Here is a 57,671-nt window from a genome sequence, read left to right on the forward strand (position 1 = left end):
CATTCCCCAGAAATAACCGGAGACCCAGGCAAGCTGAGTGGGAGAAAAATCAGAGGTGGCAGCCTGAAGGCGCGCCAGTTGCTCCGGGTTCAGGGGAAGCAAATTTGAAGGTGGGGCCTGTGTTGTCATGCGTCGTTATGTTCCAGTAGCCAAGCGGACTTTAAGCGAATAAATCCAAACTGAAGATAAGGTTAACGGCGAGGATAATAACAATTAAAGAAGGGATGGAAATAATAAATAACCAAATGGACTAACCTGTTTTAGTTGTCATACTTAGCGATAAAACCGATTAATTAACCCTCTGAAAATTATCGATAAAAACAACAAAAAACGCCTCTTAATGAGACGCCTGGCTTCAGAGCCGTTTTAGTTAATGCTAAAAATTGTGCTTTCCGGTACTATGCGGCGGTTTTTTCCGCATTACTGAGAGCGATCATGTCCACCACACTGTTTAAAGATTTCACCTTCGAAGCCGCCCACCACCTTCCGCATGTCCCAGAAGGACATAAATGTGGCCGTCTGCACGGGCATTCGTTCATGGTGCGTCTTGAGATCACCGGTGAAGTTGATCCGCATACCGGTTGGATCATGGATTTTGCCGAGCTGAAGGCGGCGTTTAAGCCGACCTACGATCGTCTGGATCACTACTACCTGAATGAGATCCCGGGCCTTGAAAACCCGACCAGTGAAGTGCTGGCAAAATGGATTTGGGATCAGATGAAGCCGCTGGTACCGCTGCTGAGCGCGGTGATGATCAAAGAGACCTGCACGGCAGGCTGCGTGTATCGCGGAGAGTGATGCTTGCCGGGTGGCGCTGACGCTTGCCCGGCCTACAAGAGCATCGAACCATAGGCCCGGTAAGCGCTCGCGCCACCGGGCTTTTTTTATGCAATATTCAGATACTTGTGCGTCTGCATCGACAGGCGCCAGTTGCGCGCAATACAGGTTTCAATGCACAGGCGCGTCGCGTCATCTTTCTGGCTGATCGGCTGAAGCGCAATGACGCGCTGCTTTTCATCCGTCAGCGTGGCCAGCAGTTCATCCAGCGCTTCGATATCACGCACGCGCCCTACCGGGTGCTTAATCTCATCCGCGCGTTCCAGCGCCTGAGACAGCACGTCATACCCGCCGCGCATATTCACTTTTGGCGATACCGTCACCCAGGTCGTGTGTGAACAGCGCACTTCATGGGTGCCGCTGGTTTCAATCTGGCAGCTGTAGCCGTTCTTTTCGAGCAGCTCGGTCAGCGGCGTCAGATCGTGGATGCAGGGTTCACCGCCGGTGATCACAACGTGGCGCGCCGTCCAGCCCTGACGACCAATAATGGCCAGCAGATCTTCGGAACTGCCCGCGCCCCACTTATCGCTCTCTTTGGTTTTCGCCAGAATGCTAAACAGCGACACTTCCCGATCTGCGAGCTTATCCCACGTATGTTTGGTATCACACCAGGCACAGCCAACCGGGCATCCCTGTAAACGAATGAAAATAGCGGGAACGCCGGTAAAGTAACCCTCGCCTTGCAGGGTCTGGAACATCTCGTTAATCGGGTACTGCATAGTCATCTCAGTAAAGGGGATAAACGATAAGTATCGCAGATCCCCGCCGGATGGTCATGCTCCATCGGTGCTTTGCGCGCCAATCGCCGCCATAAACCGTTCCGTGATTTGCTGTGGGCGGGTGATCGCACCGCCGACGACGACCGTATGCGCGCCCAGCGCCAGGCATCTGGCCGCGCGTTCAGGCGTATCCACGTTGCCTTCGGCAACCACGGGAACCGTCACGGCCGCCAGCACCGCTTTCAGGAACGTGCAGTCGTTGTCAGGCAATGTATGACCCTCGGTTTCCGCCGTGTAGCCGTAAAGCGTGGTGCCGACGCAGTCAAAGCCCAACGCCTGCGCCGTCACGGCTTCGTCCACGGAGGCGATATCCGCCATCAGCATCACCGCGGGATAGCGTGAGCGGATGCGCGAGACCAGCGTTTCCAGGGATTCTCCGCCGGGACGCTCCCGCGCCGTCGCATCAAGCGCAATGATTTCCGGAGAGACGCTCATGAGCTCATCCACCTCTTTCATCGTGGCGGTGATAAACACCTCGCTTTCCGGGTAATCCCGTTTGATGATGCCGATGACCGGCAAAGAGACCTGCTGCTTAATGGCCTCGATATCTACCACGCTGTTGGCACGAATGGCAGCGGCCCCGCCCTGCGCCGCCGCCAGCGCCATCCGCGACATAATAAACGGGCTATGCAGCGGCTCATTCTCCAGCGCCTGACAGGAGACGATCAGTTTTCCCTTCAGGTTATCCAGTACAGTTTTCATTACGATAAGATCTCTTCCACTTCGTTTTTGATAATCGTGACGTGCGGGCCATAAATGACCTGAACACCGTTACCGCGCACGATAACGCCGCGCGCCCCGGTGGCTTTCAGCGCCGCGTCATTCACTTTGCTGCCATCCTTCACCGTGACGCGAAGACGCGTGGCGCAGCAGTCCACCTCTTCAAGATTGTCTTTTCCGCCTAATCCGGCGATCACCGCAGCAGCGCGTTCGTTTTGCGGCAGACTGACTTCGTCAGCCATCGCCTCCTTTTCCCGACCCGGCGTAGCAAAATCAAAGCGGTTAATCAGGTAGCGGAAGGTGAAGTAGTAAAGGAAGAACCACGGCACGCCGACCAGCGGAACGAACATCCAGTTGGTTTTGGCCTCCCCCTGCAAAATGCCGAACAGCACGAAGTCGATAAAACCGCCGGAGAAGGTTTGCCCGATGGTGATATGCAGCATGTGTGCAAGCATGAACGCCAGCCCGTCAAACAGCGCATGAATGACGTAAAGCACCGGTGCAATAAACAGGAACGAGAATTCGATAGGCTCGGTAATCCCGGTCAGGAACGAGGTTAACGCGGCAGAAAGCAGCAGTCCGGCAACGCGCTTTTTGTTCTCGGGTTTTGCCGTGTGGTACATCGCCAGGCACGCGCCGAGCAGGCCAAACATCATCGTAATAAAGCGCCCGGACATGAAGCGTGACGTGCCTTCGTAAAACTGACGCGTGGTAGGATCGGCCAGTTGGGCGAAGAAGATCCGCTGCGTGCCTTCCACCAGATGACCGTTGACGATTTCACTGCCGCCAAGCGCGGTGGTCCAGAACGGCAGATAGAAGATGTGGTGCAAACCAAACGGGCCCAGCATGCGGAGAATAAAGCCGTACAGCAGGGTGCCCAGATAGCCGGTGGCATCCACCAGCCCGCCCAGACCAAAAATCAGCTTCTGGAAATGCGGCCAGACCACGGTCATGAGCGCACCGACGAGGATCGCCGCCAGGGAGCTGATGATGGGAACAAAGCGCGAGCCACCAAAGAACCCGAGGAACTGCGGAAGCGCTATTTTATTAAACCGATGATGGAGCGTGCAGGTCACCAGACCAATCACCACGCCGCCAAACACGCCGGTTTCCAGCGTCTGAATGCCCAGCGTCATGCCCTGCCCCACGGCGCCCGGGTTGTCGTGCGCCAGTTTGCCAGTGAGGATCAGCAGCGCGTTAATGGTGGCATTCATCACCAGAAACGCGAGTAATGCCGCCAGCCCGGCCGTACCCTTATCGCTTTTTGCCAGCCCTACGGCCACCCCAACGGCAAACAGCACCGAGAGGTTCGCAAACACGATGGATCCTGCGCTGCTCATGATGGTGAAAATGGCCTGAAGCCAGCCCACATCTAAAAACGGATAAGCCGCCAGCGTATTGGGATTCGATAACGCGCCGCCTATCCCCAGCAGCAGACCCGCCGCAGGCAACACGGCAATCGGCAACATAAAGGATTTGCCAAAGCGCTGCGCTTTTTCAAACCATCCCCCTGAAGAAGCCCCACTGAATATTTGCATCATTTTTTCATCCCCCCATTAAACGATGAAAATTTTTACCATACAAACATTCAATAGTGAAAATTACCATCAAAAACCAGGACGACGATCATACTTTTTCAAAATGACTGGCATCTTTCCCCCGCTTTCCGCCACACTAGTCGCAGAGAAACGCATTAAGGATCGAGCATGTCAGACCATGAAAACCTGCTGCTGAAGCTACGCCAGGAGGCTTCCGGGTACAGCCCAACACAACAAAAACTCGGTGAATTTGTCCTCAGCGATCCTGCCCGGGTGCTCTACCTGACGATCACCGAGCTGGCGCGCGAGAGCCACACCAGCGAGGCCAGCGTCACGCGTCTTTGCCGTACGCTGGGCTGCAAAGGCTATAACGAATTTAAAATGGCGCTTGCGCTGGATATTCAGCAGGGCCAGCCCGCGCGTCAGGCGGGAGATGAGATTGATAACGTCGTGGATGAGTCGGTGCAGGCTTTGCAGGATACCGCCAGACTCCTCGACCGCACGCTGCTTGAAAAGGCGGCGCTGGCGCTGCACCAGGCACAATCCGTGCAAATTTATGGCGTCGCGGCCAGCGCGATCCTTGGGGAGTATCTGCACTACAAGCTGTTGCGTCTGGGCAAACCCGCACAGCTGTTTAGCGATATGCACCGCGCGGCCATGAATGCGACAACGCTTTCGAAAGAGACGCTGGTTGTGGCCATCTCCAGTTCGGGTTCAACGCGGGATTTACTCCACGTGGTGAAGCTTGCCCGCAAGCGCGGCGTTAAAGTTCTGGCACTCAGCAATACGCCCCGCAGCCCGCTGGCGTCCCTGAGCGACATGCTGCTGGTGGCTGCCAAACCAGAGGGCCCCCTTAGCGCAGGCGCACTCAATGCTAAGGTTGGGGTGATGCTGCTGGTCGAGCTGCTGACCACGTCCATGATTGCGCTGGATGGTCATTACGGCGACGTTAGCCAACAAACAGCCAGCGCTACGCTTCCTCTGTTACTCTAAAAATCCTTCGCAGGCTAAATAAAATAGCCTGCGATTTATGCCGTCTGATTTTAGTTAAGTGGCGTTTAAATCATTTATTTGATAAATGTTTGGTGTAACAAATTATTATATTTATTACATTTTGAATTAAGTTTACCGTTCGGGAGCACCTCTATAAAAAACATTAAATTCAATAAGTTAAAGTTTAAATTTTAATAGAGTGAATTTTTACCCTTCCGCTAATGTCCAAAATATCCGCCCGATTTCCTTTCCTTAAAATAAGCTTAAGATGCTGTCGGTTTCGGCGATTTATTATTTAAATGCCGTTTACTTTTGCGCGCCTACAATCCGCCTCATCAATCATAATGAGACGGTATTAATGAAGATGTTATTGATTACAGGCGTGACCGGATTTCTGGGCGGTGCAGTTCTTGAAAAAATCCTGACCAACGATCAATCCGTAGAACTCCTTTTGCTCGCGCGTGCCGGCGATCCGCAGAGCGGGCTGGAGCGCGTGCTGGAGAATATGCGCAAGTTCAACGTTCCTGAGGACAAACTGGCCTCCCTGACGGTGGATAATATCCTGATTGGCGACCTCAGCCAGCCTGAAGCCTTCCTGAACGATCCCCGTCTGGATCGGGTCACGCATGTCGTGAACTGTGCAGCCGTCGCCTCATTTGGTAACAACCCGCTGATCTGGAAGGTCAACGTTGAAGGTACGCTCGCGCTGGCGCGCCGTATGGAGCAGGTCACAGGACTGCAGCGTTTCCTCCACGTCGGCACCGCGATGTCATGCACGCCGGAGCAGGATTCCCTGGTCGCCGAAAGCGCCGAATTCAGAGAGAATGCGGAACACCTGGTGGAATACACGTTTTCGAAGTCAACCATCGAACAGCTGATGCGCCAGGAGTGTCCGAACCTGCCGCTGCTCATCGCCCGTCCGTCCATCGTCGTCGGCCATACCCGTCACGGCTGCACACCGTCGAGCAGCATTTTCTGGGTCTTTAGCATGGGCCTGATGCTGCAGAAGTTTATGTGCTCAATGGAAGACCGGATCGACGTTGTTCCGGTGGATTATTGCGCCGACGCGATGTTAATGCTGCTCAACAGCAATGCTCGTCCGGGAGAAGTGGTACACATTTCTGCGGGAGAAGAGAACAGCGTTCGCTTTGCGGATATCGATCAGGCAATGGCGCAGGCGCTGGAGAAAGCCCCCGTCGGTGATAAGTATGCGCAGGTCAGCTACGAAACGCTGGTCAGAATGCGTCGCGAGCTGAAACATATTTTTGGGCCGTGCAACGAACGTCTGATGCTGAAAGCCATGCGGTTATACGGTGCGTTTGCCACGCTTAACGTTCGCTTCAGCAACGATAAGCTGCTGAGCATGGGGATGCCGAAGCCACCCCGGTTTACGGATTATATCGCCCGCTGCGTGCAAACCACTCAGGGGCTGACCATTCCGGAGCAGATGGCGGTTGATTTTAAATAGCCAAAAAAAATGCCAGTCATTCGACTGGCATTTTCGTTTTAAGGCTTAGGCTATTATGCCTGGCCTTTGATCTCTTTACGACCGTTGTATGGTGCTTTTTCGCCCAGCGCTTCTTCGATACGAATCAGCTGGTTGTATTTAGCAACACGGTCAGAACGGCTCATAGAACCAGTTTTGATCTGGCCTGCAGCGGTACCCACAGCCAGGTCGGCAATGGTAGCGTCTTCAGTTTCGCCAGAACGGTGAGAGATAACAGCGGTGTAGCCAGCGTCTTTCGCCATTTTGATCGCAGCCAGAGTTTCGGTCAGGGAACCGATCTGGTTGAATTTGATCAGGATGGAGTTAACGATGCCTTTCTCGATGCCTTCTTTCAGGATCTTGGTGTTGGTTACGAACAGGTCGTCACCAACCAGCTGGATTTTGTCGCCCAGTACTTTAGTCTGGTATGCGAAGCCAGCCCAGTCAGACTCGTCCAGACCGTCTTCGATAGACACGATTGGGTACTGTTTGGTCAGGTCTTCCAGGAAGTGAGTGAACTCTTCGGAGGTGAACGCTTTGTTGCCTTCGCCAGCCAGAACGTATTTACCGTCTTTGTAGAATTCAGATGCTGCACAGTCCATCGCCAGGGTGATGTCTTTGCCCAGCTCGTAGCCTGCAGCTTTTACTGCTTCTGCGATAACAGCCAGTGCTTCTGCGTTAGAACCCAGGTTTGGCGCATAGCCACCTTCGTCACCAACAGCCGTGTTCATACCTTTAGCTTTCAGAACTTTAGCCAGGTTGTGGAACACTTCAGAACCCATACGTACCGCTTCTTTCAGGGATTTCGCGCCAACTGGCTGAATCATGAATTCCTGAATATCAACGTTGTTGTCTGCGTGCTCACCACCGTTGATGATGTTCATCATTGGTACAGGCATGGAGTATTTGCCTGGGGTGCCGTTCAGTTCAGCGATGTGCTCGAACAGTGGCATACCTTTCGCAGCCGCAGCCGCTTTGGCGTTTGCCAGAGAAACAGCCAGGATTGCGTTCGCACCGAAGTTAGATTTGTTTTCAGTACCGTCCAGATCGATCATGATCTTGTCGATGCCAGCCTGGTCTTTGGCGTCTTTGCCAATGATTGCCTGAGCAATAGGACCGTTTACAGCGCCAACCGCTTTCAGTACGCCTTTACCCAGGAAGCGAGATTTGTCGCCATCGCGCAGTTCCAGCGCTTCGCGGGAACCGGTAGAAGCACCTGATGGAGCAGCAGCCATACCAACGAAACCACCTTCCAGGTGAACTTCGGCTTCAACGGTCGGGTTACCACGGGAGTCGATGATTTCACGACCGATGACTTTAACGATTTTGGACATTAGATTTTCCTCAGTACAAGTTAAACTAAAACTCCAGACAAACAACGCGTACCAAAGGTACGCGTTGCCGTTCTAACTTTTTTTACTTCGCCTGACGCTTCTGGTAGTCGCTGGCGGCCTTCACAAAGCCTGCAAACAGCGGATGCCCGTCGCGTGGCGTTGAAGTAAATTCCGGGTGGAACTGGCAGGCGACAAACCACGGATGGTTTGGCACTTCAATGATCTCGACTAACTGATCATCCCCGGAGCGTCCCGCAACACGCAGGCCCGCGGCTTCAATAGGTTTCAACAACATGTTGTTGACTTCATAGCGGTGACGATGGCGCTCGGTGATGACCGGCTCGCCATACAGCTTGCGAACCACGCTATCGTCAGACAGCTGGCAGGCCTGTGCGCCAAGACGCATGGTGCCACCCAGATCGCTCTTCTCGGTACGGACTTCGACGTTACCTTCTTCGTCACGCCATTCAGTGATAAGCGCCACCACAGGGTACTTACAGTCTGGCACAAATTCCGTAGAGTTCGCGTTTTCCATTCCCGCTACGTTGCGCGCAAATTCGATCAGCGCAACCTGCATACCCAGGCAGATGCCGAGGTATGGAATATTGTTTTCACGCGCATAGCGCGCGGTGGCGATCTTGCCTTCTACACCACGGTAGCCGAAGCCGCCAGGGATAAGGATAGCATCCAGATCTTTCAGGATTTCAACGCCACGCGTTTCAACATCCTGAGAATCAATCAGCTTGATGTTCACGGAGACACGGTTCTTCAGACCACCGTGTTTCAGCGCTTCGATCACTGACTTATAGGCATCCGGCAGCTCGATGTACTTGCCGACCATACCGATAGTCACTTCGCCTGCCGGATTGGCTTCTTCATAAATAACCTGTTCCCATTCAGACAGGTTAGCTTCCGGACAGTTCAAGCTGAATCGTTTACAAATATAATCGTCCAGGCCCTGCGATTTCAACAGGCCCGGGATTTTATAAATGGAATCGACATCTTTCATTGAAATAACGGCTTTTTCAGGCACGTTACAGAACAATGCAATTTTCGCACGTTCGTTCGCCGGAACCGCGCGATCGGAGCGGCAAACCAGGATGTCTGGCTGAATACCAATGGAGAGCAGTTCTTTAACAGAGTGCTGAGTCGGTTTGGTTTTCACTTCACCTGCAGCGGCCATGTACGGCACCAGCGTCAGGTGCATGAACAGCGCGTGTTCACGGCCAATGTCTACCGCCAGCTGACGAATCGCTTCCAGGAATGGCAGAGATTCGATATCACCCACGGTACCGCCGATTTCAACCAGCACCACGTCGTGGCCTTCGCCACCCGCAACAATGCGTTCTTTGATGGCGTTAGTGATGTGCGGGATAACCTGAACGGTGGCACCCAGATAATCACCACGACGCTCTTTACGCAGAACGTCGGAGTAGATACGGCCAGTCGTGAAGTTGTTACGACGGGTCATTTTGGTGCGGATGAAACGCTCGTAGTGGCCAAGATCCAGATCGGTTTCAGCGCCGTCTTCAGTAACGAACACTTCCCCGTGTTGGATTGGGCTCATGGTGCCCGGATCGACGTTGATGTACGGATCCAGTTTCATCATGGTCACATTGAGGCCACGGGCTTCAAGAATGGCTGCGAGGGAGGCTGCGGCAATGCCTTTACCCAGAGAGGATACGACCCCGCCGGTCACAAAAATATAGTTCGTTGTCATGCTGAACCTGAGAAGTTAGGGTGAAACGATGGAATAACCAGGACGGGAAAGTAGTATACCCGAACACGGCGAGCGCCACAAACTTTCATTCTCCGTCTCCATTCCAGGCCATGACAAACATAAGGAGTGAGAAAATAGCCCCTTTTGGGTAAATGTTTTTGACGCAAATCAAGCGCTTGTCATTTAAAAAATCACACAAATTGCGCTTGATCGCAAAATTTCGTTAGAGATCAGATTCCTGGCGCTTTACTTCCTGCCAGACTTCTTCCATCGCTTCGAGGTCAATACCGCTCATTTCCAGGCCTCGCGAGGCGACAATCCGCTCAACTTCGCGAAAGCGGCGTTCGAATTTCAGGTTGGCTTTTTGCAGGGCGGTTTCCGCTTTTACACCCAGGTGGCGAGAAAGGTTGACGGTCGCAAACAGCAGGTCGCCCATCTCTTCCTCAAGCTTTGCTTCATCCACCACCACCTGCTGCGCTTCGTGCATGACTTCGTCAATCTCTTCGTGCACTTTATCCAGCACCGGGCCGAGGGAGGTCCAGTCAAAACCGACGGCGGAGCAACGTTTCTGGATTTTGTGCGCGCGCATCAGCGCGGGCAGGCTCAGCGGGATATCATCCAGCGCGGAGTGCAGGGATTTTTCTGCCCGCTCGGCACTTTTGATCTGCTCCCAGCGGGCCAGCACTTCGGTGCTGTTTCCTGCGGTGGCGTCACCAAAAATATGGGGATGACGGCGCTCAAGCTTGTCGCTGATGGCAGCGCAAATATCGTCAAAGTTAAAGCGCCCTTCTTCCTGCGCCATCTGCGCGTAGAACACCACCTGGAACAGCAGATCGCCCAGCTCGCCGCGCAGGTCGTCAAAATCTTCACGGGAAATGGCGTCCAGCACCTCGTAGGTCTCTTCAAGGGTGTACGGGGCTATGGTGGCGAAAGTCTGCTCTTTGTCCCACGGGCAGCCGTTTTCCGGGTCGCGCAGGCGTTTCATGATGCCGAGCAGGCGGTCGATTTGAGTCATAGTACTGTCCTGATGAAAAAATGCCGGGTGGCGGCGTTGCCTTACCCGGCCTACGTAAGAGGATGTTTAGCCGCCGTGCAGACGACGCGCGTCAATCACATCCGGCACCTGGTTCAGCTTGCCGAGCACGCGGCCCAGCACCTGCAGGTTGTAGATTTCGATGGTCATATCGATGGTGGCAAGCTGCTCGCGGGTATCGCTGCGGCTGGCGACGCCCAGCACGTTGACCTTTTCGTTGGCGAGAATGGTCGTGATGTCGCGCAGCAGGCCGCTGCGGTCGTTGGCGGTAACGCGCACCACCAGCGAATAGCCGGCGGAATAGCTCTCACCCCAGACCGCTTCCACGATGCGCTCCGGCGCATGCGACTGAAGCTCGGCAAGCTGGTCGCAGTCGGAACGGTGAATCGAAATCCCGCGCCCCTGGGTGATAAAGCCGACGATATCGTCGCCCGGAATAGGCTGGCAGCAGCGGGCAATGTGGTGCATCAGATTGCCCACGCCCTCGACCACCACGCGGCCATTGTCTTTGCTGCGCTGCTGAGGCGCGTAGGTTTTCTGCTGCAGCTGCTTCAGCGCCGCCGCGTCCTGCTCTGCCGCGCTTGGCTTATTGAACTGCGCCTGCAGGAAGTTCACCATCTGATTCAAACGGATATCACCGCCGCCGATCGCCGCTAACAGCTCGTCAAGCTCGTTGAAGTTGTAGCGCGGCAGCAGGAATTTCTCCGCCTCTTTCAGGCTTATCCCGATATGCTCCAGCTCGTCGTCGAGGATCTGGCGACCGGCAAGGATGTTCTTGTCACGATCCTGTTTACGGAACCAGGCGTGAATTTTCGAGCGTCCGCGGCTGGTGGTGACATATCCCAGGTTCGGGTTAAGCCAGTCCCGGCTCGGGTTGGGCTGCTTCTGGGTAATGATTTCAATCTGGTCACCCATCTGCAATTGATAGGTGAACGGTACGATTCGTCCGCCGATTTTCGCCCCGATGCAGCGGTGCCCCACATCGCTGTGGATGTGGTAGGCAAAATCGAGCGGCGTAGAGCCCGCAGGCAGGTCGACAACGTCCCCTTTCGGGGTAAAGACATAGACCCGGTCATCAAAGACCTGGCTGCGCACTTCGTCGAGCATCTCGCCAGAGTCGGCCATCTCTTCCTGCCACGCAATCAGCTTGCGCAGCCAGGCAATACGGTCTTCATGTCCTGAACGCGCCCCGCCGGACGTACCTTCTTTGTATTTCCAGTGCGCGGCGACGCCCAGCTCGGCGTCCTCGTGCATCTGTTTGGTGCGGATCTGAATCTCGACCGTTTTGCCGTCAGGGCCAAGCACCACGGTATGGATAGACTGATAGCCGTTCGGTTTAGGGTTGGCGACATAGTCATCGAACTCATCGGGCAGATGACGAAAGTGAGTGTGCACTATCCCCAGTGCGGCGTAGCAGTCCTGCAGACGCTCCGCCACGATACGCACGGCGCGCACGTCAAACAGCTCGTCAAAGGCGAGGTGTTTCTTCTGCATTTTGCGCCAGATGCTGTAGATATGCTTAGGCCGACCGTAGACTTCGGCGCGCACGTTCTCTTCTTTCATCGACTGGCGCAAGCCACCTACAAATTCCTCGATATAGTGCTCGCGGTCGATGCGGCGCTCGTGCAGGAGTTTGGCAATACGTTTATATTCCGCCGGGTGCAGATAGCGGAAGCAGTAATCTTCCAGCTCCCATTTCAGCTGACCAATCCCTAAGCGGTTCGCCAGCGGCGCATAGATGTTTGTACACTCTTTGGCGGCGAGCACGCGCTCGTCTTCCGGCGCATCCTTCACCTCACGCAGGTGGGCAATACGCTCGGCCAGCTTGATGACCACGCAGCGGAAATCATCCACCATGGCCAGCAGCATCCGGCGAACGTTATCAACCTGTTCTGAGGAGACGGAATCGGTGTGCGCGGCTTTGAGCTGGCGGATAGCCGCCATATCGCGCACGCCGTGGATCAGCGCGACGACGGATTTCCCGACGCTGTCGCGCAGTACGTCTTCGCTGACCACGTCCGCATCCGCGAGAGGGAACAGCAGCGCGGCCTGCAGCGTTTCGATGTCCATGTTCAGCATGGACAGGATTTCAACCATCTCCACGCCGCGCCACAGGAGAAGATCGGCGTCGGGATGCCCCTGCGTGGTGCGCAGACAATAGGCCCAGGTTTCGGTTAAGCGTTCACACGACTGCTGGCTGGAAATTCCCAGACTTGCGATCCATTTTTGTGGGTCAAACTCCCCAGCTTTATTGAGATGTGCACTTCTTACCGCAACCATTGTCCTCTCCTTTAGGGACCAGGGCCTGTCGAAGTCGACAAGCCAAACAAATTAGATGTGCTCGAACAACACCATCGATTCCAGATGACCAGTGTGCGGGAACATGTCCAGCATTGCCAGACGCTGAATCTGGTAACCCGCGCTAATTAATGCCTCACTGTCCCGGGCAAGCGTTGCCGGGTTACAGGAAACATAGACCACACGCTTTGGCGCGAGTTTAATAATATGCGCCATCACACCTGGGGCACCGGCACGCGCCGGGTCAAGCAGGATTTTATCAAAGCCCTGTTTTGCCCACGGCTGTTGGGTGACATCTTCCTCAAGATTTTGATGAAAGAATGTCACATTTTGCAAGCCGTTCTGCTGTGCGTTCTCCTGCCCTTTCGCCACCAGCGCCTCAACGCCTTCCACGCCGACGACGCTGGCCGCTTTTCGCGCCAGCGGCAGCGTGAAGTTGCCCATTCCGCAGAACAGATCGAGCACCCGATCGCTTTTCTGAACATCCAGCCACGCCAGCGCTTTCTCAACCATCTGCTGGTTAACGCCATCATTGACCTGAATGAAATCCCGCGGGCTGAACGTTAAGCGTAGCCCGTTTGACGCATACCAGGGCGCCTCACCGGTAACCTGTTCAAGTATCTCGCTTTGTGGTGCAAGGAAAAGCGCCAGGTCGTGGGAATGCGAAAAGCGTTCCAGTTTTTCGCGATCTTTTTTCGACAACGGCGCGGTATGGCGCAGCACCATCAGCGGGCCATTGTTTGCCATGACCAGTTCGATATGCCCAAGATGGCGAACGCCGTCCAGCCCGGAGAGGCAGATGCGCACTTCCGGAAGCAATGCCTCAAGATGGGGCACCAAAATGGGGCACTGCTTCACGTCAACGATGTCGCTGGAGCCGGCCTTGCGAAACCCCATCTCCAGCCGCTCCGTTTTTGGCTGATAGCTGAGGCTCAGGCGTGCGCGACGACGATAGCCCCAGGGCGCATCGGCAAGAATTTCGTTAACGTCATGTTTAAGCAGACGCGCCAGCGCGCGGCTTTTGCTTTTTTGCTGTAATTCTGTGCTTGCGTGCTGTTGCTGGCAGCCGCCGCACACGCCAAAATGAGGACAGCGGGGCGCCACTCGCTCCGGGCTGTCGTTGAGTCGACGCTTAACCTGCCCGCGCGCAAACTGGCGTTTATCTTCCGTCAGCGTAATTTCTGCTCGTTCTGCTGGCAGTAAACCTGTTATAAACAGAGCCTTACCATTGTGGCGTGCCACTCCCTGACCAAACGGATCGAGGTCCGTGGCCTCAACAGTGATGATTTGACGCGTCGTCACGCGTCGCTTTGCAGAGTAGAATTGCGCCATCGCCGAGATTTTTCTCACATAAACATAATTATCTTAATTGTCCCATAACGGAACGCCATGACCAACTACAGCCTGCGCGCGCGCATGATGATTTTGATCCTCGCCCCCACCGTTCTCATCGGTTTGCTGCTGAGTATCTTCTTTGTGGTGCACCGCTATAACGATTTGCAGCGACAGCTGGAGGATGCAGGCGCCAGCATTATCGAACCGCTTGCCGTCTCCAGCGAGTACGGCATGAACCTGCAAAACCGCGAATCCATTGGGCAGTTAATCAGCGTACTCCACCGCCGCCACTCGGACATCGTACGCGCCATTTCCGTTTACGACGAACATAACCGCCTGTTTGTCACCTCGAACTTTCATCTCGATCCGGCAGCCCTGAAGATCCCGGACGGTACGCCGTTCCCGCGTCACCTCACCGTACTGCGGCGCGGCGATATCATGATCCTGCGCACGCCGATCGTGTCGGAGAGCTATTCCCCCGATGAGTCTGCGCAGTCCGACGCCAAATCCAGCAATAATATGCTGGGATATGTGGCGCTGGAGCTGGATCTCAAGTCGGTCCGGCTACAGCAGTACAAAGAGATTTTCATCTCCGGCGTGATGATGCTGTTCTGCATCGGCATTGCGCTGATCTTCGGCTGGCGCCTGATGCGCGACGTGACGGGTCCCATCCGCAACATGGTTAACACGGTTGACCGCATTCGCCGGGGACAGCTCGACAGCCGTGTGGAAGGGTTTATGCTGGGTGAGCTGGATATGCTGAAAAACGGCATCAACTCGATGGCGATGTCGCTGGCGGCCTATCACGAAGAGATGCAGCACAACGTTGACCAGGCGACGTCCGACCTGCGCGAAACGCTGGAGCAGATGGAGATCCAGAACGTTGAGCTGGATCTAGCGAAAAAGCGCGCTCAGGAAGCGGCGCGTATTAAATCGGAATTCCTTGCCAATATGTCTCACGAGCTGCGCACGCCGCTCAATGGCGTGATCGGCTTTACCCGTCTGACCCTGAAAAGCGAGCTCAACCCGACTCAGCGCGATCACCTGCACACCATTGAACGCTCGGCCAACAACCTGCTGGCGATCATCAACGACGTGCTGGACTTCTCCAAGCTGGAGGCGGGCAAGCTGATCCTCGAGAGTATTCCCTTCCCGCTGCGCAGCACGCTCGATGAAGTGGTGACGCTGCTCGCACACTCGTCGCACGACAAAGGCCTTGAGCTGACGCTCAACATTAAAAACGACGTGCCGGATAACGTTATTGGCGATCCGCTGCGTCTGCAGCAGGTCATTACCAACCTTGTCGGGAATGCCATTAAATTCACCGAAAGCGGTAACATCGACATTCTGGTAGAAAAACGCTCGATCAGCAGCAATAAGGTGCAGATTGAAGTCCAGATCCGCGATACCGGCATCGGGATTCCGGAGCGCGACCAGTCGCGTCTGTTCCAGGCGTTCCGTCAGGCGGATGCCAGTATCTCCCGCCGTCATGGCGGCACCGGTCTGGGGCTGGTGATCACGCAACGCCTGGTGAACGAGATGGGCGGCGATATCTCTTTCCACAGCCAGCCGAACCGCGGTTCAACCTTCTGGTTCCACATTAATCTGGACCTCAATCCAAACGTATTGACCGATGGCCCGGTGACGGACTGCCTGAAAGGCAAGCGTCTGGCCTACGTCGAACCTAACGCGGCGGCAGCGCAGTGCGCGCTCGACATTTTAAGCACCACGCCGCTGGAGGTGGTCTACAGCCCAACCTTCTCCGCCCTGGCCGTTGAGCATTACGACATCCTGCTGATGGGGATCCCGGTCACCTTCACCGGCGAGCTGACCATGCAGCAGGAGCGGCTGGCAAAAGCCGCGTCGATGACCGACTACCTGCTGCTGGCGCTGCCTTGCCACGCGCAGCTCAATGCAGAAGAGTTGAAAAATGACGGGGCAGCCGCCTGCTTGCTTAAACCGCTCACCGCGACCCGCCTGCTGCCTGCGCTCACGGAATATTGCCGTCTCAGCCAGCATGCCCTCCCGATGATTGACGATGAGCAAAAATTGCCGATGAGCGTCATGGCGGTGGATGATAATCCGGCCAACCTGAAGCTCATTGGTGCATTGCTTGAAGACCAGGTTCAGCACGTTGAGCTGTGCACCAGCGGCGCGCAGGCGGTTGAACAGGCTAAGCAGATGCAGTTCGATTTAATCCTGATGGATATTCAGATGCCGGGCATGGATGGCATTCGGGCCTGCGAGCTGATCCACCAGCTGCCGCATCAGCAACAAACGCCGGTCATTGCAGTCACCGCGCACGCGATGGCCGGTCAAAAAGAGAAGCTGCTGAGCGCCGGAATGAATGACTATCTGGCGAAGCCAATCGATGAAGAGAAACTTCATAACCTGCTGTTACGCTATAAGCCGGGTCATATTGGCGGGACGTATACGGTATCCAGCGAGCCGGTTGAAATAACCGTCAACCAGAACGCGACCCTTGACTGGCAGCTTGCTCTGCGCCAGGCGGCAGGTAAACCCGATTTGGCCCGCGAAATGCTGCAAATGCTGGTCGCGTTTCTGCCGGAAATTCGCAATAAGGTGGAAGAGCAGCTGGTGGGTGAAAACCCGGAAGATCTGCTGGAAGCAATCCACAAGCTGCACGGTAGCTGCGGGTACAGCGGCGTACCGCGGCTGAAAAACCTCTGCCAGCTGCTGGAGCAGCAGCTGCGTGCCGGTACGCCGGAATCGGAGCTTGAACCGGAGTTCCTGGAGCTGCTGGATGAAATGGATAACGTGACGCGGGAAGCGATGAAGGTGTTGGGGAGCTGAGGTAGAAGCCCGGTGGCGGCTTCGCCTTACCGGGCCTACGATTGCGGGTGCGGCCTGATGCCCTCACCCCGCCCCTCTCCCAGGGGAGAGGGAGAACTACATCCCCTGCCCGACTTTCAGCACCGCCGCGATATTCCTTGCGGCCATCCTGACGTTCTCACCGGCATTTTCCAGCGCATCTTCCAGCGAGCAGATGGTGTAGATCACGCTAAACACCGCATCAATGCCGTGATCGTGTACCACGCCAACGTCCGCCGTCAGGCTGCCTGCAATGCCGATGACGGGTTTGTTAAAGCGTTTTGCCACTTTCGCCACGCCCACCGGGACTTTGCCGTGGATCGTCTGGCTGTCGATGCGACCTTCTCCCGTGATCACCAGATCCGCATCGGCTACCTGATCGGCCAGGTGTAGCGCATCGGTCACGATCTCAATGCCCTGGCGCAGCTGCGCGCCGCAAAAGGCGTACAGCGCGGCCCCCATGCCACCCGCCGCGCCGCCGCCAGCAAGGTTAAGCACGTCGATATCCAGATCCCGGGCAATCACGCTCGCATAGTGCGCCAGCGCGTTGTCCAGGGTAACGATCATCTCGGGAGTGGCCCCCTTTTGCGGGCCAAATACGGCTGACGCGCCATCCTTTCCGGTAAGCGGATTCGTCACATCACAGGCGACTTCTATCCGGCACTCCGCCAGACGTCTGTCCAGCCCGCTCAGGTCGATACGCGCGAGTTTTCCCAGCTCGCCCCCGCCCTGCCCAAGAGGCTGTTCGCTGGCGTCGAGCAATCTAGCGCCCAACGCCTGCACCATCCCTGCGCCGCCGTCATTGGTGGCGCTGCCGCCAATGCCAATGATGATATGCTTAACGCCCGCATCCAGCGCGTGACGAATCAGTTCGCCCGTGCCCCAGGAGGTGGTTTTCAGCGGATTACGCTGCGAAGGCACAACCAGCTCCAGGCCGCTTGCCGCCGCCATTTCAATAAAGGCACTCTGCTCGTCACCGGATAAGCCATAAAACCCGTCCACGCGCTCACCCAGCGGGCCGGTTACCGGAACATGTACAATGCGTCCCTGCGTTGCCGCGATCATCGCCTCAACCGTCCCTTCGCCACCGTCCGCGACCGGCAGTTTGACGTAAACCGCCTCGGGAAAGATCTCGCGAAAACCACGTTCTATCGCTGTCGCAACCTCAAGCGCACTCAAACTTTCCTTATACGAGTCCGGTGCGATAACAATTTTCATAAGCCATCCTTACGCATAGTCGTTACGTTAAGCATACACCACGTAAAAGACCGCTCATGGGAGCGGTCCCAATGCGTTTATCGTACCATGCACGGGCGTTTATTGTCGAATGTCCAGTCCGGGATCAGATACTGCATCGCCATCGCGTCGTCGCGCGCGCCCAGACCGTGTTTCTGATACAGCTCGTGGGCCTTCATGACCTGATCCATATCCAGCTCAACCCCCAGCCCCGGGGTGGAAGGCACCTGCACCATGCCACCTTTGATCTCAAACGGCTGCTTAGTCAGACGCTGGTTACCTTCCTGCCAGATCCAGTGGGTGTCGATAGCGGTGATCGTGCCCGGCGCGGCGGCGGCGACGTGAGTGAACATCGCCAGAGAGATATCGAAGTGGTTGTTAGAGTGCGAGCCCCAGGTCAGGCCAAACTCATGGCACATCTGCGCCACACGCACCGATCCCTGCATCGTCCAGAAGTGCGGGTCCGCCAGCGGAATATCAACAGACTGCAATGACAGGGTGTGTCCCATCTGACGCCAGTCGGTCGCAATCATATTGGTCGCGGTCGGCAGCCCCGTAGCGCGACGGAATTCCGCCATCACTTCACGTCCTGAGAAGCCTTGCTCTGCCCCACACGGATCTTCCGCATACGCCAGCACGCCTTTCAGCTGTTTACCGATCGCAATGGCCTCATTAAGCGACCATGCGCCGTTCGGATCCAGCGTCACGCGCGCCTGCGGGAAGCGTTTTGCCAGCGCGGTCACGGCTTCCGCCTCTTCCTCACCGGCCAGCACGCCGCCCTTCAGTTTGAAATCATTGAAGCCATATTTTTCATAAGCGGCTTCCGCCAGGCGCACCACCGCATCCGGAGTCATCGCCTCGTCGTGGCGGAGCCGGTACCAGTCGCATTGTTCGTCCGGCTGGCCCTGGTACGGCAAAGGCGTCAGCTTGCGGTCGCCAACAAAGAACAGATAGCCCAGCATTTCCACTTCGCTGCGCTGCTGACCCTCGCCCAGCAGCGACGCAACGTTGACGCCCAGATGCTGACCCAGCAGATCCAACATGGCGGATTCAATCCCGGTCACCACGTGAATGGTGGTGCGCAGATCGAAGGTCTGCAGGCCACGCCCACCGGCGTCGCGATCGGCAAAGGTGTTGCGCACGGTGTTGAGGACATTTTTGTACTCACCCAGCGTTTTGCCCACCACCAGCGGAATGGCATCTTCCAGCGTCTGGCGGATCTTCTCCCCGCCCGGAATTTCGCCCACGCCCGTATGGCCGGAATTGTCTTTGATAATGACAATGTTGCGGGTAAAGAATGGAGCATGCGCGCCGCTCAGGTTCATCAACATGCTGTCATGGCCCGCAACCGGAACGATCTGCATGGCGGTAACTACAGGGGTAGAAAAAGTACTCATCGTTCAATCCTTTTATCAGTGACGTCCGAAAACAGGGCGCTTACGGTCAAATGTCCAGCCGGGAATAAGGTACTGCATCGGACCCGCGTCGTTACGCGCGCCACACGGCAATTTTTTATACGCCTCATGGGCTTTATGGATCTGATCCCAGTCAATCTCCACGCCCAGGCCCGGCGCATCCGGTACGGTAATCTTGCCATTGATGATTTCCAGCGGATTTTTCGTCAGGCGGGCTTCCCCTTCCTGCCAAATCCAGTGGGTATCGATGGCGGTCGGGTTACCCGGCGCCGCCGCGCCAACGTGGGTAAACATCGCCAGCGAAATATCAAAGTGATTGTTCGAGTGACAGCCCCAGGTCAGCCCCCAGTCGTCGCACAGCTGCGCCACGCGCACTGCGCCTGAAAGCGTCCAGAAGTGCGGGTCCGCCAGCGGTATGTCGACGGCGTTTAGCATCACCGCGTGACCCATTTCGCGCCAGTTGGTAGCAATCATATTGGTCGCGACAGGCAGCCCGGTGGCGCGACGGAACTCAGCCATGACTTCACGGCCCGAAAAACCCTGCTCCGCGCCGCAGGGATCTTCCGCATAGGTCAGGACATCCCCCAGCCCTTTGCACAGGCTAATCGCTTCATCCAGCAGCCATGCGCCGTTGGGATCGACGGTGATCCGTGCATCCGGAAAGCGCTTTTTCAGCGCCCGGGCCGTGTCAATCTCCTGCTCGCCGGGCAGCACGCCGCCCTTCAGCTTGAAATCCTTAAAGCCGTAGCGATCCTGCGCCGCCTCGGCCAGCTGCACCACTGCGTCGCTGGAGAGCGCTTCTTGATGGCGCAACTGATACCAGTCGTGGTCGCCCGCGGTTCGGGCCAGATAGGGGAGATCGGTTTTATTGCGATCGCCAACGTAGAACAGATAGCCCAGTACGGTGACCGCATCGCGCTGTTTACCGGGCCCCAGTAGCTCGCAGACCGGGACATTGAGCGCCTTACCCAGTAAATCGAGCAGGGCGGCCTCCAGGGCGGCGACCGCGTTGACGCGCAGTTCAAACGTCCAGGCACCTTTACCGAACGTCTCAAAGTCTGCCGACTGATTGCCCTTATGCACTCGCTGAACCACCTTGTTCAGACGGGCCACTTCCTGGCCCACGACCTGCGGAATGGCATTGACCAGCGTCTGGTAAATCACCTCTCCGCCAGGGGCCTCGCCCACGCCGGTATTTCCTGCGCTGTCTTTCAGTACGACGATATTACGGGTAAACCAGGCGTTATGCGCACCGCCAATATTGAGCAGCATGCTGTCCTGCCCGGCCACCGGGATGACCTTCATCTCCGTGACGGTTGGACTCGATTGCGTTGTCATCAGCCACGCTCCGCAACAGGTTTAAGTTCGACGCGTTTGATATCCCCCACCAGCACCAGGTAACTCAATACCGCCACCAGCGCATGCACACCCACGTAGATCAGCGCACCGTTGAACGATCCGGTGGTGCCGACGATGTAACCGATCGCGATGGGCGTAACAATCCCGGAGATGTTGCCGAACATGTTGAACAGACCGCCGCTCAGGCCGCTGATCTCTTTCGGGGCCGTATCCGCCATCACCGCCCAGCCCAGCGCGCCAATGCCTTTGCCGAAGAAGGCCATCGCCATAAAGCCGATGATCATCCACTCGGCATTGACGTAGTTACAGAACACCATGGTCATGGAGAGCAGCATGCCGAGCACGATAGGCGTTTTACGCGCGATGTTCAGTGACCCCGTGCGGCGCATCAGCCAGTCGGAAATCACCCCGCCGAGCACGCCCCCCACGAAACCGCAGATTGCCGGGACCGAGGCGACGAATCCCGCTTTCAGAATCGACATGCCGCGGGCCTGAACCAGGTATACCGGGAACCAGGTGATGAAAAAGTAGGTTAAGGCGTTAATACAGTACTGGCCCAGATAGATGCCGATCATCATGCGCGAACCGACGAGCTGCTTGATCTGCGCCCATTTCTGGCTGAACGGGACTTTCGCCGTCGAGGATTTCTGATCCATGTTGATCAGCGCACCGCCTTCTGCGATGTACTCCAGCTCTTTTTTGTTTACGCCAGGATGCTGGTTGGGTTCGTGGATCACTTTCAGCCAGATAAAGCTGATGACGATCCCAAGCCCACCCATAAAGAAGAAGACGTGTGACCAGCCAACCTCATGCGTCAGCCAGCCCATGATTGGCGCGAAGATCACCGTTGCGAAGTACTGTGCGGAGTTGAAAATCGCCACCGCCGTCCCCCTCTCCTGCGCCGGGAACCAGGCTGCGACAATGCGGCTGTTGCCCGGGAAGGAAGGCGCTTCCGCTAAGCCAACCAGGAAGCGCAGCGTGAAGAGTGCCACGATAATGCCGAAGCCGCTGAAGATATCGACGAAGCCCTGCAGCAGGGTAAAGGCAGACCAGATAAAGATGGACCAGAAATAGACGCGTTTAGATCCAAAACGGTCCAGCAGCCAGCCGCCAGGAATTTGCCCGATGACGTAGGCCCATGAGAATGCGGAGAAAACGTAACCCATGCCCACGGGATCAAGGCCGATATCTTTTGCCATTTCCGAACCGGCAATCGACAGCGTGGCGCGGTCACCATAGTTAAAGGACGTGACGATAAACAGCATCACCACTATCCAGTAGCGGGCGTTGGTGCGCTTTTCAGCGCTGCTCGCCGCGTGGCTTAATGTACTCATTGTTGCACTCCTGAAACATAGCTTTCGCCAGGTTCATTCTGTACAGCACCGGTAGGGTAATCAGAATGAGATTTGTTTTGTCGTTTTGGTACGGCCTGAAGCCGTTTTATCGTGACCAGGAAAGTATATGAAGGAGTGCCTCTTCACCTCACCGTGCAGAAACACAGTATTTAAGGGTGTATGAGAGCTTGTTTATGGCATAAGCCCAGGATAGTGGAAGGTGGTTCACGGAAATGGCGTTTGGTGCGGAGTGTAATGCCGGGTGGCGGCTGCGCCTGACCCGGCCTACCATTGGTATAGCGCAGGGTTATTTAAGCAGCGTTGCCCAGTGCTCGACCCATGGGTTTGATTCGCTTTCTGGCTCCGGGTGCTCACCCGCATCAATCAGCAGCATCTCGCCGACGCGCTGGGCGTTCTGCTCCTGCAGGAGCGCATCGAACTGCTTGCCGCCGCCGCAGAAGTTGGCGTAAGAGCTGTCGCCCAGGGCAATAATGCCGTAGTGCACGTCCGGCTGATAGCCAAGCTGGTCTTTAATGCCCTGGAACAGCGGCACGATGCTGTCCGGCAGATCGCCCTGCCCGGTGGTGGAGGTCACCACCAGAATGTATTTGTCTTTATACTTTTCCCAGTCTGCCAGCTCCGGGTCTTCATAGACCGTGGCTTTATGGCCCTGACTTGCCAGAATCGCCTCAGCCTCTTCCGCGACCAGCAGCGAATTGCCGTACATTGTGCCGACAAAAATGCCTACTTCAGCCATGCTATTTTCCCATAATGAATGCGTTTACTGTTCATCCTGAACGTTGCCCGATACAAACTCAACCCTTTCATTTTCGGGGAGTTGTCCCAACCAGCCAAACTGTGACAGCGCCTGCATCCAGACGTCGTCCAGCCCCGCGCGGATAGTCAGCGGCTCGCCGGTAAACGGGTGCGTCATGCTGAGCTCGCTCGCGTGCAGCATCAGGCGATGGCAGCCAAAGTGTTCGGCCGCGCTGCGGTTCTGGCGCAAATCACCGTGCTTGCTGTCGCCAATAATCGGGTGGCGCAGATGTGCAAGATGGCGTCGCAGCTGGTGCTTACGCCCGGTTTTAGGCAGAAGCTCAACCAGGCTGTAGCGCGTGGTCGGAAATTTGCTGGTGGCCACCGGCATTTCCGTCGTCGCCATGCCGCGATAATCCGTCACCGCAGGCTGCGGACCTTTGTCATCGCGGGCAAATTTATCGGCAATTTTGTCCAGTTCTTCCACCAGCGGGTAGTCCAGGGTGGCGGACTCGGTCAGCCAGCCACGCACGATCGCGTGATAGCGCTTCTGGATCTGGTGCTGTTCAAACTGCTGCGCCAGCAGACGGCCAGCTTCGCTGGACAGCCCCATCAGCAGCACGCCGGAGGTCGGTCTGTCGAGACGATGGGCGGTAAAAACATGCTGACCAATCTGGTCGCGAACGGTCTGCATCACCACCACTTTCTCGTCGCGATCCAGCCAGCTGCGGTGCACCAGCCAGCCTGACGGTTTATTCACCGCCACCAGCCACTCGTCCTGATAGAGGATCTCAAGCGTCATGCATCTTCACCGGCAAACAGGGCATCCAGTTTTTCCAGTTCGACCAGCATCACGTCACGCGCAGGGTGCGTCGCCTCGAGCGCCATTTCATAGTAGGGAGAGACAGCAAACGCCTGCGGCAGCGGGTGACCACCCTCAAGCAGGGCGTGCATGCGCGGAATTAACACCCACTGCAGCCACTCAAACGGGGCCAGCGTATCCAGGCAGAAGGGCTGGGTGCTCGCGAACGCTTCTGGCTGCGGCGCGGTCTCCTGCCACAGCTGATGTTGGCGCAAAAGGGCTTCGATGGCGTGCAACTGAGCACGAACGCTATCGTGTTGCGTCATAGTAACCTCAACTGAAAAAGTGAACGGCGCGCAGCATAGCATTGCGGAAGACAGAAATAAAAAAAGGGAGCACTGTAAAAACAGTGCTCCCGGTTCGTTCCGCAGCATTCCAGCTACAATTCGTGCTCCCTGCTCATCCGTGACAACTTTTCCTGAAGCCCGAAGGCCTGGTCATCCGTAAACCGATGCATCCTGCACACATCTTCCTGACGTGTTTGTTTCATCCTGAAACGTCCTGGCTTTCCAGACCCACCGACCATCCTGACCGGCTCTCGTTCTCCTTCCTGGAGGTGTCCCTTACGCATCCTGCGTAATCCACTTCGCTTCATCCTGAAGCCTTCCTGCAGCGCCATCCTGACGAGTCCTGAGTGAGATACGCCATCATCCTGATGTTCGTTTCTCGTGTCGGCGTCCTGTCGACGGAGATAGAATCCGCTATTCCGCTTCGTCTTACAACCCACCCTTTCGGGTGTGTAAGCCGTAAGAAATCCCTAAAAACGGTGCAATAAACCCGTAATCTATTGAAAAACAGAGTAATATTAATCTGAACTAAATGAGGTAATACTGAATGTTCCAGCGATCTCTCACAAACCTTGTAAGAGATCTCTCACACGCGCTATAGCATCATGGATTACAGAAGTGGCTCAAGTCGGGTGAGGAAATCCGCAAGAGAGGGGGCGAGAGTCTCGCGATTGCGGGTACCGATAGTCTCTTTAACCACTTCACCTGACAGGTTACAGACGGAGATAACGTCAAGTTCACTGTCCAGCGTAGCAATAAAGAGCGTCGGAGAAAGCTTAAGGCGCTTTTGCGTGACCAGATGACCAATCAGGTTTTCCTGAACACGCTGCAGATCGTCTTCGCTCCAGGTCTGCAACAGCGTCAGCGTGATATCAGCAAAGCGCGCGGGCATATCCCCTGCGAACTGCGTGGTATAAAACGCATGAACCGCTGGTTGTACCACAATGTCCATTGCCCGTTCAACCGCATTTACATTTTGCTCGCCGGTATTGGGCTTCGGCTGCCAGATAACGTAATCCTCAAGCGAAGAGATAATGCACGGCGAGGGTACACCATATAAATCAGCACTTTGCGGCCACGAGCCCTGCTTTTCATGCCATGCGTCGCAATAGCGGGTCGTGAAGGTAGTGAGGGCATTTGCAGTTTCGACGTCCACCGATTTCTCTCTTCTTGTCAGACAGGATAAACTCAGCCCATAAGTGTACCTGTAAAGTGGCTATGAAACATGTCTTACGAAAATCATCAGGCGTTAACCGGCTTAACGCTGGGTAAATCGACCGATTACCGCGATACCTACGATGCAAGCCTGCTGCAGGGCGTACCGCGCAGCCTGAATCGCGATCCTTTGGGTCTGCATGCGGACGCATTGCCGTTTGTCGGCGGTGATATCTGGACGCTGTACGAACTCTCCTGGCTCAACGCACGCGGTCTGCCGCAGGTGGCGGTGGGCCACGTCGAGCTGGATTACGCCAGCGTTAATCTCGTCGAGTCCAAAAGCTTTAAGCTGTATCTCAACAGTTTTAACCAGACAAAATTCAACAGCTGGGACGACGTTCAGCACACCCTGGAACGTGACTTAAGCGCCTGCGCGCAGGGTAAGGTAAGCGTTTCACTGTATCGCCTGCACGAGCTGGAAGGGCAGCCTGTCGCCCACTTCAACGGGACCTGCATCGACGATCAGGATATCGAGGTGGAGAATTATGAATTCAGCGCCGGTTACCTCGAAAACGCGGCGAGCGGAAAAGTGGTCGAAGAGACGCTGGTCAGCCATCTGCTGAAATCCAACTGCCTGATCACCCACCAGCCGGACTGGGGCTCGGTGCAGATCCAGTACCGCGGCCCAAAAATCGACCGGGAAAAATTGCTGCGCTACCTGGTGTCGTTCCGCCATCACAACGAATTCCACGAGCAGTGCGTGGAGCGCATCTTTAGCGATATTCAGCGTTTTTGTCAGCCGGAGAAGCTGAGCGTTTACGCGCGCTACACCCGCCGCGGCGGTCTGGACATTAACCCGTGGCGCACCAACACCGATTTTGTGCCGGCGACGGGACGGCTGGTGCGTCAGTAATATAAATATTTTCACAATATGCGCGGTATCTTCCGCGCTTTAGGTTGTGAAACGTCACGCGCCAGGGCTATTGTAATCAACAGGGAAAGACGATAATCGTCCCGTAAGGAGCTCACTTGATTACACATATTAGCCCGCTTGGCTCAATGGATATGTTGTCGCAGCTGGAAGTTGACATGCTTAAACGCACGGCCAGCAGCGATCTTTATCAACTGTTTCGTAACTGTTCACTTGCCGTACTGAACTCCGGAAGCCTGACAGATAACAGTAAAGAACTGCTGTCCCGCTTCGAAAGCTTTGATATCAACGTGCTGCGCCGCGAGCGTGGCGTGAAGCTCGAAGTCATCAACCCGCCGGAAGAGGCCTTTGTCGACGGGCGCATCATTCGTTCACTTCAGGCTAACCTGTTTGCCGTGCTGCGTGACATCCTGTTTGTTAACGGGCAGATCCACAACGCAGGCCGTTTCCAGCATCTCGACCTGGAAAGCTCAGTCCATATCACCAACCTGGTGTTCTCCATTTTGCGTAACGCCCGCGCCCTGCACGTGGGTGAAGCACCGAACATGGTCGTTTGCTGGGGCGGTCACTCCATTAACGAAACCGAATACCTTTATGCCCGTCGGGTGGGCACCCAGCTTGGCCTGCGCGAGCTGAATATCTGTACCGGCTGTGGTCCGGGTGCAATGGAAGCGCCAATGAAAGGTGCGGCGGTTGGGCACGCGCAGCAGCGTTATAAAGAGGGGCGTTTCATCGGCATGACCGAGCCGTCAATTATCGCCGCTGAGCCACCTAACCCGCTGGTTAACGAGCTGATTATCATGCCGGATATCGAGAAACGTCTTGAGGCGTTTGTCCGTATCGCCCACGGCATTATCATCTTCCCGGGCGGCGTGGGGACAGCGGAGGAGCTGCTCTACCTGCTGGGTATTCTGATGAACCCGGCCAACAAAGATCAGGTTCTGCCGCTTATCCTGACCGGGCCAAAAGAGAGCGCCGACTACTTCCGCGTGCTGGACGAGTTTATCGTGCACACGCTGGGTGAAGCCGCGCGTCGTCACTATCGCATCATCATCGACGATGCCGCAGAAGTGGCCCGCCAGATGAAGAAAGCGATGCCATTGGTGAAAGAAAACCGTCGCGATACCGGTGATGCGTACAGCTTTAACTGGTCAATCCGAATTGCGCCGGACCTGCAGATCCCGTTCGAGCCTTCACACGAGAACATGGCGAACCTGAAACTCTACCCGGACCAGCCGGTAGAAGTCCTGGCCGCCGATCTGCGTCGCGCCTTCTCCGGTATTGTGGCGGGCAACGTCAAAGAGGTCGGTATCCGCGCCATTGAACAGTACGGTCCGTACAAGATCCACGGCGATCCGGAGATGATGCGCCGCATGGATGACATGCTGCAGGGCTTTGTCGCCCAGCACCGCATGAAGCTGCCGGGCTCTGCCTATATTCCTTGCTACGAAATCTGCACCTGACGCTTAGCGATATCTCATCAAAGCCGGGTCGCCCTGTTGCGCGTCCCGGCTTTTTTTATTCCTGATGTAATTCATAGGCATCACTTATATCTTTTACAAAGTTGTCACATACGCAAACGATTACCTGCATTTTGCAACCGTAAATTATCAGCCTTAATCAAAATTACCTGCCAGAAAATCCTAAAAACCCATTTCTTTACAGCGAAAGACACCTATATCACGGGGTGGTCTTTCAGCGCACATGTCGTTGGTGGTAGCCTTCGCGCCCGTAAATTCTCTTTGATGTTTTTTTAACAGATAAATGGTCTAAAGATGCCCACATCATAAGTGGATTATTGCATTTGGGATCACGATCACTGATAGATTCATAACTAGAATGTATCTTTCCGCCCGCCAATAGTTACGGGTGAAAATTATTAAAAAACCGTCACTGAACGAATTTCATATTACCGTCAGGCACTTTTTCATCGGATTTGACTAAAAAACCTGACAATTCGCTTCCTCCAGGAGATACAGATGGAAACCACTCAAACCAGCACCGTTGCTTCGATTGAATCCCGAAGTGGTTGGCGCAAAACGGATACCATGTGGATGCTTGGCCTTTACGGCACGGCAATCGGCGCTGGTGTACTGTTCCTTCCTATCAACGCAGGCGTCGGCGGTCTGATCCCGCTGATCATTATGGCTATCATTGCTTTCCCGATGACCTTCTTTGCACACCGCGGTCTGACCCGCTTCGTGCTGTCCGGTAAAAACCCGGGCGAAGACATCACTGAAGTGGTTGAAGAGCATTTCGGCGTGGGCGCAGGTAAATTGATTACCCTGCTCTACTTCTTCGCGATTTACCCTATTCTGCTGGTCTACAGCGTGGCGATCACTAACACCGTTGAAAGCTTCATGATGCACCAGCTGCACATGACGCCGCCGCCGCGTGCGATTCTGTCTCTGATCCTGATTGTGGGCATGATGACCATCGTGCGCTTCGGTGAGCAGATGATTGTGAAAGCAATGAGCGTACTGGTCTTCCCGTTCGTTATTGCTCTGATGGTACTGGCTTGCTACCTGATCCCACAGTGGAACGGTGCAGCACTGGAAACCCTGTCCCTGAGCAGCGCATCGGCAACCGGTAACGGCCTGCTGATGACACTCTGGCTGGCGATTCCGGTAATGGTGTTCTCTTTCAACCACTCCCCAATCATCTCCTCTTTCGCTGTTGCGAAACGTGAAGAGTACGGTAATGGTGCAGAGAAGAAGTGCTCCAGCATCCTGGCACGCGCTCACATCATGATGGTGCTGACCGTTATGTTCTTCGTCTTCAGCTGCGTACTGAGCCTCTCCCCGGCGGACCTGGCGGCAGCGAAAGAGCAGAACATCTCTATTCTGTCTTACCTGGCAAACCACTTTAACGCACCTGTCATTGCGTGGATGGCACCTATCATCGCGATTATCGCCATCACCAAATCCTTCTTGGGCCACTACCTCGGCGCACGTGAAGGCTTCAACGGTATGGTGATTAAATCTCTGCGCGGTAAAGGCAAGAGCATTGAAATCAACAAGCTGAACAAAATCACTGCACTGTTCATGCTGCTCACCACCTGGGCGGTAGCAACGCTGAACCCAAGCATCCTGGGCATGATTGAAACCCTGGGCGGCCCGGTCATCGCGATGATTCTGTTCCTGATGCCGATGTACGCGATTCAGAAAGTCCCTGCTATGCGCAAGTACAGCGGTCATGTGAGCAACGTCTTTGTGGTTATCATGGGTCTTATCGCAATCTCTGCGATCTTCTACTCCCTGTACACCATGTTCTGATTATCACCCGCGCCGTCTTCGGACGGCGCACTCCTCCCTCTCTGACTGAAAGCAATGGACGCATCATGATTAGCGTATTCGATATTTTCAAAATCGGTATTGGTCCTTCCAGCTCTCACACCGTCGGACCAATGAAAGCCGGTAAGCAGTTCACGGATGACTTGATTGCACGCGGCATCTTGCATGACGTTACCCGCGTGGTTGTCGATGTATACGGCTCGCTTTCCCTGACCGGGAAAGGCCACCATACCGATATCGCCATTATCATGGGCCTGGCGGGAAATCTGCCAGATACCGTTGATATTGATGCGATCCCTGGCTTCATCCAGGATGTGAATACCCACGGTCGCCTGCTGCTGGCGAACGGTGAGCATGAGGTTGAATTCCCGGTTGACCACTGCATGAATTTCCATGCGGACAACCTGTCGCTGCACGAAAACGGCATGCGCATTACCGCACTGGCCGGCGACAAAGCGGTATACAGCCAGACGTATTACTCTATCGGCGGCGGTTTTATCGTCGACGAAGACCACTTTGGTCAAACCGATAACGCTTCTGTCGAGGTGCCGTATCCGTACAAAACGGCGGCGGATCTTCAGCGTCACTGCCAGGAGACGGGCCTTTCCCTCTCCGGCCTGATGATGAAAAACGAGCTGGCACTTCACAGCAAAGAAGAACTCGAACAGCACTTCACCAACGTCTGGGACGTGATGCGCGGCGGTATTGAGCGCGGGATCACCACCGAAGGCGTTCTGCCGGGCAAGCTTCGCGTGCCGCGTCGTGCCGCAGCGCTGCGCCGTATGCTGGTGAGCACCGACAAAACGACAACGGACCCAATGGCCGTCGTTGACTGGATCAACATGTTCGCCCTGGCGGTAAACGAAGAGAACGCCGCAGGGGGCCGTGTGGTCACCGCGCCGACTAACGGTGCCTGCGGTATCGTTCCGGCGGTGCTGGCGTACTACGACAAGTTTATCCGTGAAGTGAACGCGAACTCACTGGCGCGCTACCTGCTGGTCGCCAGTGCGATTGGTTCGCTGTATAAGATGAACGCCTCCATTTCCGGTGCGGAAGTGGGCTGTCAGGGTGAAGTCGGCGTGGCGTGCTCCATGGCGGCGGCGGGTCTGGCCGAACTGTTGGGTGCAAGCCCGACCCAGGTGTGCATTGCTGCGGAAATCGGCATGGAACATAACCTGGGACTGACCTGTGACCCGGTTGCCGGACAGGTACAGGTGCCGTGCATCGAACGTAACGCGATTGCCTCCGTGAAGGCGGTGAACGCGGCACGTATGGCGCTGCGCCGCACCAGCGAGCCGCGCGTCTGTCTCGATAAGGTTATCGAAACCATGTACGAAACGGGTAAAGATATGAACGCCAAATACCGCGAAACCTCTCGCGGCGGCCTGGCGATGAAGATCGTGACCTGCGATTAAGCCTCTCTGGAAGCCTCGTTTTGCGAGGCTTCTTCCTGTTTTCCCCACCATTCATAGTTTCATGCTGCTGACAGTGTTACCCTTCCTGCATTAGATAGAAGGGAGATTATCTGTGGCCGTTCATTTACTTATCGTCGATGCACTTAACCTGATTCGCCGTATCCATGCGGTACAGGGGACGCCTTGTAAAGACACCTGTCTGCACGCGCTGGAACAGCTTATCCGCCACAGTGAGCCCACCCACGCGGTCGCGGTATTTGATGACGAAGCCCGCAATACGGGCTGGCGGCACCAGCGTCTGCCGGACTACAAAGCCGGACGCGCACCGATGCCGGACGATCTTCACGCTGAATTGCCCATGCTGCGCGCCGCATTTGAACAGCGGGGCGTCCCCTGCTGGGGGGCACAGGGAAATGAAGCCGACGATCTCGCGGCCACCCTGGCCGTAAAGGTGGCGAGTGCCGGGCATCAGGCCACGATCGTTTCAACGGACAAAGGCTACTGCCAGCTGCTCTCCCCCACTATCCGCATTCGCGACTATTTTCAAAAACGCTGGCTGGACGCGCCGTTTATTGCCAGCGAGTTCGGCGTCTCGCCTGAGCAACTGCCGGACTACTGGGGGCTGGCAGGCATCAGCAGTTCTAAGGTTCCGGGTGTGGCCGGGATTGGGCCGAAGAGTGCCGCACAGCTGCTGACCGATTTTCAGAGTCTGGAAGGAATTTACGCCCGTCTGGATGAGGTGCCAGAAAAGTGGCGCAAAAAGCTGGAGGCGCATAAAGAGATGGCGTTTATCTGCCGGGAAATCGCAACGCTACAGACGGATTTACAGCTGGACGGGAATTTACAGCAGCTGCGGTTAGAACGTTAATGCCCCCTCACCCTAACCCTCTCCCCCTAGGGGAGAGGGAACTGCTCGGTGCGGTCTTTTCCCCCTCGCCCCTTTGGGGAGAGGGCCGGGGTGAGGGGCAATCAGCGCACTATCGCTCGTCGCGACGTCCGCCAACCGCAGCCCACCAGCGACGAATATGCACCGTCACCTCTTCGCGGTCGTGATACAGCTGACGCGCCTGGATCTCCACGTTAATACCGTGTTCGTCCATCTGCTCCTGAATGTACGCCAGGTTCTGCGACACTTCCTCATAGCGCTTTTTCATCGGCAGCTTGAGGTTGAAAATGGTCTCACGGCACCAGCCGTTCACCAGCCAGGAGGCCATTAGCGCGGCGACTTTTGCCGGCTTCTCAACCATATCGCACACCATCCACGAGATGTTGTTACGGTTCGGGCGATAGCGGAAACCATCTTCACGCAGCCACGTGACCTGTCCGGTGTCCATCAGGCTTTGCGCCATTGGACCGTTATCAACGGACGATACCCACATATTGCGTTTCACCAGCTGATAGGTCCAGCCGCCCGGGCACGCGCCAAGGTCGACGGCGTACATGCCGTTTGCCAGGCGCTCATCCCACTCATCCGCTGGGATAAAGACGTGGAACGCCTCTTCCAGCTTGAGCGTGGAACGGCTTGGCGCATCGGACGGGAAGCGCAAACGCGGGATGCCCATAAAGAAGGGAGAGTTGTTGGTAGTGTATGAATAGCCTGTATAGCAGCAACCTGGTGCGATAAAGAAGATATGCACCACCGGACGCTTCGGCGTTTCGTAGTTCGTCAGCACGCCCGCATCACGCAGCGCCGCACGCAGCGGCACGGTGAACTTACGGCAGAACTTCATCAACTCTTTACTTTCGTTGGTATCCGCCACTTCAACGCGCAGATCGCCGCCCTTCTCCACCACACCCTGCAGCATGCCGACAATTGGCGTGATGCGGTCTTCCGGCGGAAGATCCTTCAGCAGCTCACCCGCAACAAACATCTGACGCGCAAAGATCAGCGAGCTGAACGGCAGCTCGCGTGCCAGCTTGTCTGCGTCTTCAGGCTGATAGCACTCGAATACCACATAGCCCGCGTTCTCTTTTACACGGGCAAAGCCGAAGACTTCGCGCTTCGCCGCTTTATCGGTAATTTCCGCGGCGCACTCTTTCTCAAACCCCGGGCGACAATATAAAACAACCTTATTCATGAACAACGCCCTTGCGTTTCAGACGGATAGCTCCGATAAACATTAATACCCAACCCGCCAGGAAGCTGAAGCCGCCGACAGGTGTAACGAACGCCCACAGGCGCAGATGTGAGAGCGCAAGGCAGTACAGGCTACCGCTGAACAACACGGTACCCAGCGCCATAAACACGCTGCTCCAGTAAAACCAGATACTGATACGACGCTGCATCGCCACCGCCAGCCCAAAAATAGCCAGCGTATGGAACGCCTGATATTCAAGGCCGGTCTGGATCCAGCCCATCTCGACTGCGCCTAAAGACTTGCTTAAGACATGTGCGCCAAAGGCGCCCAGTGCAACAAAAATAAAGCCACTCACCGCGGCAAAAATCAGCATGAATCGGCTGGTCATGTTTAAGTCCTGAATTGATGCGTGCCCGGCACACAAACGTTATTGTTCATACCTGAAGCGGAATTTTTCTTGCTCGGTTGCCGCTTTCGCCAGTATCCACTGCCGGAAGGCGGCTATTTTACCCAGTTCTGCCTGACTGTCATGACAAACCAGATAAAACGCATTCTTGCTGACCAGTACATCATTAAAAGGGCAAACCAGGCGGCCTGCCTCAATTTCGGACTGCGCCATGACGTTGTTCGCCAACGCCACGCCCTGCCCGTGAATGGCAGCCTGTAACACCATCGCACTGTGGCTAAAGATGGGTCCCTGCTGCACGTTTATATGAGTAAGACCTAATTGACGGGTATAAGTTTGCCAGTCGCGTCGAGAGGCATCATGCAAAAGCGTATGCTGAGCCAGGTCAGCGGGTGACTTCAGCGCCTTTTCACCTGTTAACAGCAGAGGAGAGCAGACCGGCAGGAGATATTCTGCGTATAATTTCTCAACACGCAAGCCCGGCCAGTTACCGCGACCATAAAAAATGGCAACGTCCACGTCATCTGCCAGCTTATCTTCCTGACGATCTACGGCCTGGATTCGAACGTCGATCCCCGGATAAGCTGAGTTAAAGCTTGAAAGTCTTGGCACCAGCCATTGAATGGCAAAACTGGGCAATAAACTGACGGTCAGGGCACCTTTTGCACTGCGAGCCTGCAGCTTACGCGTGGCTTCCGTAAGCTGTGAAAAAATCTCTTTAATATCCTGAAAATAGCTCTGCCCCTCTTCGGTCAACAGCAACGAACGGTTGCGTCGACGAAACAGCTTAAGGCCCAGAAAATCCTCCAGAGACTTGATTTGATGACTTACTGCGGCCTGTGTCACAAAAAGCTCATCGGCTGCGCGGGTGAAGCTCAGGTGACGTGCTGCTGCATCAAAAACACGTAATGCATTGAGGGGTGGCAATCGCTTTGACATGGTTATCTGGCTTAGATGTTAACGGATTTTAACAAACAGGAAACAACGTTTAACCTATTAGTTTTTTTTATCTGAGCCATTATAATTTGTCCGTTGAGGAACTACCAGCAAATACCTATAGTGGCGGCACTTCCTGAGCCGGAACGAAGAGCTTTTTTCGGAATGCGTGTTCTGAAGGGCTTTTGGCTTACGGTTGTGATGTTGTGTTGTTGTGTTTGCAATTGGTCTGCGATTCAGACCACGGTAGCAACGCTACCAATTTTTCACTTCCTGTACATTTACCCTGTCTGTCCATAGTGATTAATGTAGCACCGCCAATTTGCGGTGCTTTTTTTTCGCCTGCGATCTGTTAATGCTCGATCTCTTTCATCTCTTTCACGTCCGTGCGGTTGATCTGCTGCTTGTTCCCGTTAGCATCTTTGTATGAAATCATCCCGGTATCGTTATCAGTAGTCGGTTTCCCTTCCGATACGATAGAACGACCATCGTTGGTGTGCATCACGTAGTTGTTACCGGAACACGCGCTCAGGGCAAAAGTAAACGCACAGGCAGAAATGATTGCAGCTGTCTTATTCATGATTATTCTCCTTTAGCAATTAATGCTATTCAAACCTCGATTTATAACAGGCTAAAACATCCGCCTAACACTATTTAGCATAACCTGCTTTTTTAGGGTCATCAGGATAAGCAGACAATTCTGATAGATATCAACCTCCTTGCCCTGCCGCTGAAATTGCGCGACGATCGCTATATTGAAATGAGGAATCCCATGAACGCTTTCAGCCCTGCGCAGTTCCGCGCACAGTTTCCGGCCCTGGCCGATGCCGGTATTTATCTGGATAGCGCCGCTACCGCCCTTAAGCCACAGGCGGTGATTGAGGCCACGCAGCAGTTCTACAGCCTGAGCGCCGGGAACGTGCATCGCAGCCAGTTTGCCGAAGCGCAGCGTTTAACCGCGCGCTATGAAGCGGCACGCGATCAGGTCGCGCATCTGATCAATGCCGAAAGCGGGAAAAACATCGTCTGGACGCGCGGTACGACCGAGGCCATCAACATGGTGGCCCAGTGCTACGCGCGCCCGCTGCTTCAGCCGGGCGATGAGATCGTCGTTAGCGAGGCGGAACATCACGCCAACCTGGTGCCGTGGCTGATGGTGGCCGAGCAAACGGGTGCACGCGTGGTGAAGCTTCCACTGGGTGCAGACCTTCTGCCCGATGTGGCCCGTCTCCCCGAGCTGATTACCTCCCGCAGCCGCATTCTGGCGCTCGGACAGATGTCGAACGTCACGGGAGGCTGCCCGGATCTGGCTCAGGCCATTCGCATAGCCCATGCCAGCGGGATGGTGGTAATGGTCGACGGCGCCCAGGGCGTAGTGCACTTCCCCGCTGATGTGCAGGCGCTTGATATCGACTTCTATGCCTTCTCAGGACATAAGCTCTACGGGCCAACCGGTATAGGGGCGTTATATGGTAAGCCAGATCTGCTGGCAAAAATGACGCCGTGGCTCGGTGGCGGCAAAATGATTACCGAAGTGTCGTTCGATGGCTTCAACACTCAGGACGTTCCCTATCGTCTGGAAGCCGGTACGCCGAACGTGGCGGGGGTGATTGGCTTAAGCGCGGCGCTGGAGTGGCTGGCAGAAACCGACATTGTCCAGGCTGAAAGCTGGAGCCGGGGACTGGCGACGCTGGCAGAGGAAGAACTCAAAAAGCGCCCGGGTTTCCGTTCGTTCCGCGTTCAGGACTCCAGCCTGCTCGCCTTTGATTTTGCGGGCGTTCATCATAGCGACATGGTGACGCTGCTGGCCGGATATGGCATTGCCCTGCGTGCCGGACAGCACTGCGCCCAGCCGCTGCTGGCGGCGCTCAGCGTTAACGGTACGCTGCGCGCCTCGTTTGCGCCGTATAATACCCAAAGCGATGTCGACGCGCTGGTTGCCGCCGTTGACCGCGCCCTTGAAATACTGGTGGATTAATGACTAGCGCTGCTTTAGCCGGACATCCGTTTGGCACGGTCATCACAGAAGAGACCTTAAAACAGACCTTCGCCCCGCTCCAGCAGTGGGAAGATAAATATCGTCAGCTGATCCTGCTGGGTAAACAGCTCCCTGCGCTTTCAGACGATCTCAAAGCGCAGGCGAAAGAGATCGCAGGCTGTGAAAACCGCGTCTGGCTGGGCGTGAGCGTCTCCGGCGAGAAGCTGCACTTCTTCGGCGACAGCGAAGGCCGCATTGTCCGGGGCCTGCTGGCCGTATTGTTAACCGCTGTGGAAGGGAAAAGCGCGGCGGAACTGCTGGCACATTCGCCGCTGGCGTTATTTGATGAGCTTGGACTGCGCGCGCAGCTCAGCGCCTCGCGCGGTCAGGGGTTGATCGCGCTCAGCGACGCGGTACTGGATGCCGCACGTCAGGCTCAGGCCTGACGTTCCGCCTTCGCCATCATTTTCTTAAGGGCGTGAGACACCGCCACAAAGCCGAAGGAGGCGGTCACCATGGTGGCCGCGCCAAAGCCTGAGGCACAATCCATTCTCTTTGGCCCTTCCGCTGTGCTTTTCATCGCACACACGGAACCGTCCGCCTGCGGGTAGACCAGCGCTTCGGTCGAGAACACGCAGTCGACGCCCAGCTTGCCTTTGCTGTTCTTCACCACGTTAAAGTCGCTCTTCAGGCGCTCACGCAGCTTGGCAGCCAGCGGATCTTGGATCGTTTTCGCCAGATCGGCCACCTGGATCTGCGTCGGATCGATTTGCCCGCCCGCGCCGCCCGTCGTGACCAGCGGCACCTTGTAGCGGCGGCAGTATGCGATCAGCGCCGCTTTTGGCCGTACGCTGTCGATGGCGTCAATCACATAGCTGTAGCCTTTACTCATATACTCCGCGACGTTATCTGCCGTCACAAAGTCGTCGATCACCGTCACGCGGCACTCCGGGTTGATCAAGCGGATACGCTCCGCCATGACCTCAGATTTTGCCAGGCCGACGCTATCACGCAGAGCGTGAATTTGACGGTTGGTGTTGGTGACGCACACGTCATCCATGTCAATCAGCGTGATTGCGCCAATACCGGTTCTCGCCAGCGCTTCTGCCGCCCACGATCCCACACCACCAATGCCCACGACGCAGACATGCGCATCCGCAAACAGCTGCAGGGCTTTTTCACCATATAAACGTGCCGTCCCGCCAAAACGCTGGCGCCAGGCGTCGCTGATTACCACAGACATAAAACCTCAGATGTAAAAAGGGTGAGGTTTTCCTCACCCTAAACAGTAATCCGTATTGCGCTCAGAATACCACAATCAGCCGCTGAATACGTTTCCGGTACCCGGCGCCGCCTTCAGTACCCACACGCGTCCGTAGTGGTTATACCAGCCCGCGCGGTGGCCAGCGTCAGGGCCAATGCCCTGATAGATATCGAAGTGCTGGCCTTTGATCGCCCCGCCGACGTCCAGCGCCACCATCAGACGCAGCTCATACTGGCCGTTGAACTTGCCGTTGTTGTCCAGCAGAGGAACCTCAGCCAACAGCGTGGTGCCTGCAGGAATAATCGAGCGATCCGATGCTACCGACGCGCGGCCAATCAGCGGAACGGCACTCGCCCCTTTCACCGGGGCGAAGTTTTGCGGTTTGAAGAAGACGAACGACGGGTTCTGCTCCAGCAGCTCACGCACCTCGGCTTCGCTGTGTTTCTCGCCCCACTCGCGGATCGCCTGCATCGACATATCTTCTTTCTTCACTTCGCCACGGTCGATCAGCACCTTGCCAATACTGCGATAGGCGTGGCCGTTTTTACCGGAATAGCTAAAGAAGTTAAGCGGTGAACCGTCGCCAAAATCAATGTAACCGCTGCCCTGAACGTCCATGATGAAGTTATCCATCAGGGAGTTGCTGTAGGCCAGAACGTAGTTTTCGCTCAGCGCACCGGCGTAGATCTCAGCGCGAGACGGCAGACGACCGCGTTTTGGCGGCATACGGTAGATAGGATACTGGAACTCGCCCTGACGCGAGTGTCGTGCCTGGATAACCGGGGTGTAATAGCCGGTAAACTGAACGTTGCCGTAGTTATCGGCCCCTTCCATCTGCCAGGCGTCGATACCAAACTGGCGCATGTTGCGCGTATCGCCGCCTGCTTTCAGCCAGTCCTGGACCGCGTTATACACGCTACTCTGGGTGCCATACAGACGCGGCGACGCGTTGCGGATCTGGTAGACCTGCTCGGAGAAATCACCGGCATTAATCGGTGCGCCGACCGCATCAGGCTGATTAACTAAAGAGAAAGGCTGGGATAACTTCCCGTCTTTATACTGTTGACCGCGATCGGTCGGTTTGGAAGAGCAGGCCGCAAGAATCGCTACCATTGCGCCCGCCATCAGATACTTCGCCCAACGTCCTTTCATTATATCTCGTCTTTAAGTTGCCCATTTCCGCGTGATGAAGATAACAAACCGCCAGGGCTAATGAAATGCGATCGCATGCCCTTTGGCAAATTTTGCGCAAAAAATAGTCCAAACAACGCCATGTCGTTCAATTTGCATACAAAATCATGATAAATGTGAAAAAGGGGTTGCATCACAAACCTATCCGAGTATAGTGCGCATCCACGGACGCGGGGTGGAGCAGCCTGGTAGCTCGTCGGGCTCATAACCCGAAGGTCGTCGGTTCAAATCCGGCCCCCGCAACCAATTAAAATTTGATGAAGTATCTTCTACGACTGTAGAAAGACGGACGCGGGGTGGAGCAGCCTGGTAGCTCGTCGGGCTCATAACCCGAAGGTCGTCGGTTCAAATCCGGCCCCCGCAACCAATCAAATTTGAAGAAGTAAGCTTCTACAAGAGTAGAAAGACGGACGCGGGGTGGAGCAGCCTGGTAGCTCGTCGGGCTCATAACCCGAAGGTCGTCGGTTCAAATCCGGCCCCCGCAACCAACACTTCTAAAACAATAAACACCCTTAAGGGTGTTTTTTTGTATCTGTCGTTTGTGAATTTGCCGGGCGTGAACCCGGCCAAAAGATCTACCCGCGCCGCGCCAGCGTCGCCCCGTCAGAGAAATACGCACGAATCCCTGCCAGAATCGACTCCGCAACCTCCTGCTGGAATTTTGCCGTCTTGAGCTTACGCTCCTCTTCCACGTTACTGATAAACGCGGTTTCTACCAGAATGGACGGGATATCCGGCGCCTTGAGTACCGCAAACCCGGCCTGTTCAACGCTGTTTTTATGCAGCTTATTGATGTTGCCCAGCTTGCCCAGTACCGCTTTACCAAACTTCAGGCTGTCGTTAATGGTCAGCGACTGCACCATATCGAACATAGTGTGGTCGACGTAGCGATCGCCACTTTTGCCCACGCCACCAATCAGGTCAGAGGCGTTCTGGGTGTCCGCAAGGTATCTCGCGGCGGTACTGGTCGCGCCTTTGGTCGAGAGCGCAAACACCGACGAGCCGCTTGGCTGACGGCTGGTAAACGCATCCGCATGGATCGACACGAACAAATCGGCACGCTGCTTCTGCGCTTTCGCCACCCGGACCTTCAGCGGAATGAAGACGTCCTCATTACGCGTCATATAGGCGCGCATATTGCCTTCTTTATCAATCAACGCTTTCAGGCGGCGCGCAATTTGCAGCACCACGTCTTTTTCACGCGTACGGTATTTCCCCACCGCGCCAGAGTCTTCGCCACCGTGGCCTGGATCGAGCATGATCACAATCGGACGATCGCGCCCTGCTTTCCCCGGCTGCGGACCGCTTTGCGCAGGGGGCACCTGACGCTCCAAATCGCCCTTGTTGTAATCCTCCAGCAGGGCAAGAAGCGGATCCTGAATATCCGTCGCATTGGCCGGGTAGAGATCCATCACCAGGCGCTCTTTGAAGGTCGCAACAGGCGCCAGGGCAAATAGCTGCGGCTTAACGTTCTGCTTCAGTTCAAACACCATGCGCACGGTTTGCGGATCAAACTGCCCGACGCGCGCCGATTTAATAAACGGATCGTCACCGCGGATCTGCGCCGCCATTCCTTTCAGCACGGAGTTGAGGTTAACGCCTTCGAGATCCACCACCACACGCTCCGGGTTGCTGAGGGCAAATTGCTTATATTTCAGCACGCGATTGGATTCGACCGTCACGCGCGTATAGGTCGACGATGGCCAGACGCGCACCGCCACGACCTGGCTGGTGGCGGCAAGACCGACCTGACTGACGCTAAGCAACCACATTGCCCCGGCCCCTTTTAACAAACGGCGGCGGCTTATTGCTGAATTGGATCCCGACATGCTTCTCCCGAGCAAGAACACTGACTAATATGCAAAATGTCCAGATTGACCGAAAACTTTAACGAATGACGCATAAACTGTCATCTATAAAAGGGTAAACAATCATACGCTAACGCACGGATTACTTACCAATTTCTGTGGGTCGCGGAAAATTTGCGCTTGCACACGCGACCACAATCGAATAAAAATACAGAAATTACGAATAAACATTCATTAAGGGTTGTACCATGGTGAAGGAACGTAGAACCGAACTGGTCCAGGGATTCCGCCATTCTGTTCCCTATATCAACGCCCATCGGGGAAAAACGTTTGTCATCATGCTTGGCGGCGAAGCCATTGAGCATGAAAATTTTTCCAGCATCGTCAATGACATTGGCCTGCTGCACAGCCTGGGGATCCGCCTGGTGGTGGTGTATGGCGCGCGTCCACAGATCGACGCCAACCTGGCCGCTCACCACCACGAGCCGATTTACCACAAACATACCCGCGTCACCGATGCCAAAACCCTTGAGCTGGTGAAACAGGCGGCGGGCCTGCTGCAGCTGGATATTACCGCTCGCCTGTCCATGAGCCTGAACAACACGCCGCTGCAGGGGGCGCATATCAACGTCGTGAGCGGCAACTTTATCATTGCCCAGCCGCTCGGCGTGGACGATGGCGTGGATTACTGTCACAGCGGCCGTATTCGTCGTATTGATGAAGAAGCCATTCATCGCCAGCTGGACAGCGGTGCCATCGTGCTGATGGGCCCGGTCGCCGTTTCCGTGACCGGCGAAAGCTTTAACCTGACGTCTGAAGAGATTGCCACGCAGCTGGCGATCAAGCTGAAGGCGGAAAAAATGATTGGGTTCTGCTCCTCCCAGGGCGTGGTGAACGATGAAGGAACAATCGTGCCGGAACTCTTCCCGAACGAAGCCCAGGCCCGCGTGGAGGCGCTGGAAGCCGAAGGCGATTACCACTCCGGCACCGTCCGCTTCCTGCGTGGCGCCGTGAAGGCCTGCCGCAGCGGTGTGCGCCGCAGCCACCTGATCAGCTATCAGGAAGACGGCGCCCTGCTGCAGGAGCTTTTCTCCCGCGACGGTATTGGTACACAGATTGTGATGGAGAGTGCGGAGCAGATCCGCCGCGCCACCATCAACGATATCGGCGGCATTCTGGAACTGATCCGCCCGCTGGAACAGCAGGGTATTCTGGTGCGTCGCTCACGCGAACAGCTGGAGATGGAGATCGACAAATTCACCATTATTCAGCGCGATAACCTGACTATTGCCTGCGCCGCGCTCTATCCGTTCCCGGAAGAGAAGATCGGTGAAATGGCCTGCGTGGCGGTGCATCCTGATTACCGCAGCTCTTCACGCGGTGAAATGCTGCTTGAGCGCGTGGCGGCACAGGCGCGCCAGATGGGGCTGAGCAAGCTGTTCGTCCTGACGACGCGCAGCATTCACTGGTTCCAGGAGCGCGGGTTTACGCCGGTGGATATCGATTCTCTGCCGGAGACGAAGAAAGAGATGTACAACTATCAGCGCCGCTCAAAAGTGCTGATGGCTGACCTGGGATAATACGACGCCCTCACCGTCCGGCGAGGGCTTTCGTTCAGAGGGACTCAAATATCGCGCCCAGCCCGCTTCGACGTTCCGTACGGGTGGCAATCGCCTGCACCAGCACGCGTTCATCGGTATACAGCGACAGGCGCTGACGCGCGCGCGTTATGGCGGTATAGATCAGCTCGCGGGTAATGACGGGGGAAAGCTGCGTGGGCAGGATCAGCGCCGCGTGGTTAAATTCGGAGCCCTGGGATTTATGCACCGTCATCGCCCAGGCGGTTTCATGCTCGGGCAAACGGCTGGGCTGGAAAGACTTCACGCTCCCGTCCGGCATCTGGAACCAGACGCGCAGTCCCTGACCGCAGTCGAGCGCAATCCCGATATCCCCGTTAAACAATCCCAGCGCGCTGTCGTTACGGGAGATCATCACCGGTCGCCCTTCATACCAGCGCGAGTGCGGGGTACGGTTAATTTTGCGTTTTTGAGCCAGCAGCTGTTCCAGCCTGTCGTTAAGACCCCGGACACCAAAGGGGCCTTCCCTCAGCGCACAGAGCAACTGATATTCGCCAAACGAGGCAATGACCTGCTCCGGCGTACTTTGCTGTTGTACGTCCGTCAGAAAGCGCTGGTACCCCTGCAGGGCGTCGTCAAGCATCGCCTGATACTCTTCCGCGCTTTGCAGCGATTTTTTCTCAATATCCGTAAAGGTTCCGTCAAATACCGCCGTGGTGGCGCGCCGGTCGCCCCGGTTCACCGCTGCCGCAAGCTGGCCGATGCCGGAGTCGCTGCCGAAACGGTAGCTTTTTTGCAGCAGACACAGGCTGTCGCGCAGCGCCCCTGCTAGCGAATGGTTTTCAGAGGTGAGCGAGCATCCGGTGAGACGGGCTAACTCCTGAGCGCGTTCAGCGGTATATCCCAGGCTGGCATAGGTGCAGATATCACCCAGTACCGCCCCCGCCTCCACGGAGGCAAGCTGGTCACGATCGCCGAGGAAAATGACGCGCGCGTGCGGCGGTAGCGCATCGATCAAACGCGACATCATCGTCAGGTCAATCATTGAGGCTTCATCCACCACCAGCACGTCAAGGTGCAGCGGATTACCGGCATGATAGCGCAGACGCTGGCTACCCGGCTGTGCGCCAAGCAAACGGTGCAGCGTGCTGGCCTCATTGGGGAAAAGCGCAAGCTGCTCACCGGTTAGCGGCAGCTTTTGCAGCGCGCCGCCTAACGATTCCGTCAGACGTGCCGCCGCTTTACCGGTGGGGGCCGCCAGGCGAATACGGCACTTTTGCTCACCCGATAACTGAATCAACGCGGCAAGCAGTTTTGCCACGGTGGTCGTTTTCCCGGTACCCGGGCCGCCAGAAATCACCGAGATCCGTCGCGTTAAGGCCACGGCAGCCGCCACTTTCTGCCAGTCTGTCTCGTCGTCAGAGGTGAACAGCGTATCCAGCGTTTGCCGCAGCTGCGTTTCATCGCAGGGAAGCGGGGCGTTGGTCTCGCTGAAAAAGCGCGCTACCGTCAGTTCGTTACGCCAGAGCCGGTTAAGATACAAACGCTCGCCGACAAGGATCATCGGCGTCCCGGTATCGGCTCCGCTCACGGCAGGCGAGCCGAGTAGTATCTCCTGCCAGTCCACTGCGTCACCCAGCAGCGCGAAGCACGCCTGTAAAACCGGAGGCATCTTCTCATCCACCGCCAGACGCGACAGCGGCAGACACACGTGCCCCTCCCCCGCGTCTTTGCTCAGAATGGCGGCGGCAAGCATGACGGCAGGCTCCTCACCTGCCACCATCATGGCGAACTGCACATCCAGGTGGCGCAGTAATCGTTGTTCTACCGCGTCCAGCAGTAGCGCCTGCATCGTCATGCCACCTCCTCCGTGCCTGCAGCAAACAGGTTATCCATTTTTTCAATCAGTTCCGCAGCCGGACGCGTGCTAAAGACGCCGGAACGCGGGTCGTTAGCATCCACGCCGCGCAGGAACAGGTAAATTACGCCGCCAAAATGCGCTTCGTAGCGGTAATCAGCCATGCGATGGCGCAGGTAACGGTGCAGCGCCAGGGTATAAAGCTGGTACTGCAGATCGTAGCGATGCATCTGCATGGCCGCGGCCATCGCGTCTTGCGTGTAGGCTTCGCTGCTTTCACCCAGCCAGTTCGATTTGTAATCCAGCAGGTAGTAGCGTCCTTCGTGGCGGAAAACCAGGTCGATAAAACCTTTGAGCATCCCCTGCACCTGGCGGAAGTTCAGCGGCGGGCACCCGGCGGATAACGGATCGTACTCGCGGATCACCGCATCAAGCGCCTCAGCCCTGAGCGGGCTGGCGATGGGGAGATAAAACTCCATCTCCACCTGCTTATCTTTGGTAGTCAACTGGCTAAGCGAGATCCCCTGCGCGGTGAGCGGAGCATGCAGAACCGCGCGGATCCAGTCGGTGAGAACCGGCTGCCAATGCGCGTCGTAACCACCGCTCTGTAACATCTTCAGCACCCACTCTTCGGAAACCGGCTGGGTAAAATCCAGCTCTTCAAACAGGCTGTGCAAAAACGTGCCTGGAGAAGCACCGCGCGGGAACTGGTGCGGCGTGAGCACCGGCTCAGCGGGTACGCTACCGGCCCCCGCGGCATCCACGTCCAGTTTTGGCATCAGATCCTGAGCGATACTCTGCCCGTGCTGTTGTAAACCGGAGTAGCTGGTGACGCGCCAGTCGTCGGCTATCGTACGCACAACCTGGCGGGCATGGAGCGCTGAATCACGCAGCTCCGGCATCTGCCAGCGGCTGTTGTCGGGCAGCGAAGGAATATGCAGGGCAACATGCTCAGTGCAAAGGGATTCGATGCACTGGCGCAGGCCCGCCGCGTCTTTGGGTTCACCCTGCTGAATAAGCCGCCCCAGCGCGCTCAGATGAAAATCGCTCTCCCCGCTTTTTTCGCCACGGCGACGGAACAGAGGCGCAACGCCCAGGCTGCAGTGCCAGACCGAACGGGTCAACGCCACGTAGAGCAGGCGCAAATCTTCCGCCAGACGTTCAGCCTCTGCCAGCTCAACGCTGGACTCCGCGTTGCTGAGATCGAGCACCGCCTCAAAAGACTCGCGATCGTGATAAAAGGCCTGATCCTGCACGCGGTAATTGGCGATAAACGGCAGCCAGACCAGCGGATATTCCAGGCCTTTCGACTTGTGAATGGTGACGATCTGCACCAGATGTTTATCGCTCTCAAGGCGCATCTGCTGGCTGGACGAATTGCTGTTCGGATCGGCAATCTGCTGCGCCAGCCAGCGCACCAGAGCGTGCTCGCTCTCCAGCTGCGTACCCGCTTCCTGCAACAGTTCGCTGATATGTAAAATATCGGTCAAACGGCGCTCGCCGCCTGCTGTCGCCAGCATATTCTCCGCAATATGGCGCTGCGCCATGAGCTCGCGCACCATTGCCATTACCCCGCGCTTCTGCCATTTTTCGCGGTAGCGAACAAACTCTTCGACCACGGCATCCCATGCGGCTTCGTCATTGTTGAGCGCATCAATATCCCGGGCATTCAGCCCGAGCATCGCGCTCGCCAGTGCGCTGCGCAGCGTGCTTTCCCGCTCCGGGGCCAGCACGGCCTGCAGCAGCCATAGCATCTCCTGCGCTTCCAGCGTTTCAAAGACGCTGTCGCGGTTTGAGAGGTAGACGGAGGGGATATTCAGTAACGTCAGGGCGTCGCGGATGAGCGCGGCCTCCTGACGGCTACGCACCAGTACCGTAATATCCGATGCCTTTACCGGAGTGGGTTTATCCCCCTTCCACAGCAGCGCGTCATCGCGCGCGCCCGCACTGAGCCAGTCACGGATTTGCGCGGCACAGTGCTGGGCCATGGCATTTTGATAGTCGGCAACGCCGCAGCCTTCCCCATCCAGCAGCCAGAAGTTCATGGCAGGCTGCGTCTCGCCGTTGAACTCGAAGCGCAACGAGGCATTTTTCTCGGCAAACTTTACCGGCTGAAACGGGATCTCCCGGAACATAAACGCCGTATCCATGCGGCTGAAGAGCCCGTTGACGCTTTCCACCATGCCGGGAGAGGAGCGCCAGTTGGTATCGAGCGTGTAGTGCGCGTCAACCTCACTGCGGGCTTTCATGTAGGTGAAAATATCCGCACCGCGGAAGGCGTAGATAGCCTGTTTCGGATCGCCGATTAACAGCAGCGCGGTGTCGGGCTGCTGGCGCCAGATACGGCGGAAAATGCGGTACTGCTGCGGGTCGGTATCCTGAAATTCGTCGATCATCGCCACCGGGAAACGGGTGCGGATCGCGGCGGCAAGCGCTTCACCGTTTTCACTGCACAGCGCCGCATCGAGGCGGCTCAGCATATCGTCGAAACCCAGTTCACCCCGGCGGCGTTTCTCACGCGCGACGGCTTCGCGAATTTCCGTCATGGCGCGGGTAATCATCAGATCGTTGAGCGTTAAGGGCTCCGCCAGCAGGGATTCAATCGCCACAAACAGGGGATGCTCAGGGACAATGCCGTCGGCTTTGGTCCGCTCAACCAGGAAACGTTGGGAGAATTTCTCCAGCGCGTCCGGGAGCTGGTAGCCTCGCGTCTCTTCCTGCGCCCAGGCGCCGATCTTGTCGATCCATTTCCCCTGATTGCCACGGTTAAACTTGCGTCGGTCAATCCCGGAATTTTCGATGATTGCGTCAATCTCGCCAACGGACTCAAGCCATTTTTGCTTGATGTCGGCAATCTGCGCGATGATCTTTTCATGCCGTGAGGCCAGCGTTTCATCTGCCGGCGGCGGGGATTTGATGACCGGCGCTTCCCCCTGCAGATAACGATCGATAGCGCGCAGCAGCGCCTCCGGGCCCTTCCACAACGCGTGTACGGCTTCGGCGATATCGCGCGGTAACGGGTAGCAATGGCGACGCCAGAAATCCGCGCAGGCCTGATAGCGAAGCACGGATTCATCTTCAATAAGCTGCTGTTCGAACAGCATGCCGGATTCAAACGCATTCAGGCTCAGCATGCGCTGGCAAAAACCGTGAATGGTGAAGACGGACGCTTCGTCCATCTGTCGTTCGGCGAGGAGCAGCCACTGGGCTGCCTGTTGCTTATCGGCAATCTCTTCCAGAAGGCTCGCGTAGAGAGGGTTATTCGTGCTCTGACGCAGACAGGCGATGCGCAGCTCGTGGATATTGGTACGAATACGGCCCCGCAGCTCAGCGGTGGCAGCCTCGGTGAAGGTCACCACCAGCAGCTCTTCCACGCTCAAAGGGCGTGGAAAAGCGGCGTTGCCGCCAAGCCCCAGCAGCAGACGCAGATAAAGGGCGGCGATGGTGAAGGTTTTTCCCGTTCCCGCTGAGGCTTCAATCAATCGTTCACCCTGCAGAGGTAAACGTAAGGGATCAAGGGACTCAGCGGTATCGGTCATTCTTTCTTACTCCAGGGCATAGATTGCTGCAGCGCGCTGACGCTTTTCCAGACTTTCCAGCCTTTCGGGTTCACGTACTCCGTTTTCCCGTTCTGGCTACCGGAAACCTGGGACAGGATGGTGATACCCTGCGGCTTAATGACCGCCTGATGGAAGAAGTCGGCAACCTTCTGCGGCGTCAGCTGTTTTATCTCGGCCACTACTTTATCACGCGAATCAAAATTCAGATTACCGCGATCGAAATCTTTGCTCAGCTGTGAGGCTTCTTCACCCAGCGTCTGCGGCGGCTGCATTACCTGCGCGATGACGGCCTGCTGGATCTGAGCAAACTCTTCCGGCTTCATCGCGCGCAGCTTTGCTTCCACCTGAGGGAAGAAGGCCTGGTAACGCTGCCAGAGATACGCCGGCTGTTTGTCGCTGCTTTGCAGCAGGAAGCCCAGCCCCCACTGTCGGCCGACGTTCATGGAGAAGGCAAATACCGCGTAGCCAAGCTGCTCTTCTGTGCGTAACTGGTTATAGAACCACGGCTGAATAATTTGTCCCAGCATGGCGCTCTGCGCTGAGCTGGCGAATTCATCATACCCCGTTGGCACAAAGACCGCGGCCAGCGCGGAATCCGTGCTGTTACCCGTCTTTTCAAAAATCACATTCTGCTTTTTCTCAACCAGCACGTCCTGGTTGCGGCACCACTCGTCGCCTTTCGAACCGAGCTGAGTGCGCACATTCTCCGCCAGGGTTTTGGCCTGATCCTCACTCATGTTGCCGACGATCAGGAACTCCGGACGCGTGTTGGTTTTCAGCGCGTCACGGTACGCCAGCACGTCTTTTAAGGTGATCGAAGGCAGCAGCGCGCGGCGGTCTTCTCGCTGGAAATAAGGAACCTGCGACAGCATTTGCGCCGGCATAAGCGCCAGATCGTAAGCTTTGCCCTTCTCCGCAGAATCCATCATCTGGGCGTACCACGATTTGGCCTGCTCAAGCTGCTCTTCCGTCGGCGTGTAGCTGAAATACCCTTCCAGCAGTGCCTGGAACAACTGAGGCAAACGCTGGGTATAGCCGTTTGCATTGAGCATCAAACCGTTGTTGGCGTTGGTGGAGAAGCTGATGCCGCCCACGGCCGCCTGGTTGCTGAGCTGATCGAGCGCGATACCGGCGAGATAGTCATTGAGCGCGAACATCACCTGATTTTTGGCGCTGTTCATGGCTTTCGGATTACGCAGCACTACGCTGACATCGGCCTTTGGCTCGCTGGCGAAATAGCGGCTTGGTGTATACACCACGCGCAGCGTTGGCTCATCAATGATTAGCGCCGGGTGCGGGTAATCTTTCGTCGTTTTGGTCAGCGAGAAGTCATCCGGAATATAGGGGTTCAGCTCCGGCAGCTTCAACGCAATCTCCCCGGCCTTTTTCTGCCAGTCGGCGAAGGTCTGTGCGCTGATTTTATCTACCTGATAAGGGGCATCGACAAAGTACGCCGTCTTGTTATGCGGTTCGTTCGGGCTGATGAACCAGATGCGGGCATTCTCCGGCGTCATCATCGCCAGGCGGGATTTTACCGCCCCGGCGTCATACCGGTCGGCAATATTTACCGCATCGAGGGTATGTTCCACCGGCACGCGGATCATGGTATCCGCCAGCCACTCTACGTAATCCATGTCGCGGGTGATGGACGGGTAACGGAAATCGAGATCCAGCACGTGGGCAAGTTCATCAAAATAACGCTTATCGACGCCTTTCTCACGCAGTAAAGCGAGGTAGCTGAAGATCGCCGCCACGACTTCATCACGGTTGGCCTGTCCTTTGTCGGTCAGGGTGGCGGAGATCGCCAGCACGCCGCTATTGCCGTTCACAACCGGATCGGAGTCGGCGCGAATACCTTCCACCAGCCCCTGTTTTTGCAGCCAGTCAGACAGCGTACCCGGGCTACGGTTACCTATCAGGTAGGTGACCAGCTCATCGGTTTTACTGCGAAACTGTGCGGTGTTGTTATCGATGCGGAATTCCACGCGCAGCACTTTGCGCGGCAGCGCCGGCACGTAGTGGATAACGATGCCTTTTTGCGCGTCCGTAACCACCGGGACGTTTATTTGCGGCAGGTCGATATTTTTATTCGGCACCCGTCCAAACGTTTTAGCCGCCATGTCTGCCAGTTCTGGCAACGGTTTATTGCTGTAGATGACCGCTTTCATCAGGTTGGCGGAGTAGTATTTATCGCGAAACGCGTGCAGAGCATCCAGCACCGGGCTGTTCGGTTTGTCGCTTAACGTCTCAAGGTTACCGCCGGAGAAACGCGAACCCGGGTGTGCAGGGTTGATGGTTTCGGCACTGACCTGGGCCATGCGCATACCGTCTCGCGTACGGGCCATGGTCAGCTCGGCATTCACCGCATTGCGTTCACGATCGGCATATTTTTTATCCAGCAAGGGCGCGGCGATGGAATCAGCAAGGCGATCGACCGCCCCTTCCAGCGCATCATTTTCGACTTCAAGATAAAAGGCCGTGCGGTACGGTGCCGTGCTGGCATTGTGGCTGCCGCCATGCATTTTCAGAAATTCGGACAGGCTATCTGGCTGCGGGTATTTTTTTGACCCCATCAGCGTCATATGTTCCAGATAGTGTGCAAGCCCAGGATGAGCGTCAGGATCTTCCAGCGATCCAACCGGCACCACTAATGCCGAAAGGGATTTCACCGCCTGCGGATCGGAGACCAGCAGTACGGTCATGCCGTTATCAAGACGAATAGCCTGATATTGACGGGTATCTTTTTCGCTTTTACGAATAGTTTCCTGAACGGGTTGCCAACCGGAGTCTGCCTGAGTGACGGGTACCCAGAGGGCGAAAAACAAAACAAACGCTTTAAACAAGGTGCTACCTCTTTATCACGGCTACATCATTAACACATTGCGCGCTGGACACGCCAACATCTCTTTATTGGGTACATCAGTCCGTGATAAGAAGTGCATCATAAATGAACACCTCATGCTGCGCAATTTTTATACAGCACTCAGGACTGATTAAATTTAAACAACGGCAGCAGGTAGCGCTGCGCCTCTTCCGTGATAGCCTCGAAGTACTCTGGCTCAAGGGTTCGCCATAAGCGCTGATACCAGACATCTTCACCTTCGCCACGCACCATCATGTTACCTTCATAGGCCTGCATAAATTTACTGCGTGCTTTCTGCAGCGAAGCCTCATCCGTTAACATCGCATCATTCTGCGCGTCATAACAGGCTTTTATCCACGCCCCGCCACTTTCCGGCAGTAACAGGAGCGGTTTGTTCATTCCCTGACGGTAGCCCTCAATGTACAAAGAGAGATGACCTAACGCCTGCTCGGCTTCCATCGGCGGGAAGCGCCATTCCCCCTCTTTGCGCACGAAAATCCGGCTTTCGCCTTTATGCCCACCCGCACTGTAGACAAGATGTTCCAGCCAGAGTTGCAATCCCTGCGAAACGCTCAGCATTGAGGGCCGCCAGCGCAGCAGCCCGTCCGGCTGAACCTGGGTTAACCAGCCCGTGAGCTGTACCCCGTTGCAGTTGAGATCGATTTCAATACTTTTCCCCGGCTGTCGGCACGCTCTCACGCGCTCCGCCAGAGCGGTCATCTCCTGACACTGCGCCTCCCAGACAATTTCCCCGAACGCGCCGTAGGGCAGCTGACCCGCAGCGCGGTAGCGGCGGTAAAGCTTGTCCGCATCTTCCTCTTCAACCAGCGCATTCAGCAGCTGCAGGTTTAACTGGTAGCGCTCAAGACCTTCCAGCGTAAACGGCTCTGCCTCAGGAATTTCGCTCTCTTCAGAGCGGAAGTTGACCTGCAGTCGTTGCTGGAAGAAGGCGCGCACCGGATGCGCCCAAAACCGCTGAAGCTGTTCGAAGGTCAGAGTGTCGATTGGGCGCGGATCAAGTTCCTGAATGAAATCGGTATGCGCACTTCCCTCTTTTTTCGCCGCCGGTAGCCACTCCTGTGCATAGCTCTGGCGCTCGCTGGCAATATAGTTCACCGGATCAAACGGCATGCGGCTGTGGAAACAGGTGATATGGGCTTTCACCCTCTGCTCGCTTTCATCGCAGTTGCGCGCTTCATCTCCCGGCAGGTAGTGGCTCTGGCCGATATAGTCCACCAGCTCCTGCACCAGTACAGAAGGGAAACGCTCGCTGTTGTCCTGAATGGAACGACCGATATAGCTGATATAGAGCTTACTCTGAGCGGAAATGAGCGCTTCAAGGAAGAGGTAGCGGTCATCATCACGGCGGCTACGATCGCCCCGTTTTGGGTTTGCGCTCATCAGGTCGAACCCCAGCGGCGGCAGCGCGCGCGGATACACACCGTCGTTCATGCCAAGCAGGCAGACCACCCTGAACGGGATAGAACGCATGGGCATCAGGGTGCAGATATTGACAGGCCCCGCCAGGAAACGCTGGCTGATTCGCTCCTGGTCAAGCCGCTGCGTCAGCTCATCCCGCAGCAGCGACAGCGGGATGGCCTCCTGATAGTGGGAATTCACGCCTTCATCGATGATAGCCTGCCACTGGGTTTCAATGAGCGCCATGGCCGCTTCGGTGTCATTGTCCGGCAGGAAGAAATCATTGAGTAACGCCCTGCAGACCGGGAGCCATTCTTCAAGTGGACGCGGCTGCAACAGCGCATATCGCCAGCGGTTAAGCTGCATTAATAGCGACGCTAAATGCCCCACCAGTTCAGCAATTAACCCGCTGGACTCATCGTAAGGCAGCACCTCATTCCACTCGCCCTGGCTGCTCTCCATGGCGTAGCCCAGCAGCATACGCGTCAGGCCAAATCGCCAGGTGTGCTGCCCGGTTGGGGGAAGCTCGAACTCCTGAACGTTATCGTCATCGATCCCCCAGCGAACGCCAGACTCATTCACCCACTGACGAAGGTAGCGCAGACCCTCTTCATTGATGTTGAAGCGTGCAGCCAGCACGGGAACATCCAGCAATGCCAGGACATCTTCGGAGATAAACCGGCTATCCGGCAGTGACAGAAGAGTGATAAACGCCTGCAATACCGGATGCGACTGACGGGCACGACGGTCAGAGATCGCGTAAGGCAGGTATCGCTCGCCCGTCGCGCTGCCAAAGACGGCCTGAATAAAGGGACTGTAGCTGTCGATATCCGCCACCATCACCACGATATCGCGTGGCGTCAGATCGGGGTCCTCCTGCAGCATCGCCAGCAGCTGGTCGTGAAGCACTTCGACCTCACGCTGCGGGCTGTGGCAAACGTGGATCGTGACGCTGCGATCGTCAGGATCCAGTTTTCGCTTATTATCGCTGCGTTCGAACTCGTTCGCCGTCACGCCCATGACGGCACGGTTTTCCAGATCCAGAATATCTAACTGAATATTATGCAGCAGGCTGTCCGGGGCGATCTCAACAAAGGCATCCACGTCACCTTCCCCTGAGGAAGTGATGTCTGAAAGCATATGAATGTAGTCACGCCCCAGCTTCCCCCATGAGGCAAGCAGCGGATTGGGCAGGTTCTGGATACCGTCTTCATCGAAAAGCTGCCCGGCAGTGGAGCCATCTTTAAACAGTGGGACGGCACGTTCTTCAAAGAGGCGCTTTCTTTGGCGGCTCACCAGCCGGGCAAGCCAGCGTTCGTCGAGGATATCCCCCCAGTATTGTCGGCATGGGTTGGTAAACAAAATATGGATATCAATATGCTTACCCAGCGCATTCAACGCCTTTAGATAGACAGGGGGTAATGCGGATATTCCGCAGATAAAAACGCGTGACGGCAGTCGGGCCGGGCGCTCCGACGCATTTTCAAGTATCGAGATAAACCGCTCGTAGAGATTGGCACGGTGCCACTTAGGCTGGCCCAGTTTCTCCGTATGCTCTACCAGCGCTTTCCACAGCGGGGCCTGCCATATTTGCGCCTCCGGCAGGCCTTCAACCAACTCGCCCGCTTCCCAACGAATTAACCAGTCAGAACGGTAAACAAGGTATTGGTCATAAAGATCGGCGGTGCGCGATGCCAGCTGGAACAGCTTGCGCTTGTCGGTATCGTCATTGAGGTAGTGACGCAGCATGGCGAATTCATCACGCTGCAGCATGTCCGGCAGCAGCGCCATCAGCTTCCAGCTCATGGCCTGCTTGTTGAAGGCGCTCTGCTCGGGGATGTCCGGCAACACGCGAACAAACATCTCCCAGATAAAGCTCGCGGGCAGCGGGAAATCAATATTCGCGGCTATGCCAAATTTACGGGAAAGCGACATTTGCAGCCACTGTGCCATACCGGTGCTCTGCACCAGCACCATTTCGGGCTCAAAAGGATCGTCAAGCCGCTCGCGCTCAACGATAAATTCCATCAGTGCTTCCAGCACATCCAGACGATTTGAGTGGTAGACCCTTAACATAGACGCTCCCGACTACTGGCTAACCGGGCAATGCAGACGCGTTATCTCACCGCGCCGCCCCAGAGGAGAAATTAGTGTAACCGTGATGCTGACACATCCTGCGAGCGTTGTCTGCCCCCGACTGGTCTGCCAGCCTGCGGGGAGAACATTTGTTGAGAGCTGAGACTGATTCCAGGCATGGTGCCAGAGCTGGCGATACTGGTTAAACACGCTAAACCGCGCCGCCAGCGCCCGGTGATAACCCGACAGAGCCGTCACGACGATCACCAGCAGCATCATCGCCAGCAGGACCTCAACCATGCTAAACCCTTTTTCTCGGCTCACGGCAGCTGACATAACGCGCTCTCCTTTAGTGGACAAAAATCACTCCAGCCGTGAGGCGAAAAGCGAATTTTCCCGTCGACAATCTCTCCTGCGCGCCAGAGCAGCAGGTCACTGTCTCCGGCAATCAGCAGCACACGCGCCTCACTCAGCTGGCGCAAACAGACTCGCCACGCCGATGTCTTTTTGCACTGAACCTGCAGCTCTGATGACCAGCCCTGAACCCGTCCCCACTCAAGCGCGGACTGTACCGTCGCCTGCTGCTGAAGCGAGCGGCTCTCGCCGCCAACGAGCGCGCTAAATGTTGTCAGCTGTTGATTGAGACCCGACAGGATCAGGGTACCGAGCACCAGTAAAAGCAGAACCAGGGCCAGTGAAGACATTCCGCGTTGACGATTCACAGGTTGTACCCCGTGACCGTATACAACGCCTGCCAGGGCTCCCCCTGCCCGCCTTTACGCATCGCGGCCAGTTCGATATTTACCTCTGGCGCAAAACCGGCATGTTCAACTTTGCTCACCACAAAGCGCGTGATTACCAGCCTGTCCGGGTCCGTGAGCTTTTCCCACCCTTTTCCTTCACACGACGTCGCCCCACGCTGGGTTTCCAGCGCGCCGGATTCCAGACGAAAACCGGTGCTGTCATTTTCTGATGCGCTGCTATCCCAGTTGCCGTTACTGTTGGCATCCCAGCGTACAATGACGCAGCCTCCAAGCCTCGCGGTCACCAGCGCCTGTCCCTGACAGTTTCCCGCGCAGTACCCCGCACGCTGAAGCTGCTTACCCAGGGCAAACAGGTGTTGCCAGACCTCTTCCTCCAGCTCTCTCTGGCCGGATTGCAGTAAGACTGCCCGCTGCAAGCCGGGTAAAAAACGCGATGCGCTTATCAGCAAAAGGCTGCTAATCGCCATGGCAATCAGCACTTCAGTCAGTGAGAAACCGCGCAGCCTCATCAACATGAACCTCCCTCAGAGACCTGACACATCCTGATGCGTCCTCCATTTGAGACAATAATCAGCCATGCTCCGGCACGGCTTTGAACGCGTATCCGCCCTGCCCACGCTGTATCCCTTAATCCATAAAACCCCAGCGACGGCGTGACCTCACTGACCTCGACCTCAGGCCAGGGCGGAATCAGCACAAAGGGACTCTCCTTCTTACAGCCCTGCACGGCAGAGCTCACCAGACAGTCCCCGCCTCCCACCCGCTGAAGGGTAATAAGATGGTCGCTGTTGTGCCGGTTGGCATGGTTGCGCAGAAACAGCAGGTAATCTCGCACCTGACTGGCGGTTTGCCACAGCCGCTGCTGTCGTTGCCAGCTGTCCCAGCCGTACAGACCTGAGGCGCTGAGGATAACGACAAGCGAAACGGCGACAAGCGTTTCGATAAACGTAAAACCGTTCTCTTTTTTCATACCGGGAGTGTGGCGAAGCGCCGTGAAGATGACGAGAGACGGATCCTCGTTTTACGAGGTGTTGTCCGGAGAATTGGGAGAGTTGCAGCGCGTTGCACGCTTTCTGGATAGCGCCTCGGGAAACGGAATAAAGGCGAAAAAAAACCGGCGCTAAATAGCACCGGTTGTGTCACGCTTTATCGCATCAGATAGCGACGGGCGCTTTGATGCCCGGATGTGGGTCGTAGCCCTCAATCTCGAAATCATCAAAGCGGTAGTCGAAGATTGATGCCGGTTTGCGTTTGATAATCAGCTTCGGCAGCGCACGCGGTTCGCGGGTCAGCTGGAGATGCGTCTGTTCCATATGGTTGCTGTAAAGATGGGTATCCCCACCGGTCCAGACAAAATCACCCACTTCCAGGTCGCACTGCTGCGCCATCATGTGAACTAACAGCGCATAGCTGGCAATGTTAAACGGCAGGCCGAGGAACACGTCACAGGAGCGCTGGTAGAGCTGGCAGGAAAGCTTTCCATCCGCCACATAGAACTGGAAGAACGCGTGGCACGGTGCCAGCGCCATTTTATCCAGCTCGCCGACGTTCCAGGCGGAAACAATGATTCGGCGCGAGTCCGGATCGTTTTTCAGCTGGTTCATCACGGTGGTGATCTGGTCAATATGGCGGCCATCAGGCGTTGGCCATGCGCGCCACTGCTTACCGTAAACCGGGCCCAGGTTGCCGTTTTCATCTGCCCACTCGTCCCAGATTGAGACGTTATTTTCGTGCAGATACGCAACGTTGGTATCACCTTGCAGGAACCAGAGCAGTTCATGAATGATCGAGCGCAGGTGGCAGCGCTTTGTCGTCACCAGCGGGAAGCCTTCTTGCAGATTGAAGCGCATCTGGTGGCCAAAAATGGAGAGCGTACCGGTACCGGTGCGGTCGTTTTTCGGCGTGCCCTCATCGAGCACTTTTTTCATCAATTCAAGATACTGTTTCATGGTTCCTCAGGAAATTTGTTGCTGTGGACGACGACGATACGCCCAAATCATCATAATGGCACCCGCGACAATCATCGGAATGGAGAGGATCTGCCCCATGCTGATGTACTGTACCCACTCGCCGGTAAACTGTGCGTCAGGCTGGCGGAAGAATTCGACGATGATGCGGAACGCGCCATAGCCAATCAGGAACAGCCCGGAAACAGCCCCCATCGGGCGCGGCTTGCGAATAAACAGGTTGAGGATGATAAACAGCACCACGCCTTCCAGCGCCAGCTCATACAGCTGAGACATATGGCGCGGCAGAACGCCGTAGGTATCGAAAATGGACTGCCACTCCGGATGCGATGGCAGCAGCGCGATGTCTTCTGCGCGGGAGCCCGGGAAGAGCATCGTGTACGGCACGCTCGGGTCGACGCGGCCCCACAGTTCACCGTTGATAAAGTTGCCCAGACGACCAGCGCCGAGACCAAACGGGATCAGCGGTGCGATAAAATCTGAAACCTGGAAGAAGTTGCGTTTGGTGCGTTTGGCAAAAATCACCATCACCAGAATCACACCAATCAGGCCGCCGTGGAAGGACATGCCTCCGTCCCAGACGCGGAACAGATAGAGCGGATCGTTCAGGAATACCGGGAAGTTATAGAACAGCACATACCCGATACGGCCACCGAGGAACACGCCGAGGAAGCCCGCATACAGCAGGTTTTCAACTTCGTTTTTGGTCCAGCCGCTGCCCGGACGGCTGGCGCGACGGCCAGCGAGCCACATGGCAAAAATGAAGCCCACCAGGTACATCAGACCGTACCAGTGAAGCGAAACAGGTCCTACTGAGAAAATGACCGGATCAAATTCCGGAAAATGCAGATAACCACTGTTCATCTGTCACCACAAGATGTTGTTATTCCGCTGAAAGTGGACAGCGGTAGAAATGCGATTCTGCTGTAAGCAGAGGCTCCAAAGTTGCGAATCATAGCACAAGGCGGGCGCGGAGGA

At 56.1% G+C, this 57,671-nt stretch carries 46 protein-coding genes and 3 tRNA genes (1 of these 49 only partly in view); 15 read left to right on the forward strand and 34 right to left on the reverse strand.

Annotated elements, in window-relative coordinates; translation table 11 throughout:
- Positions 1-129: the beginning of an NADPH-dependent assimilatory sulfite reductase flavoprotein subunit gene (gene cysJ, locus AC0TNG_RS03605; RefSeq protein ID WP_473713296.1), read on the reverse strand. Its footprint begins 1,677 nt before the window's first position; 129 of the gene's 1,806 nt are visible here — the first part of the coding sequence; the start codon lies at positions 127-129; its stop codon lies off the left edge, out of view.
- A gap of 306 nt (positions 130-435) precedes the next feature.
- Between cysJ and queD the strand changes: the two genes are divergently transcribed.
- Complete coding sequence (gene queD, locus AC0TNG_RS03610) at positions 436-798, forward strand: 6-carboxytetrahydropterin synthase QueD (protein WP_014885039.1); 363 nt, start codon at positions 436-438, stop codon at positions 796-798.
- A gap of 86 nt (positions 799-884) precedes the next feature.
- Here queD and queE read toward each other — a convergent pair whose 3' ends face one another.
- The 3 genes from queE to AC0TNG_RS03625 are packed head-to-tail and all read right to left on the reverse strand — an operon-like array spanning position 885 to position 3,877.
- Positions 885-1,556 (reverse strand): 7-carboxy-7-deazaguanine synthase QueE, encoded by a 672-nt coding sequence (gene queE, locus AC0TNG_RS03615; RefSeq protein WP_023333236.1) that lies wholly within the window; start codon positions 1,554-1,556, stop codon positions 885-887.
- Positions 1,557-1,610: 54 nt separating this feature from the next.
- A complete protein-coding gene (locus tag AC0TNG_RS03620; protein ID WP_048990148.1) occupies positions 1,611-2,318 on the reverse strand; it encodes an N-acetylmannosamine-6-phosphate 2-epimerase in 708 nt (235 codons plus the stop codon).
- Positions 2,318-3,877 (reverse strand): maltose/glucose-specific PTS transporter subunit IIC, encoded by a 1,560-nt coding sequence (locus AC0TNG_RS03625; protein ID WP_024909264.1) that lies wholly within the window; start codon positions 3,875-3,877, stop codon positions 2,318-2,320. The genes AC0TNG_RS03620 and AC0TNG_RS03625 overlap by 1 nt, the downstream gene beginning before the upstream one ends.
- Before the next feature lie 165 nt (positions 3,878-4,042).
- Between AC0TNG_RS03625 and AC0TNG_RS03630 the strand changes: the two genes are divergently transcribed.
- Positions 4,043-4,867 (forward strand): MurR/RpiR family transcriptional regulator, encoded by an 825-nt coding sequence (locus AC0TNG_RS03630; RefSeq protein WP_024909265.1) that lies wholly within the window; start codon positions 4,043-4,045, stop codon positions 4,865-4,867.
- A gap of 358 nt (positions 4,868-5,225) precedes the next feature.
- Positions 5,226-6,335 (forward strand): SDR family oxidoreductase, encoded by a 1,110-nt coding sequence (locus tag AC0TNG_RS03635; protein ID WP_032648092.1) that lies wholly within the window; start codon positions 5,226-5,228, stop codon positions 6,333-6,335.
- Between the two features lie 53 nt (positions 6,336-6,388).
- On the opposite strand, the gene eno is transcribed toward AC0TNG_RS03635, so the two are convergent.
- From eno to rlmD, 5 genes are all read right to left on the reverse strand, one after another.
- Positions 6,389-7,687 (reverse strand): phosphopyruvate hydratase, encoded by a 1,299-nt coding sequence (gene eno / locus AC0TNG_RS03640; protein WP_024909267.1) that lies wholly within the window; start codon positions 7,685-7,687, stop codon positions 6,389-6,391.
- Positions 7,688-7,769: 82 nt separating this feature from the next.
- Entirely contained in the window at positions 7,770-9,407 is a 1,638-nt protein-coding gene (gene pyrG, locus AC0TNG_RS03645; RefSeq protein ID WP_023309013.1) for a glutamine hydrolyzing CTP synthase, read from the reverse strand.
- Between the two features lie 223 nt (positions 9,408-9,630).
- The gene (gene mazG / locus AC0TNG_RS03650; protein WP_267217481.1) at positions 9,631-10,422 is read right to left on the reverse strand and encodes a nucleoside triphosphate pyrophosphohydrolase; all 792 of its coding nucleotides are present in this window, start codon (positions 10,420-10,422) and stop codon (positions 9,631-9,633) included.
- A 66-nt stretch (positions 10,423-10,488) separates the two neighbouring features.
- Complete coding sequence (gene relA, locus AC0TNG_RS03655) at positions 10,489-12,720, reverse strand: GTP diphosphokinase (RefSeq protein WP_473713297.1); 2,232 nt, start codon at positions 12,718-12,720, stop codon at positions 10,489-10,491.
- A gap of 51 nt (positions 12,721-12,771) precedes the next feature.
- Positions 12,772-14,070 (reverse strand): 23S rRNA (uracil(1939)-C(5))-methyltransferase RlmD, encoded by a 1,299-nt coding sequence (gene rlmD, locus AC0TNG_RS03660; RefSeq protein ID WP_267217480.1) that lies wholly within the window; start codon positions 14,068-14,070, stop codon positions 12,772-12,774.
- Between the two features lie 57 nt (positions 14,071-14,127).
- Between rlmD and barA the strand changes: the two genes are divergently transcribed.
- On the forward strand, positions 14,128-16,887 hold the full coding sequence (gene barA / locus AC0TNG_RS03665; protein WP_024909270.1) for a two-component sensor histidine kinase BarA: 2,760 nt from the start codon (positions 14,128-14,130) through the stop codon (positions 16,885-16,887).
- A 96-nt stretch (positions 16,888-16,983) separates the two neighbouring features.
- On the opposite strand, the gene AC0TNG_RS03670 is transcribed toward barA, so the two are convergent.
- The 8 genes from AC0TNG_RS03670 to syd all read right to left on the reverse strand — a co-directional run bounded on the left by AC0TNG_RS03670 (position 16,984) and on the right by syd (position 25,310).
- Positions 16,984-18,123 carry a glycerate kinase gene (locus tag AC0TNG_RS03670; RefSeq protein WP_024909271.1) on the reverse strand — a complete coding sequence of 380 codons (1,140 nt, stop codon included), beginning with the start codon at positions 18,121-18,123 and terminating at the stop codon, positions 16,984-16,986.
- 77 nt (positions 18,124-18,200) lie between these two features.
- Positions 18,201-19,538, reverse strand: a complete 1,338-nt coding sequence (gene gudD, locus AC0TNG_RS03675) for a glucarate dehydratase (RefSeq protein ID WP_024909272.1) — start codon at positions 19,536-19,538, stop codon at positions 18,201-18,203.
- 15 nt (positions 19,539-19,553) lie between these two features.
- Complete coding sequence (locus AC0TNG_RS03680) at positions 19,554-20,894, reverse strand: enolase C-terminal domain-like protein (RefSeq protein WP_473713298.1); 1,341 nt, start codon at positions 20,892-20,894, stop codon at positions 19,554-19,556.
- The gene (gene gudP / locus AC0TNG_RS03685) at positions 20,894-22,249 is read right to left on the reverse strand and encodes a galactarate/glucarate/glycerate transporter GudP (RefSeq protein ID WP_024909274.1); all 1,356 of its coding nucleotides are present in this window, start codon (positions 22,247-22,249) and stop codon (positions 20,894-20,896) included. Before gudP ends, AC0TNG_RS03680 begins: the two co-directional genes overlap by 1 nt.
- A 307-nt stretch (positions 22,250-22,556) precedes the next feature.
- Positions 22,557-23,006, reverse strand: a complete 450-nt coding sequence (locus AC0TNG_RS03690; protein WP_024909275.1) for a flavodoxin — start codon at positions 23,004-23,006, stop codon at positions 22,557-22,559.
- Between the two features lie 24 nt (positions 23,007-23,030).
- Positions 23,031-23,807, reverse strand: coding sequence for a tRNA pseudouridine(65) synthase TruC (gene truC / locus AC0TNG_RS03695; RefSeq protein WP_024909276.1), 777 nt, complete (start codon positions 23,805-23,807; stop codon positions 23,031-23,033).
- Complete coding sequence (locus AC0TNG_RS03700) at positions 23,804-24,133, reverse strand: YqcC family protein (RefSeq protein ID WP_023309024.1); 330 nt, start codon at positions 24,131-24,133, stop codon at positions 23,804-23,806. Before AC0TNG_RS03700 ends, truC begins: the two co-directional genes overlap by 4 nt.
- 631 nt (positions 24,134-24,764) lie before the next feature.
- Positions 24,765-25,310, reverse strand: a complete 546-nt coding sequence (gene syd, locus AC0TNG_RS03705) for a SecY-interacting protein (protein ID WP_267217476.1) — start codon at positions 25,308-25,310, stop codon at positions 24,765-24,767.
- Between the two features lie 69 nt (positions 25,311-25,379).
- Here syd and queF point away from each other — a divergent pair, with 69 nt between their 5' ends.
- The 5 genes from queF to xni all read left to right on the forward strand — a co-directional run bounded on the left by queF (position 25,380) and on the right by xni (position 31,816).
- Positions 25,380-26,222 (forward strand): NADPH-dependent 7-cyano-7-deazaguanine reductase QueF, encoded by an 843-nt coding sequence (gene queF / locus AC0TNG_RS03710; RefSeq protein ID WP_024909279.1) that lies wholly within the window; start codon positions 25,380-25,382, stop codon positions 26,220-26,222.
- Between the two features lie 116 nt (positions 26,223-26,338).
- Positions 26,339-27,703 (forward strand): nucleotide 5'-monophosphate nucleosidase PpnN, encoded by a 1,365-nt coding sequence (gene ppnN / locus AC0TNG_RS03715; protein ID WP_008499641.1) that lies wholly within the window; start codon positions 26,339-26,341, stop codon positions 27,701-27,703.
- Positions 27,704-28,219: 516 nt separating this feature from the next.
- Positions 28,220-29,515 carry an HAAAP family serine/threonine permease gene (locus AC0TNG_RS03720; RefSeq protein WP_024909280.1) on the forward strand — a complete coding sequence of 432 codons (1,296 nt, stop codon included), beginning with the start codon at positions 28,220-28,222 and terminating at the stop codon, positions 29,513-29,515.
- A 65-nt stretch (positions 29,516-29,580) separates the two neighbouring features.
- A complete protein-coding gene (gene sdaB, locus AC0TNG_RS03725; RefSeq protein ID WP_032648113.1) occupies positions 29,581-30,948 on the forward strand; it encodes an L-serine ammonia-lyase II in 1,368 nt (455 codons plus the stop codon).
- A gap of 112 nt (positions 30,949-31,060) precedes the next feature.
- A complete protein-coding gene (xni, locus tag AC0TNG_RS03730) occupies positions 31,061-31,816 on the forward strand; it encodes a flap endonuclease Xni (RefSeq protein ID WP_021241892.1) in 756 nt (251 codons plus the stop codon).
- A gap of 109 nt (positions 31,817-31,925) precedes the next feature.
- On the opposite strand, the gene rlmM is transcribed toward xni, so the two are convergent.
- From rlmM to AC0TNG_RS03750, 4 genes are all read right to left on the reverse strand, one after another.
- Entirely contained in the window at positions 31,926-33,026 is a 1,101-nt protein-coding gene (rlmM, locus tag AC0TNG_RS03735) for a 23S rRNA (cytidine(2498)-2'-O)-methyltransferase RlmM (RefSeq protein WP_023309030.1), read from the reverse strand.
- On the reverse strand, positions 33,019-33,414 hold the full coding sequence (locus tag AC0TNG_RS03740) for a DUF423 domain-containing protein (RefSeq protein WP_023309031.1): 396 nt from the start codon (positions 33,412-33,414) through the stop codon (positions 33,019-33,021). The genes rlmM and AC0TNG_RS03740 overlap by 8 nt, the downstream gene beginning before the upstream one ends.
- A 39-nt stretch (positions 33,415-33,453) precedes the next feature.
- Entirely contained in the window at positions 33,454-34,371 is a 918-nt protein-coding gene (gene gcvA / locus AC0TNG_RS03745) for a glycine cleavage system transcriptional regulator GcvA (RefSeq protein WP_024909282.1), read from the reverse strand.
- Positions 34,372-34,720: 349 nt separating this feature from the next.
- Positions 34,721-34,948, reverse strand: a complete 228-nt coding sequence (locus tag AC0TNG_RS03750; RefSeq protein WP_008499648.1) for a YgdI/YgdR family lipoprotein — start codon at positions 34,946-34,948, stop codon at positions 34,721-34,723.
- 192 nt (positions 34,949-35,140) lie between these two features.
- Here AC0TNG_RS03750 and csdA point away from each other — a divergent pair, with 192 nt between their 5' ends.
- The gene (gene csdA, locus AC0TNG_RS03755) at positions 35,141-36,346 is read left to right on the forward strand and encodes a cysteine desulfurase CsdA (RefSeq protein WP_473713299.1); all 1,206 of its coding nucleotides are present in this window, start codon (positions 35,141-35,143) and stop codon (positions 36,344-36,346) included.
- Positions 36,346-36,792, forward strand: a complete 447-nt coding sequence (csdE, locus tag AC0TNG_RS03760) for a cysteine desulfurase sulfur acceptor subunit CsdE (RefSeq protein ID WP_023333259.1) — start codon at positions 36,346-36,348, stop codon at positions 36,790-36,792. Before csdA ends, csdE begins: the two co-directional genes overlap by 1 nt.
- On the opposite strand, the gene tcdA is transcribed toward csdE, so the two are convergent.
- Complete coding sequence (gene tcdA / locus AC0TNG_RS03765; protein WP_008499651.1) at positions 36,783-37,589, reverse strand: tRNA cyclic N6-threonylcarbamoyladenosine(37) synthase TcdA; 807 nt, start codon at positions 37,587-37,589, stop codon at positions 36,783-36,785. The two genes, csdE and tcdA, sit on opposite strands and share 10 nt — an antisense overlap.
- A 75-nt stretch (positions 37,590-37,664) precedes the next feature.
- Positions 37,665-38,762 carry a murein transglycosylase A gene (gene mltA, locus AC0TNG_RS03770; RefSeq protein ID WP_463727281.1) on the reverse strand — a complete coding sequence of 366 codons (1,098 nt, stop codon included), beginning with the start codon at positions 38,760-38,762 and terminating at the stop codon, positions 37,665-37,667.
- A gap of 208 nt (positions 38,763-38,970) precedes the next feature.
- Between mltA and AC0TNG_RS03775 the strand changes: the two genes are divergently transcribed.
- From AC0TNG_RS03775 to AC0TNG_RS03785, 3 genes are all read left to right on the forward strand, one after another.
- Positions 38,971-39,047 (forward strand) — tRNA-Met (locus AC0TNG_RS03775).
- 44 nt (positions 39,048-39,091) lie between these two features.
- Positions 39,092-39,168, forward strand: a tRNA-Met gene (locus AC0TNG_RS03780).
- Positions 39,169-39,212: 44 nt separating this feature from the next.
- Positions 39,213-39,289: transfer RNA gene (locus AC0TNG_RS03785), tRNA-Met, on the forward strand.
- Positions 39,290-39,376: 87 nt separating this feature from the next.
- Here AC0TNG_RS03785 and amiC read toward each other — a convergent pair.
- A complete protein-coding gene (amiC, locus tag AC0TNG_RS03790) occupies positions 39,377-40,630 on the reverse strand; it encodes an N-acetylmuramoyl-L-alanine amidase AmiC (protein ID WP_032648118.1) in 1,254 nt (417 codons plus the stop codon).
- A 227-nt stretch (positions 40,631-40,857) separates the two neighbouring features.
- Here amiC and argA point away from each other — a divergent pair, with 227 nt between their 5' ends.
- Positions 40,858-42,189 (forward strand): amino-acid N-acetyltransferase, encoded by a 1,332-nt coding sequence (argA, locus tag AC0TNG_RS03795; RefSeq protein ID WP_008499655.1) that lies wholly within the window; start codon positions 40,858-40,860, stop codon positions 42,187-42,189.
- A 34-nt stretch (positions 42,190-42,223) separates the two neighbouring features.
- Here the strand turns inward: argA and recD are convergent, their stop codons facing one another.
- The 10 genes from recD to lgt form a co-directional block, all read right to left on the reverse strand.
- The gene (gene recD, locus AC0TNG_RS03800; RefSeq protein WP_473713300.1) at positions 42,224-44,044 is read right to left on the reverse strand and encodes an exodeoxyribonuclease V subunit alpha; all 1,821 of its coding nucleotides are present in this window, start codon (positions 44,042-44,044) and stop codon (positions 42,224-42,226) included.
- The gene (gene recB, locus AC0TNG_RS03805; protein ID WP_473713301.1) at positions 44,041-47,583 is read right to left on the reverse strand and encodes an exodeoxyribonuclease V subunit beta; all 3,543 of its coding nucleotides are present in this window, start codon (positions 47,581-47,583) and stop codon (positions 44,041-44,043) included. Before recB ends, recD begins: the two co-directional genes overlap by 4 nt.
- Positions 47,580-50,447 (reverse strand): pitrilysin, encoded by a 2,868-nt coding sequence (gene ptrA / locus AC0TNG_RS03810; RefSeq protein ID WP_473713302.1) that lies wholly within the window; start codon positions 50,445-50,447, stop codon positions 47,580-47,582. Before ptrA ends, recB begins: the two co-directional genes overlap by 4 nt.
- A gap of 140 nt (positions 50,448-50,587) precedes the next feature.
- On the reverse strand, positions 50,588-53,962 hold the full coding sequence (gene recC / locus AC0TNG_RS03815) for an exodeoxyribonuclease V subunit gamma (protein ID WP_473713303.1): 3,375 nt from the start codon (positions 53,960-53,962) through the stop codon (positions 50,588-50,590).
- A gap of 12 nt (positions 53,963-53,974) precedes the next feature.
- Complete coding sequence (locus AC0TNG_RS03820; RefSeq protein ID WP_417927783.1) at positions 53,975-54,298, reverse strand: prepilin-type N-terminal cleavage/methylation domain-containing protein; 324 nt, start codon at positions 54,296-54,298, stop codon at positions 53,975-53,977.
- Positions 54,283-54,684 carry a DUF2509 family protein gene (locus tag AC0TNG_RS03825; protein ID WP_157189679.1) on the reverse strand — a complete coding sequence of 134 codons (402 nt, stop codon included), beginning with the start codon at positions 54,682-54,684 and terminating at the stop codon, positions 54,283-54,285. Before AC0TNG_RS03825 ends, AC0TNG_RS03820 begins: the two co-directional genes overlap by 16 nt.
- Positions 54,681-55,241: a prepilin peptidase-dependent protein gene (locus AC0TNG_RS03830; protein ID WP_473713304.1), complete on the reverse strand. Its 561-nt coding sequence runs from the start codon at positions 55,239-55,241 to the stop codon at positions 54,681-54,683. Before AC0TNG_RS03830 ends, AC0TNG_RS03825 begins: the two co-directional genes overlap by 4 nt.
- A complete protein-coding gene (locus tag AC0TNG_RS03835) occupies positions 55,235-55,696 on the reverse strand; it encodes a prepilin peptidase-dependent protein (RefSeq protein ID WP_267217335.1) in 462 nt (153 codons plus the stop codon). Before AC0TNG_RS03835 ends, AC0TNG_RS03830 begins: the two co-directional genes overlap by 7 nt.
- A 184-nt stretch (positions 55,697-55,880) precedes the next feature.
- Positions 55,881-56,675, reverse strand: a complete 795-nt coding sequence (thyA, locus tag AC0TNG_RS03840; RefSeq protein ID WP_014885081.1) for a thymidylate synthase — start codon at positions 56,673-56,675, stop codon at positions 55,881-55,883.
- A gap of 6 nt (positions 56,676-56,681) precedes the next feature.
- Positions 56,682-57,557, reverse strand: coding sequence for a prolipoprotein diacylglyceryl transferase (gene lgt / locus AC0TNG_RS03845; RefSeq protein ID WP_023309046.1), 876 nt, complete (start codon positions 57,555-57,557; stop codon positions 56,682-56,684).
- Positions 57,558-57,671 lie beyond the last annotated feature (114 nt).

It is taken from the genome of Enterobacter sp. PL_is514 (genome assembly GCF_055816715.1).

Excerpts from the sequence above, each read along its gene's own strand:
- queD (WP_014885039.1), top strand. The coding sequence starts at position 436 with ATGTCCACCACACTGTTTAAAGATTTCACCTTCGAAGCCGCCCACCAC.
- queE (WP_023333236.1), bottom strand. The coding sequence starts at position 1,556 with ATGCAGTACCCGATTAACGAGATGTTCCAGACCCTGCAAGGCGAGGGT.
- AC0TNG_RS03620 (WP_048990148.1), bottom strand. The coding sequence starts at position 2,318 with ATGAAAACTGTACTGGATAACCTGAAGGGAAAACTGATCGTCTCCTGT.
- AC0TNG_RS03625 (WP_024909264.1), bottom strand. The coding sequence starts at position 3,877 with ATGATGCAAATATTCAGTGGGGCTTCTTCAGGGGGATGGTTTGAAAAA.
- AC0TNG_RS03630 (WP_024909265.1), top strand. The coding sequence starts at position 4,043 with ATGTCAGACCATGAAAACCTGCTGCTGAAGCTACGCCAGGAGGCTTCC.
- AC0TNG_RS03635 (WP_032648092.1), top strand. The coding sequence starts at position 5,226 with ATGAAGATGTTATTGATTACAGGCGTGACCGGATTTCTGGGCGGTGCA.
- eno (WP_024909267.1), bottom strand. The coding sequence starts at position 7,687 with ATGTCCAAAATCGTTAAAGTCATCGGTCGTGAAATCATCGACTCCCGT.
- pyrG (WP_023309013.1), bottom strand. The coding sequence starts at position 9,407 with ATGACAACGAACTATATTTTTGTGACCGGCGGGGTCGTATCCTCTCTG.
- mazG (WP_267217481.1), bottom strand. The coding sequence starts at position 10,422 with ATGACTCAAATCGACCGCCTGCTCGGCATCATGAAACGCCTGCGCGAC.
- relA (WP_473713297.1), bottom strand. The coding sequence starts at position 12,720 with ATGGTTGCGGTAAGAAGTGCACATCTCAATAAAGCTGGGGAGTTTGAC.
- rlmD (WP_267217480.1), bottom strand. The coding sequence starts at position 14,070 with ATGGCGCAATTCTACTCTGCAAAGCGACGCGTGACGACGCGTCAAATC.
- barA (WP_024909270.1), top strand. The coding sequence starts at position 14,128 with ATGACCAACTACAGCCTGCGCGCGCGCATGATGATTTTGATCCTCGCC.
- AC0TNG_RS03670 (WP_024909271.1), bottom strand. The coding sequence starts at position 18,123 with ATGAAAATTGTTATCGCACCGGACTCGTATAAGGAAAGTTTGAGTGCG.
- gudD (WP_024909272.1), bottom strand. The coding sequence starts at position 19,538 with ATGAGTACTTTTTCTACCCCTGTAGTTACCGCCATGCAGATCGTTCCG.
- AC0TNG_RS03680 (WP_473713298.1), bottom strand. The coding sequence starts at position 20,894 with ATGACAACGCAATCGAGTCCAACCGTCACGGAGATGAAGGTCATCCCG.
- gudP (WP_024909274.1), bottom strand. The coding sequence starts at position 22,249 with ATGAGTACATTAAGCCACGCGGCGAGCAGCGCTGAAAAGCGCACCAAC.
- AC0TNG_RS03690 (WP_024909275.1), bottom strand. The coding sequence starts at position 23,006 with ATGGCTGAAGTAGGCATTTTTGTCGGCACAATGTACGGCAATTCGCTG.
- truC (WP_024909276.1), bottom strand. The coding sequence starts at position 23,807 with ATGACGCTTGAGATCCTCTATCAGGACGAGTGGCTGGTGGCGGTGAAT.
- AC0TNG_RS03700 (WP_023309024.1), bottom strand. The coding sequence starts at position 24,133 with ATGACGCAACACGATAGCGTTCGTGCTCAGTTGCACGCCATCGAAGCC.
- queF (WP_024909279.1), top strand. The coding sequence starts at position 25,380 with ATGTCTTACGAAAATCATCAGGCGTTAACCGGCTTAACGCTGGGTAAA.
- AC0TNG_RS03720 (WP_024909280.1), top strand. The coding sequence starts at position 28,220 with ATGGAAACCACTCAAACCAGCACCGTTGCTTCGATTGAATCCCGAAGT.
- sdaB (WP_032648113.1), top strand. The coding sequence starts at position 29,581 with ATGATTAGCGTATTCGATATTTTCAAAATCGGTATTGGTCCTTCCAGC.
- rlmM (WP_023309030.1), bottom strand. The coding sequence starts at position 33,026 with ATGAATAAGGTTGTTTTATATTGTCGCCCGGGGTTTGAGAAAGAGTGC.
- AC0TNG_RS03740 (WP_023309031.1), bottom strand. The coding sequence starts at position 33,414 with ATGACCAGCCGATTCATGCTGATTTTTGCCGCGGTGAGTGGCTTTATT.
- gcvA (WP_024909282.1), bottom strand. The coding sequence starts at position 34,371 with ATGTCAAAGCGATTGCCACCCCTCAATGCATTACGTGTTTTTGATGCA.
- AC0TNG_RS03750 (WP_008499648.1), bottom strand. The coding sequence starts at position 34,948 with ATGAATAAGACAGCTGCAATCATTTCTGCCTGTGCGTTTACTTTTGCC.
- csdA (WP_473713299.1), top strand. The coding sequence starts at position 35,141 with ATGAACGCTTTCAGCCCTGCGCAGTTCCGCGCACAGTTTCCGGCCCTG.
- csdE (WP_023333259.1), top strand. The coding sequence starts at position 36,346 with ATGACTAGCGCTGCTTTAGCCGGACATCCGTTTGGCACGGTCATCACA.
- tcdA (WP_008499651.1), bottom strand. The coding sequence starts at position 37,589 with ATGTCTGTGGTAATCAGCGACGCCTGGCGCCAGCGTTTTGGCGGGACG.
- mltA (WP_463727281.1), bottom strand. The coding sequence starts at position 38,762 with ATGAAAGGACGTTGGGCGAAGTATCTGATGGCGGGCGCAATGGTAGCG.
- amiC (WP_032648118.1), bottom strand. The coding sequence starts at position 40,630 with ATGTCGGGATCCAATTCAGCAATAAGCCGCCGCCGTTTGTTAAAAGGG.
- argA (WP_008499655.1), top strand. The coding sequence starts at position 40,858 with ATGGTGAAGGAACGTAGAACCGAACTGGTCCAGGGATTCCGCCATTCT.
- recD (WP_473713300.1), bottom strand. The coding sequence starts at position 44,044 with ATGACGATGCAGGCGCTACTGCTGGACGCGGTAGAACAACGATTACTG.
- recB (WP_473713301.1), bottom strand. The coding sequence starts at position 47,583 with ATGACCGATACCGCTGAGTCCCTTGATCCCTTACGTTTACCTCTGCAG.
- recC (WP_473713303.1), bottom strand. The coding sequence starts at position 53,962 with ATGTTAAGGGTCTACCACTCAAATCGTCTGGATGTGCTGGAAGCACTG.
- AC0TNG_RS03820 (WP_417927783.1), bottom strand. The coding sequence starts at position 54,298 with ATGTCAGCTGCCGTGAGCCGAGAAAAAGGGTTTAGCATGGTTGAGGTC.
- AC0TNG_RS03830 (WP_473713304.1), bottom strand. The coding sequence starts at position 55,241 with ATGTTGATGAGGCTGCGCGGTTTCTCACTGACTGAAGTGCTGATTGCC.
- AC0TNG_RS03835 (WP_267217335.1), bottom strand. The coding sequence starts at position 55,696 with ATGAAAAAAGAGAACGGTTTTACGTTTATCGAAACGCTTGTCGCCGTT.
- thyA (WP_014885081.1), bottom strand. The coding sequence starts at position 56,675 with ATGAAACAGTATCTTGAATTGATGAAAAAAGTGCTCGATGAGGGCACG.
- lgt (WP_023309046.1), bottom strand. The coding sequence starts at position 57,557 with ATGAACAGTGGTTATCTGCATTTTCCGGAATTTGATCCGGTCATTTTC.